Origin of the sequence: Eubacterium sp. An3 (assembly GCF_002159465.1) — a bacterium.
GTDB classification, from domain to species: Bacteria; Bacillota; Clostridia; order Lachnospirales; family Lachnospiraceae; genus Anaerobutyricum; species Anaerobutyricum stercoris.
The window spans coordinates 230685-287370 of the sequence record NZ_NFIR01000001.1; the positions used below are offsets into that span (position 1 = coordinate 230685).

Annotated in this window: 60 protein-coding genes, 3 tRNA genes and 1 pseudogene (2 of these 64 only partly in view); 52 read left to right on the top strand and 12 right to left on the bottom strand. The window is 46.8% G+C overall.

Annotated features, from left to right (window positions below):
* The 8 genes from B5F87_RS01065 to B5F87_RS01100 form a co-directional block, all read left to right on the top strand.
* On the top strand, positions 1-673 hold the 3' portion of the coding sequence (locus tag B5F87_RS01065) for a hypothetical protein (protein WP_158096905.1). Its footprint begins 491 nt before the window's first position; 673 of the gene's 1164 nt are visible here — the last part of the coding sequence; the start codon falls outside the window, past its left edge; it ends in the stop codon at positions 671-673.
* Positions 674-676: 3 nt separating this feature from the next.
* The gene (locus tag B5F87_RS01070; RefSeq protein ID WP_087275480.1) at positions 677-1483 is read left to right on the top strand and encodes a vWA domain-containing protein; all 807 of its coding nucleotides are present in this window, start codon (positions 677-679) and stop codon (positions 1481-1483) included.
* Positions 1449-2315: a PP2C family serine/threonine-protein phosphatase gene (locus B5F87_RS01075; RefSeq protein ID WP_158096906.1), complete on the top strand. Its 867-nt coding sequence runs from the start codon at positions 1449-1451 to the stop codon at positions 2313-2315. The genes B5F87_RS01070 and B5F87_RS01075 overlap by 35 nt, the downstream gene beginning before the upstream one ends.
* Positions 2299-2649, top strand: a complete 351-nt coding sequence (locus tag B5F87_RS01080) for a TerY-C metal binding domain-containing protein (protein ID WP_087275484.1) — start codon at positions 2299-2301, stop codon at positions 2647-2649. Before B5F87_RS01075 ends, B5F87_RS01080 begins: the two co-directional genes overlap by 17 nt.
* Positions 2650-2732: 83 nt before the next feature.
* Positions 2733-3695 carry a serine O-acetyltransferase gene (locus B5F87_RS01085; protein ID WP_207651687.1) on the top strand — a complete coding sequence of 321 codons (963 nt, stop codon included), beginning with the start codon at positions 2733-2735 and terminating at the stop codon, positions 3693-3695.
* A 30-nt stretch (positions 3696-3725) separates the two neighbouring features.
* A complete protein-coding gene (locus tag B5F87_RS01090) occupies positions 3726-3998 on the top strand; it encodes a metalloregulator ArsR/SmtB family transcription factor (protein ID WP_087275486.1) in 273 nt (90 codons plus the stop codon).
* A gap of 69 nt (positions 3999-4067) precedes the next feature.
* Positions 4068-5156, top strand: coding sequence for an acyltransferase (locus tag B5F87_RS01095; RefSeq protein ID WP_087275488.1), 1089 nt, complete (start codon positions 4068-4070; stop codon positions 5154-5156).
* An 82-nt stretch (positions 5157-5238) separates the two neighbouring features.
* Positions 5239-5311: transfer RNA gene (locus tag B5F87_RS01100), tRNA-Phe, on the top strand.
* A gap of 646 nt (positions 5312-5957) precedes the next feature.
* Here B5F87_RS01100 and B5F87_RS01105 read toward each other — a convergent pair.
* The gene (locus B5F87_RS01105; RefSeq protein WP_087275490.1) at positions 5958-6866 is read right to left on the bottom strand and encodes a hypothetical protein; all 909 of its coding nucleotides are present in this window, start codon (positions 6864-6866) and stop codon (positions 5958-5960) included.
* Positions 6867-7018: 152 nt separating this feature from the next.
* Here B5F87_RS01105 and B5F87_RS01110 point away from each other — a divergent pair, with 152 nt between their 5' ends.
* Positions 7019-8248: a phosphotransferase gene (locus B5F87_RS01110; RefSeq protein ID WP_087275492.1), complete on the top strand. Its 1230-nt coding sequence runs from the start codon at positions 7019-7021 to the stop codon at positions 8246-8248.
* Positions 8249-8547: 299 nt separating this feature from the next.
* Here B5F87_RS01110 and B5F87_RS01115 read toward each other — a convergent pair.
* Together B5F87_RS01115 and B5F87_RS01120 are read right to left on the bottom strand one after the other, a co-directional pair.
* A tRNA-Gly gene (locus B5F87_RS01115) sits at positions 8548-8619 on the bottom strand.
* Positions 8620-8773: 154 nt separating this feature from the next.
* Positions 8774-8844: transfer RNA gene (locus tag B5F87_RS01120), tRNA-Gly, on the bottom strand.
* Positions 8845-8975: 131 nt separating this feature from the next.
* Here B5F87_RS01120 and B5F87_RS01125 point away from each other — a divergent pair.
* From B5F87_RS01125 to B5F87_RS01155, 7 genes are all read left to right on the top strand, one after another.
* Positions 8976-10769 carry a B12-binding domain-containing radical SAM protein gene (locus tag B5F87_RS01125; RefSeq protein WP_087275494.1) on the top strand — a complete coding sequence of 598 codons (1794 nt, stop codon included), beginning with the start codon at positions 8976-8978 and terminating at the stop codon, positions 10767-10769.
* A gap of 304 nt (positions 10770-11073) precedes the next feature.
* Entirely contained in the window at positions 11074-12531 is a 1458-nt protein-coding gene (locus B5F87_RS01130) for a VanW family protein (protein ID WP_087275496.1), read from the top strand.
* A gap of 109 nt (positions 12532-12640) precedes the next feature.
* A complete protein-coding gene (locus B5F87_RS01135; RefSeq protein WP_087275499.1) occupies positions 12641-13711 on the top strand; it encodes an AIR synthase-related protein in 1071 nt (356 codons plus the stop codon).
* The gene (locus tag B5F87_RS01140; RefSeq protein WP_242964205.1) at positions 13704-14186 is read left to right on the top strand and encodes an Lrp/AsnC family transcriptional regulator; all 483 of its coding nucleotides are present in this window, start codon (positions 13704-13706) and stop codon (positions 14184-14186) included. The genes B5F87_RS01135 and B5F87_RS01140 overlap by 8 nt, the downstream gene beginning before the upstream one ends.
* Complete coding sequence (locus B5F87_RS01145) at positions 14183-15349, top strand: aminotransferase class I/II-fold pyridoxal phosphate-dependent enzyme (protein ID WP_087275503.1); 1167 nt, start codon at positions 14183-14185, stop codon at positions 15347-15349. The genes B5F87_RS01140 and B5F87_RS01145 overlap by 4 nt, the downstream gene beginning before the upstream one ends.
* Before the next feature lie 3 nt (positions 15350-15352).
* On the top strand, positions 15353-15844 hold the full coding sequence (gene trmL, locus B5F87_RS01150; RefSeq protein ID WP_087275506.1) for a tRNA (uridine(34)/cytosine(34)/5-carboxymethylaminomethyluridine(34)-2'-O)-methyltransferase TrmL: 492 nt from the start codon (positions 15353-15355) through the stop codon (positions 15842-15844).
* Positions 15834-16277 carry a PaaI family thioesterase gene (locus tag B5F87_RS01155; protein WP_158096909.1) on the top strand — a complete coding sequence of 148 codons (444 nt, stop codon included), beginning with the start codon at positions 15834-15836 and terminating at the stop codon, positions 16275-16277. Before trmL ends, B5F87_RS01155 begins: the two co-directional genes overlap by 11 nt.
* 57 nt (positions 16278-16334) lie before the next feature.
* On the opposite strand, the gene B5F87_RS01160 is transcribed toward B5F87_RS01155, so the two are convergent.
* Together B5F87_RS01160 and B5F87_RS01165 are read right to left on the bottom strand one after the other, a co-directional pair.
* Positions 16335-18707 (bottom strand): endonuclease MutS2, encoded by a 2373-nt coding sequence (locus B5F87_RS01160; protein ID WP_087275510.1) that lies wholly within the window; start codon positions 18705-18707, stop codon positions 16335-16337.
* Positions 18708-18833: 126 nt separating this feature from the next.
* Complete coding sequence (locus B5F87_RS01165; RefSeq protein WP_087275512.1) at positions 18834-19112, bottom strand: acylphosphatase; 279 nt, start codon at positions 19110-19112, stop codon at positions 18834-18836.
* A 182-nt stretch (positions 19113-19294) separates the two neighbouring features.
* Here B5F87_RS01165 and B5F87_RS01170 point away from each other — a divergent pair, with 182 nt between their 5' ends.
* The 23 genes from B5F87_RS01170 (at position 19295) to B5F87_RS01275 (ending at position 39112) form a co-directional block, all read left to right on the top strand.
* Entirely contained in the window at positions 19295-20158 is an 864-nt protein-coding gene (locus B5F87_RS01170) for an arginase family protein (protein ID WP_087275514.1), read from the top strand.
* A gap of 10 nt (positions 20159-20168) precedes the next feature.
* The gene (locus B5F87_RS01175) at positions 20169-20867 is read left to right on the top strand and encodes an SGNH/GDSL hydrolase family protein (RefSeq protein WP_087275515.1); all 699 of its coding nucleotides are present in this window, start codon (positions 20169-20171) and stop codon (positions 20865-20867) included.
* A 195-nt stretch (positions 20868-21062) separates the two neighbouring features.
* Positions 21063-22016 (top strand): HD domain-containing protein, encoded by a 954-nt coding sequence (locus B5F87_RS01180; RefSeq protein ID WP_087276130.1) that lies wholly within the window; start codon positions 21063-21065, stop codon positions 22014-22016.
* A gap of 11 nt (positions 22017-22027) precedes the next feature.
* Complete coding sequence (gene rlmD, locus B5F87_RS01185; protein WP_087275517.1) at positions 22028-23425, top strand: 23S rRNA (uracil(1939)-C(5))-methyltransferase RlmD; 1398 nt, start codon at positions 22028-22030, stop codon at positions 23423-23425.
* A gap of 111 nt (positions 23426-23536) precedes the next feature.
* Entirely contained in the window at positions 23537-24907 is a 1371-nt protein-coding gene (locus tag B5F87_RS01190; RefSeq protein ID WP_087275519.1) for an FAD-dependent protein, read from the top strand.
* Between the two features lie 76 nt (positions 24908-24983).
* Positions 24984-26516, top strand: a complete 1533-nt coding sequence (locus B5F87_RS01195) for a MerR family transcriptional regulator (RefSeq protein WP_087275521.1) — start codon at positions 24984-24986, stop codon at positions 26514-26516.
* Between the two features lie 115 nt (positions 26517-26631).
* Positions 26632-27741: an RNA-binding domain-containing protein gene (locus B5F87_RS01200; protein ID WP_242964221.1), complete on the top strand. Its 1110-nt coding sequence runs from the start codon at positions 26632-26634 to the stop codon at positions 27739-27741.
* Positions 27728-27910: a hypothetical protein gene (locus tag B5F87_RS21325; RefSeq protein WP_242964206.1), complete on the top strand. Its 183-nt coding sequence runs from the start codon at positions 27728-27730 to the stop codon at positions 27908-27910. Before B5F87_RS01200 ends, B5F87_RS21325 begins: the two co-directional genes overlap by 14 nt.
* A 491-nt stretch (positions 27911-28401) precedes the next feature.
* Positions 28402-28701, top strand: coding sequence for a CD3324 family protein (locus tag B5F87_RS01205; RefSeq protein WP_087276133.1), 300 nt, complete (start codon positions 28402-28404; stop codon positions 28699-28701).
* Between the two features lie 63 nt (positions 28702-28764).
* Positions 28765-29133: a DUF1062 domain-containing protein gene (locus tag B5F87_RS01210; RefSeq protein ID WP_158096910.1), complete on the top strand. Its 369-nt coding sequence runs from the start codon at positions 28765-28767 to the stop codon at positions 29131-29133.
* Between the two features lie 315 nt (positions 29134-29448).
* Positions 29449-29769 (top strand): CD3324 family protein, encoded by a 321-nt coding sequence (locus tag B5F87_RS01215; protein WP_087275525.1) that lies wholly within the window; start codon positions 29449-29451, stop codon positions 29767-29769.
* A 63-nt stretch (positions 29770-29832) separates the two neighbouring features.
* The gene (locus tag B5F87_RS01220; RefSeq protein ID WP_087276136.1) at positions 29833-30135 is read left to right on the top strand and encodes a nucleotidyltransferase domain-containing protein; all 303 of its coding nucleotides are present in this window, start codon (positions 29833-29835) and stop codon (positions 30133-30135) included.
* Positions 30132-30311, top strand: a complete 180-nt coding sequence (locus B5F87_RS01225; RefSeq protein ID WP_087275527.1) for a HepT-like ribonuclease domain-containing protein — start codon at positions 30132-30134, stop codon at positions 30309-30311. Before B5F87_RS01220 ends, B5F87_RS01225 begins: the two co-directional genes overlap by 4 nt.
* Positions 30312-30431: 120 nt before the next feature.
* A complete protein-coding gene (locus B5F87_RS01230) occupies positions 30432-31067 on the top strand; it encodes a CatB-related O-acetyltransferase (protein WP_087275529.1) in 636 nt (211 codons plus the stop codon).
* A 134-nt stretch (positions 31068-31201) separates the two neighbouring features.
* Positions 31202-31465, top strand: a complete 264-nt coding sequence (locus tag B5F87_RS01235) for a type II toxin-antitoxin system prevent-host-death family antitoxin (protein WP_087275531.1) — start codon at positions 31202-31204, stop codon at positions 31463-31465.
* Positions 31458-31760: a type II toxin-antitoxin system RelE/ParE family toxin gene (locus B5F87_RS01240; RefSeq protein WP_087275533.1), complete on the top strand. Its 303-nt coding sequence runs from the start codon at positions 31458-31460 to the stop codon at positions 31758-31760. Before B5F87_RS01235 ends, B5F87_RS01240 begins: the two co-directional genes overlap by 8 nt.
* 68 nt (positions 31761-31828) lie before the next feature.
* Entirely contained in the window at positions 31829-32491 is a 663-nt protein-coding gene (locus B5F87_RS01245) for a response regulator transcription factor (RefSeq protein ID WP_087275535.1), read from the top strand.
* A 90-nt stretch (positions 32492-32581) separates the two neighbouring features.
* Positions 32582-33535: a HAMP domain-containing sensor histidine kinase gene (locus tag B5F87_RS01250; protein WP_087275537.1), complete on the top strand. Its 954-nt coding sequence runs from the start codon at positions 32582-32584 to the stop codon at positions 33533-33535.
* Between the two features lie 93 nt (positions 33536-33628).
* The gene (locus tag B5F87_RS01255) at positions 33629-34297 is read left to right on the top strand and encodes an ABC transporter ATP-binding protein (protein WP_087275539.1); all 669 of its coding nucleotides are present in this window, start codon (positions 33629-33631) and stop codon (positions 34295-34297) included.
* Between the two features lie 9 nt (positions 34298-34306).
* Complete coding sequence (locus tag B5F87_RS01260; RefSeq protein WP_087275541.1) at positions 34307-36868, top strand: ABC transporter permease; 2562 nt, start codon at positions 34307-34309, stop codon at positions 36866-36868.
* Positions 36869-36997: 129 nt separating this feature from the next.
* Positions 36998-37900 carry a GHKL domain-containing protein gene (locus B5F87_RS01265; protein ID WP_087275543.1) on the top strand — a complete coding sequence of 301 codons (903 nt, stop codon included), beginning with the start codon at positions 36998-37000 and terminating at the stop codon, positions 37898-37900.
* Positions 37901-37918: 18 nt separating this feature from the next.
* On the top strand, positions 37919-38650 hold the full coding sequence (locus tag B5F87_RS01270; RefSeq protein WP_087275545.1) for a LytTR family DNA-binding domain-containing protein: 732 nt from the start codon (positions 37919-37921) through the stop codon (positions 38648-38650).
* Positions 38651-38797: 147 nt separating this feature from the next.
* Positions 38798-39112, top strand: coding sequence for a TipAS antibiotic-recognition domain-containing protein (locus B5F87_RS01275; RefSeq protein ID WP_087275547.1), 315 nt, complete (start codon positions 38798-38800; stop codon positions 39110-39112).
* 65 nt (positions 39113-39177) lie between these two features.
* Here B5F87_RS01275 and B5F87_RS01280 read toward each other — a convergent pair whose 3' ends face one another.
* The 4 genes from B5F87_RS01280 to hcp form a co-directional block, all read right to left on the bottom strand.
* Positions 39178-39447 (bottom strand): Txe/YoeB family addiction module toxin, encoded by a 270-nt coding sequence (locus B5F87_RS01280; protein ID WP_087275549.1) that lies wholly within the window; start codon positions 39445-39447, stop codon positions 39178-39180.
* A complete protein-coding gene (locus B5F87_RS01285; RefSeq protein WP_087275551.1) occupies positions 39440-39709 on the bottom strand; it encodes a type II toxin-antitoxin system RelB/DinJ family antitoxin in 270 nt (89 codons plus the stop codon). The genes B5F87_RS01280 and B5F87_RS01285 overlap by 8 nt, the downstream gene beginning before the upstream one ends.
* A 368-nt stretch (positions 39710-40077) precedes the next feature.
* Complete coding sequence (locus B5F87_RS01290) at positions 40078-40884, bottom strand: MmcQ/YjbR family DNA-binding protein (protein WP_158096911.1); 807 nt, start codon at positions 40882-40884, stop codon at positions 40078-40080.
* Positions 40885-41128: 244 nt separating this feature from the next.
* Positions 41129-42796, bottom strand: coding sequence for a hydroxylamine reductase (gene hcp / locus B5F87_RS01295; RefSeq protein ID WP_204246026.1), 1668 nt, complete (start codon positions 42794-42796; stop codon positions 41129-41131).
* A gap of 221 nt (positions 42797-43017) precedes the next feature.
* Here hcp and B5F87_RS01300 point away from each other — a divergent pair, with 221 nt between their 5' ends.
* The 4 genes and pseudogenes from B5F87_RS01300 (at position 43018) to B5F87_RS01315 (ending at position 47733) form a co-directional block, all read left to right on the top strand.
* Positions 43018-43710, top strand: a complete 693-nt coding sequence (locus tag B5F87_RS01300) for a response regulator transcription factor (protein WP_087275555.1) — start codon at positions 43018-43020, stop codon at positions 43708-43710.
* A 585-nt stretch (positions 43711-44295) separates the two neighbouring features.
* Positions 44296-44685: pseudogene (locus B5F87_RS21330) on the top strand (ATP-binding protein); the annotation flags it as partial.
* Between the two features lie 145 nt (positions 44686-44830).
* The gene (locus B5F87_RS01310) at positions 44831-45595 is read left to right on the top strand and encodes an ABC transporter ATP-binding protein (RefSeq protein ID WP_087275558.1); all 765 of its coding nucleotides are present in this window, start codon (positions 44831-44833) and stop codon (positions 45593-45595) included.
* On the top strand, positions 45592-47733 hold the full coding sequence (locus tag B5F87_RS01315) for an ABC transporter permease (RefSeq protein ID WP_087275560.1): 2142 nt from the start codon (positions 45592-45594) through the stop codon (positions 47731-47733). The genes B5F87_RS01310 and B5F87_RS01315 overlap by 4 nt, the downstream gene beginning before the upstream one ends.
* 47 nt (positions 47734-47780) lie before the next feature.
* Here the strand turns inward: B5F87_RS01315 and B5F87_RS01320 are convergent, their stop codons facing one another.
* Complete coding sequence (locus tag B5F87_RS01320; RefSeq protein WP_087275562.1) at positions 47781-48530, bottom strand: 4Fe-4S binding protein; 750 nt, start codon at positions 48528-48530, stop codon at positions 47781-47783.
* A 960-nt stretch (positions 48531-49490) separates the two neighbouring features.
* Between B5F87_RS01320 and B5F87_RS01325 the strand changes: the two genes are divergently transcribed.
* The 5 genes from B5F87_RS01325 (at position 49491) to B5F87_RS01345 (ending at position 52559) form a co-directional block, all read left to right on the top strand.
* Positions 49491-50153: a Crp/Fnr family transcriptional regulator gene (locus tag B5F87_RS01325; protein WP_343215699.1), complete on the top strand. Its 663-nt coding sequence runs from the start codon at positions 49491-49493 to the stop codon at positions 50151-50153.
* 73 nt (positions 50154-50226) lie between these two features.
* The gene (locus B5F87_RS01330; protein ID WP_087275565.1) at positions 50227-50604 is read left to right on the top strand and encodes a DUF5655 domain-containing protein; all 378 of its coding nucleotides are present in this window, start codon (positions 50227-50229) and stop codon (positions 50602-50604) included.
* 16 nt (positions 50605-50620) lie between these two features.
* Positions 50621-51406, top strand: coding sequence for a class I SAM-dependent methyltransferase (locus tag B5F87_RS01335; RefSeq protein WP_087276147.1), 786 nt, complete (start codon positions 50621-50623; stop codon positions 51404-51406).
* Between the two features lie 251 nt (positions 51407-51657).
* Positions 51658-52173, top strand: a complete 516-nt coding sequence (locus B5F87_RS01340) for a DNA topology modulation protein FlaR (protein ID WP_087275568.1) — start codon at positions 51658-51660, stop codon at positions 52171-52173.
* A gap of 68 nt (positions 52174-52241) precedes the next feature.
* Positions 52242-52559, top strand: a complete 318-nt coding sequence (locus B5F87_RS01345) for a hypothetical protein (protein ID WP_087275571.1) — start codon at positions 52242-52244, stop codon at positions 52557-52559.
* A gap of 455 nt (positions 52560-53014) precedes the next feature.
* On the opposite strand, the gene B5F87_RS01350 is transcribed toward B5F87_RS01345, so the two are convergent.
* Positions 53015-54007 (bottom strand): MFS transporter, encoded by a 993-nt coding sequence (locus B5F87_RS01350; RefSeq protein ID WP_343215700.1) that lies wholly within the window; start codon positions 54005-54007, stop codon positions 53015-53017.
* A gap of 504 nt (positions 54008-54511) precedes the next feature.
* Here B5F87_RS01350 and B5F87_RS01355 point away from each other — a divergent pair.
* The 3 genes from B5F87_RS01355 (at position 54512) to B5F87_RS01365 (ending at position 55609) form a co-directional block, all read left to right on the top strand.
* Positions 54512-54706, top strand: coding sequence for a hypothetical protein (locus B5F87_RS01355; RefSeq protein ID WP_087275574.1), 195 nt, complete (start codon positions 54512-54514; stop codon positions 54704-54706).
* Positions 54707-54861: 155 nt separating this feature from the next.
* The gene (locus B5F87_RS01360; RefSeq protein WP_087275577.1) at positions 54862-55197 is read left to right on the top strand and encodes a nucleotidyltransferase domain-containing protein; all 336 of its coding nucleotides are present in this window, start codon (positions 54862-54864) and stop codon (positions 55195-55197) included.
* Complete coding sequence (locus tag B5F87_RS01365; protein WP_087275580.1) at positions 55190-55609, top strand: HEPN domain-containing protein; 420 nt, start codon at positions 55190-55192, stop codon at positions 55607-55609. Before B5F87_RS01360 ends, B5F87_RS01365 begins: the two co-directional genes overlap by 8 nt.
* 190 nt (positions 55610-55799) lie before the next feature.
* Here B5F87_RS01365 and B5F87_RS01370 read toward each other — a convergent pair whose 3' ends face one another.
* Positions 55800-56219 (bottom strand): PPC domain-containing DNA-binding protein, encoded by a 420-nt coding sequence (locus B5F87_RS01370; protein ID WP_087276149.1) that lies wholly within the window; start codon positions 56217-56219, stop codon positions 55800-55802.
* Between the two features lie 236 nt (positions 56220-56455).
* Here B5F87_RS01370 and B5F87_RS01375 point away from each other — a divergent pair, with 236 nt between their 5' ends.
* Positions 56456-56686 carry the 5' portion of a pyridoxamine 5'-phosphate oxidase family protein gene (locus B5F87_RS01375; protein WP_087275583.1) on the top strand. Its footprint extends 192 nt past the window's final position, so only the first 231 of its 423 coding nucleotides appear in the window; the start codon lies at positions 56456-56458; its stop codon lies off the right edge, out of view.

Genomic DNA, 56686 nt, shown 5'->3' on the forward strand with positions numbered 1-56686 from the left:
GAACCGTTGTTTCCTCTCGCCGTTGGAAAAGGAGCTTTTCCGGGCGGAGCAGGGACAGTTCTGTATGGATATCGGTGAGAATGAGAATACGCCGGTTAAAGGTATTCAGGATAAATTGATTCATTACTGGGAAGAATACCCGGAGATGTTGAGGAAAATGTTTCAGCGGGCTTTTATGGATGGAGGAACGCTCTGCGAGCTGCGGCCCACGGAAGTGGACTGGAAGCAGGTGCTGGTGCAGCTGATGATGGATTGTCAGGTCTGCGGCTGCGGTTTCCGCGGGTTTTCGAACCGCCTGCTGCCGCAGGAAAACGGTACGCTCCGCTGTCCGGTCTGCGGGAAGACATGGTACGTGCTTACCGACGGGATGAATAGGATCCTTTTGGCGGAAGGCGTGAAGCTGTACGCGTGCCAGACCGGAAGAGACGCCTTTGACAAGGATACGGTGACGGCGCTGGTGGCAGAAAACCGGAATAAAAAGGGCCTGTACGGCATCAAAAATGTAAGTAAAGGCGTCTGGCGGGGCCTTTTCCCCGATGGAACCACAAGAGAGATAAAAGAAGGACAGGGCATTCCTATCTGGAACGGTATGCAGGTGCGTTTTGAAACCGGAGAGGAGTGGAGACTCCGGCTGACGCCGGAACGAAAGACAGGAAATATAGAGGAGGTCTGAGAAATGAACAGCAGATACAGAGAAGAGAGCATAGACGCCATCGACCCGCTGGAGACGATGCCTCCGGCAAAGAAGAGTATGGTTATTTTTTTCCTGGTGGATACCTCCAAGAGTATGGAGGGATCAAAGCTGGATTCGTTAAATAAAGTGATGGGAGAGATTCTTCCGGAGCTGATCGGCGTGGGAGAGGCCGGTACGGATGTGAAGATTGCCGTCATGTCCTTTTCCTCCGGCTGCGAGTGGGTGACGCCGGAGCCGGTGCTGATCGAGGAATACCAGAGATGGGAGAATCTGAGAGCCGACGGTGTGACAGATCTGGGAGAGGCATGCGAGGAGCTGAATCTGAAATTATCCAGAAATGGATTCCTCCGCTCGCCGTCTTTATCCTATGCGCCGGTGATTTTCCTGCTGACGGACGGGTATCCGACCGATAATTACAAAAAAGGTTTTGAATTGCTGAAAAAGAACCGCTGGTTCCAGTATGGCCTGAAGATTGCTCTGGCCATCGGTTCCAACGTGGACATGGATGTGCTCCATGAATTTACCGATGACGAGGAACTGGTGCTCCAGGCCTGCGGCGCGGAAATGCTGCGGAAGCTGGTTCGGGAGATCGCGGTGACTTCCTCCAAGATTGGAAGCACCAGCATGACTCTGACCGACGCCGGCGGAGAGCGCTCCATTGCCGATGTGGCGGGCGCTAAGAAGGAACAGATGGTGGAAGCCGTGCAGGAGATCAAGCAGGATGTGCTGGGCGTGGAAGATCTGGAGGATCTTGATGACCTGGACATTGAGTTCGATGAGGGCTGGTAAAATGTTTCAGGGAGTGCATACCACGGTAACCGGCGACAGCCATATACAGAAGGGGATCGTGTGTCAGGATAGCGCGGGCGTGTATGTGACTGATTCCTTCGCCATTGCGGTGGCGGCGGACGGCCACGGCAGCGCAAAACATTTCCGGAGCGACGCAGGTTCCCGGATCGCGGTGAAGATTACTGTGGAACTTTTGAAGAACTACATGAGCCGGGCGGACTTCCGGGAGCAGTTTCGGGCGCACCCGGAGTTCATCCTTAGTCAGATGGAGAAGCAGATTCTCATGAAATGGCGGGAGGCCGTGGAGGAATATCATCTGGAGAATCCTCTCACTGAGGAAGAGGAGCAAAAGCAGGCGGCAGCGGGAGGAAAGCTGCGCACGGCGGTGATCTACGGCAGCACGGTGCTGGCGGCGGTTATAGCCGACGGTTTTTCCTTCGGGCTGGTGCTGGGCGACGGCGGTTTTGTGGTGCTGGATGCGGCGGGACACATTTTTATCCCGGTGGAGGATAAGAATTCCCACGCCAACTATACGTCGTCACTCTGCAATACCGACGCGATACATTTCTTCGAACACTGGTATACGGAGGAGCCGGTGAAGGCGCTGTTCGTTTCCACCGACGGGCTGTTCAAATCCTTCGCCAGCGAGGAAGATTTTCTGAAATATCACGGTCTGCTGTCACAGATGTTCGGTGATAAGGAGCGGATGGAAAAGAGCCTGCGCCGAAACTTCGAGAAAAGAACGAGGGAGGGCAGCGGAGACGACATTTCCATTGCATTTGTGTATACAGAGGAGACATGCGAGGAGGAATATCATGAAAAAAGAAGCTAGCGTGATCCTGGCCAAATGCGCCAGCGATAAACTGTACGGAATCCGGATTGAAAAACGGGACAACGACTGGGTCCGCACCTGGGCCTTTAAGATAAAAGAAGAGATGGCGGAGAAGGAAGGCTTTGACAAGATAAACTTTACCGGAAGCTTTTACACCGATGAGGAGTATCCGGGCTGCCCATACTGCGGCGCGAAGAAATGTTTCGTCTGCGGAAGCTGCGGCAAAGTCAGCTGTTATGACGGTTCCGACAAGGTGGTCTGCAACTGGTGCGGTGCCAGCGGTACTGCGGCCAGTGACGACGGGAAAATGGATGTTTCCGGCGGGGGATTCTGATACAGACTGGAGGAATTTCATTGTTTTTTTTGCGGCGGTTTGTTATAATCTAGCCAGTAGACCAGACAGACGGAGATTAGACTATGAATGAATCAATCAGTACATCAATGAAAGATTTAATATTAAACGCTTCCGCCAGAATGACAGAGAACTGTCACAGTATGGACTTTATTGTTTCCAAGGGGAACCGGCATCTGCCGGACCGGGGAAGTATCATCGGTATTCTGAAAGACCTGCGGAGAGTGATGTTTCCCGGATTTTTTGGCGATGAGAACATTACGGTGATTTCGCCGGATTATTTCATCGGAGACCGGCTTACCCATGTTTATACTTCTCTGAAGAAAGAGGTGGCGGCCTCTCTGTATTACAGAGATTATGATAAATACAGCAGAGAGGAGATTGACAGCAGGGCAGAAGATATTTGCGCGGAGTTCTTCCGCCGGCTGCCTGACATTCAGCAGATGCTCATGAAAGATGTGCAGGCGGGATATGACGGAGACCCGGCGGCAAAGAGCCGGGAGGAAGTGGTGTTCTCTTATCCGGGACTTTTTGCTATCTTTGTATACCGGATTGCCCATGAATTCTATGTGCAGGATGTGCCGTTCCTGCCCCGTATCATGACGGAGTACGCCCATAGCCGGACTGGAATCGATATCAACTCCGGCGCCACCATCGGCGAATACTTCTTCATCGACCACGGTACAGGCGTAGTTATCGGTGAGACCACAGAGATCGGCAACTATGTCAAACTCTATCAGGGCGTTACCCTGGGCGCCTTGTCCACCAGGAGCGGACAGAAGCTGTCCGGCAAGAAGCGTCATCCTACAATTGAAGATCATGTAACCGTATATTCCGGTGCTTCCATCCTTGGCGGTGAAACAGTGATCGGAGAGGGCGTCATCGTTTCCGGCGGCGCGTTCGTGACCAAGTCCGTACCTCCGTTTACCAAAGTAATCGTAAAGAATCCGGAACTGCAGATCAAAGATTCCAACGTAAAGGTAGAGCTGCAGGGCATGGAGAATAAAGAAGGACTTTGGGAGATTTAATAACGTTTGTTTGCAAAGGAGTATGTGAGTATGAATAAAAAATACATTGTCCAGGCCAGAGTATTTAAAGCAATGTCGGACGAGAACCGGCTGAAGATTCTCGAATTGCTGCATGAAAGAGAGTATAATGCCAGCGAGCTGCTGGCTGAAATGGATTTCGGACAATCCACGCTTTCCCATCATATGCGGATTTTGCTGAGCGCCGGTATTGTGCAGGCAAGAAAAAATGGGAAGTGGACATATTATTCCTTGCAGAAAAAAGCATACGAAGAAATGGCGGAATGGCTCCGACAGTATCTGTAAAAATAACGGCATGAGAGAGAAGACCTCTGTCATGTCGTTTTTAATTGGCAGAAGAAATGTGGTGAAAAAATGAAGAAGGAATGTAACTTGATTCATATTGAATGTATCCGCATTCTTGCGGCATACTTTGTTATATTTAATCATACGGGAAACGACGGGTTCTTTTTATTTGCAGGTTATGACAGGGGAAGTCTCCCTTATTGGCTGTATATGTTTATATCAGTACTCTGCAAAATATCAGTCCCGTTATTTTTTATGATAGCGGGAGCGCTGCTTTTGAAAAAAGATAGCTCTTTAAAAAAAATATGGTCGGAAAAAATTGTGAGAATGGCATTGGCGCTGTTTATCTTTTCCGTGATAACCTATGTGGGCCTGGGACTGCATGATCCAGGCCGGACCATGACCGTACCGGATTTTATCAGGAAACTGTATATGGAATGGGCAACCTATGCCTACTGGTACATTTATGCATATATTGCCTTACTGATGACGCTGCCGTTTCTTCGGATGATTGTAAAAAGCATGTCGGAAAACTACTACAAATATCTCATTTTGCTTTATCTGCTTTTTATCTCCGTAATTCCATGTCTGGAGTATCTTCTGTTTCAGGGAGATCTGGTGATGTACAAGAAACTGCGTCCGGAATGGATACTGGCCGATACGGTTTTCTGGCCTCTCCTTGGTTATTATCTCGAAAACGTATACGACTGGAAGAAATGTACTGTCAGGACGATATGGCGATGGATTCTGCTGGGAGTCACAGGAATTCTCCTCACTTGCGGCATGATATATTACATGCATGGCGTTACCGGCGTATGTACAAAAGAAAAGTCTCAGGACTTTCATTCTGCTTTCATCCTGCTGCCGTGTATAGCGATCTATATGGCGATGAAATACTTCTGGTACGGTAAAGCCGGACAGTGTGTCCCGGCGCGGATCAAAAAGATTATTGTATCGCTGGGAAGCTGTACTTTTGGTATTTATTTACTCCATATGCTCATCAAAGAATATTTCTCAGGATTATGGGATGTGTTCCGCGTAAGCTGGCATATGAATCAGATGCTGGCGGCTCTGCTGCTATGTGCAGTTGTCTTTGCAGCCGGCTATGTGCTGACTCTCATTCTGAAGCAGGTGCCGGGACTGAAACGACTGCTGTAGATGGCGCGGATTCCGCGAATATTTCCTTGACAATCTGACAGCCTATATAGTAAAATAACACTGCTGTGAGTTCGCAGCAGATGCCCAGATAGCTCAGTTGGTAGAGCAGAGGACTGAAAATCCTCGTGTCACTGGTTCGATTCCGGTTCTGGGCATTATTTTTATTTGACATTTGAGCATATTGCCCATATAATATGCTTAACAAGACAACTGGGAAAGATGGTCGCACCCCATCTGTCTCGGGAAAATTTCAGATTTTTACTTTAAAGAAGTAGTTGTCCAAACTTTTACCAAGAGCGGGACGGCTACTTCTTATTTTTCATGTTTAGGATAGATACGATTAAACTTGCAACAGCAATGATAATCATAAATTCTTCATATGTACTCATAATTACCACCCCTTTCGTAAGACCTCCGAAACAGGTGGGAGCTGCCCCTTCCCAGTTGCCCGGGTAAGAGTATTATATTTTTATAGAACATCGAAACAATAGTAAAAAGAATAAAAATATACTATCACAAATATATGATTTTGAAAAGACAAAAAAATAAGCCGGCGTTCTGCCGGCCTAAGAGGAGAGAAAAGTATGAAAAAATTTATATCAAAAATAACTATTAAGTTATTTGATGGTTTTATTGTACCGGGAGTCTGTGAACAATTTGTGAGGGAATATTGAAGACTTTTTGAGAAGATTATGAAGGAAATGTGAAGAAAATTCCGGGGCAGAGAACGCTGCCCCGGATTAGAAATGTCGCCAAAGCGACCCGCCGCAGGCGGAGAATCCTGCAAAGCAGGATTTGTTTTTATCCGAGAATCACATACATAATGGAGATCAGGATGGTGCAGATAAAGATTGCCGTTGCCGGCGGATCGATGTGGGAGTCCACGTCGGTGTTCCATGCATTTCCTTCGATATCTCCGATGATGCCGGCCAACAGCCCGAAGACAATGCCCGGAATGAGAGAACCGGCGCCCAGACCGCAGGTCCAGCCGCACATGACAGCTTCGGCGGAGATGATGCTGATGTGATGCCAGCCGAAGTATGGCTGACCGAATTCGGTGAAGATGAGTCCCATGGCTGCCAGACCGAAGATGACGATGTGGTAGGAGCCAAGCTGCAGGGCGTATCCCTGCAGGGCGAGCGCAACATAAACGCCGGATACGGCCAGAGAGTAGGCGAAGGAGAGCAGGAGAGTGACTGATAACCGGGAGCCGCTGCTTAAGAGTCGCCGGGATTCCGGAGCGCTGCACAGGCCTCTGGTGCCGAAGAGGAGCCGGACGATGATCGCAGAGATAAATACGGTGCAGCCCGGATTATCGGTGTAAAACGGCGTCAGTGAAAAGATGGCATTTACCACAGCGGCGATGATGTACCCGAGCATGCCAAAAAGGCCGCCCACCACGAGAACCAGACTGTCGCCGAGCCCGTTTAATGCCGTGGCGATGTCGGCTCCGTTTTCCGTCCTGCCAATCTGTTTGGCGTAGGCAGCAGCGGCAACGCCGCCGGCAAAACAGACGTGAGGACCCAGAAATGGCCCGAAGGCAATGTTGTCGACCAAAAGTTCGCTGATTTCGGGGATACCGGCGCAGGAAAGAATTCCTCCTGCGGCAGCGACAATGCCAGTCATGATGAAGGCGGGAAGCGCACCGATGGAAGCGCCGAAGACGCCGCCTCCGAAGGCGGCGATTAGGCTGATAAAAGCTGTTAGCATGTGAAAATCCTCCTTTATTTTCTGTTTTCCTGATGTAAAAGCTAATAAATCGCTTTCCTGAACAAAGATTTCTCTTCCTGTATTTGTAAAAATTTTTTATAATAAATGCAGATAATTGTGTTTATGTATGTATATGTTTTTGGGGGAAGAATATGCTGACAATAACGAAAGAAAATATAATTCCTTATTTGAAAGAACATATGCCGGATTTTGATGACTCGGGTTCTGTGACCGTTTCCCAGGTCGGAGACGGGACTCCGGAAGAAGATGGGGACGGCTATGTCAATTATATTTTCAGAATTCATACAGATAAAGGTAACTACGTGTTAAAACAGGGCCGGGAGCTGGCGCGCACGGGACAGGATCCTATCGCTCTGTACCGCAATAAGCTCGAATATGACAGCATGCGGATTCGGTACGCCATCGTGCCGGAGTACACTCCGTTTCTGAAGTTCCAGGATAAAGAAAATAATCTGTTTGTCATGGAGGACGTTTCCAACCTCCGGATTGTCCGTTTCCAGCTTAACAAAAACCGGATGTTTCCGGATCTGGGAAGAAAATGCGGAGAATGCATGGCAAAGACAGAGTTCTATACTTCTGAATATTTCCTGAGCAGGGATGAATACCGCCGCATGCAGACGAAGTTCGCCAACACGGAGATGCGCAAGATCATGGAAGACGGGGCGTTTATGGATATCTTCAAAACAGAGGTAGAACGGGGCCTTGGTGAAGAATTCAACAATTTTGCCAGAGGTATCATGTATGACCCGCGTTTTGAGACGGAGCGCTTTAAGCTTCGCCGGAACTTCATGAGCCATGCGGACGCGCTCATTCACGCAGACTTACATACCTCTAATATTTTTGCTTCAGAAGATGCCATGAAGGTCATTGACATGGAGTTTTCCTTCATGGGACCATTCGGCTATGATCTGGGCTATCTGACAGGTAATCTTGTGTCACAGTATTGCGCAGCCTGCTTCAAACCATTTCCGTCAGAAGCGGAGAGAAGGGAGTTTAAGGCATATCTTCTTGCCACGATTAAGAGCCTTTTTGAATCTTATTTTAAGACCTTCACCGAGTGCTGGAATCAGGATGCCAAGGAGAGATATCAGGGAGCCGGAGGTTTATGCCACAGCATCCTCGACGAAGTCATGCAGGATGCACCGGGCTACGCGGTCATCGTGAACTGGTTCCGCTGTACCGGAGAGATTGAATATCCGGATTTTGATGTCATTGAGAACCTGGAAGACAAAAGACATGCCCAGACCCTTTCCCTCATGATCGACTGGCAGCTTATGTTCCAGAGATATCAGTTTATGAGTGTGGATGATCTGATCGATACTGTTCTGTATGTGGAGGAAGAGTATCGCAAAACGCTGTAGAAAACAGCGGCTGCCGGGCCGCGATGAAGAGACAGAATGGCGAGATAGTTCCTTTCTGGCGGAGGAATCTCCGACGGCGATAAGGCAGACGACAAAACGATAAAACAGACGATAAAATAAGAGAGAGAAAATTTAAAATACACGAAAAAAGAGCTTCTGTATACGAAAATGTACAGAGGCTCTTTTTCGTTACATAGAAAACTATGTTTCTATGTAATAAATCACAATGGGAGGGCGGAATACATCCTACCCTCCCGAATTATTCATGATAAACTAAAAATAAAAAATGGCAACAAAAAAGCACGAGACGGGATTCGAACCCGCGACCCTCGCCTTGGCAAGGCGATACTCCACCACTGAGCCACTCGTGCATGTTTGAGATGTGTTATCTCTCATCTAAGAGAGATTATATCACAAATATTCATATTGTCAAGAACAATTTCAATTATTCGAAAAGTTTTTTATATCAGATGATAGACGATATCAGCTGTGTCTCTCCCAAAATATAACCGAAATCATTCTGAAAGCGGGTGATGGGAATCGAACCCACGTATCTAGCTTGGAAGGCTAGTGTTCTACCATTGAACTACACCCGCGTGTTTCAACGACGAAAACTATGATAGCACATGGAAAAGTAAAATGCAAGTGTTTTTTTGTATATTCGTTTTAACATTTGTCAAATAAAGTATTCTATTATATAGTATCATTACACAGGAGGAAATTACGAATGCGTTATTTATTATGCGGCATCAATGCCAAATACATCCATTCCAATCTGGCGATTTTCTGTCTGAAGGCTTATGCGGAGGCCAACGGGCCGGCCGGAGCGGAGTATGTGATAAAAGAATATACGATCAATCATTATGTGGAAAATATTTTGCAGGATATTTATGAGGAGAAAGCGGACGTTGTTGTCTTTTCCTGCTATATCTGGAATATTTCTTACGTGAGGGAACTGGCGGAGGAGTTAAAGAAGGTAAGTCCGCAGGTGCAGATCTGGGTCGGCGGCCCGGAGGTGTCTTATCATGCGGAGCGTTTCCTTCAGGAGAATCCGGCGGTGGATCTGGTGATGCAGGGCGAAGGAGAAGAAACCTTTACGGCGCTGGTGACCCGGGCGGAGCAGGGAGCCGGCGTTGCCTGGCATAGAATCTCCCTGGAGGACATGCCCGCCGGTGTCGCCTGGCGGGACGCGGCTGACGGACAGCAGGCCGCCATTCACAACACCGGTTTCGCGCCGGTAATGGACATGGACGCTATCCCCTTTGTATATGAAGATTTTCACTTGTTTGAGCACAAGATCATCTATTATGAGAGCAGCAGGGGCTGTCCTTTTTCGTGCAGTTACTGTCTGTCTTCGGTGGATAAGAGCGTCCGCTTCCGGTCGCTGTCAAAGGTGCTGCCTGAGCTGCAGCGGTTTCTCGATGCAGGGGTGCCGCAGGTGAAGTTTGTGGACAGGACATTTAATTGCAATAAAAACCATGCCATGGCGGTGTGGCGTTACATTTGCGAGCATGATAACGGAGTGACCAATTTTCATTTTGAGATTTCATCGGATCTGCTGGATGAGGAGGCGCTTGATCTGTTTGCGCAGATGCGTCCGGGGCTGATTCAGCTGGAGATTGGCGTGCAGTCGACGAATCCGCCGACCATCGAGGCTATTCACCGGAAGATGAATCTGGAGAAGCTGTTTGAAAATGTGGACAGAGTACATGCTCTGGGCAATATCCATCAGCATCTGGATTTGATCGCCGGGCTGCCGTGGGAGGGCTATGAGCAGTTCGGGAAATCCTTTAATGATCTGTTTGCCCACCAGCCGGATCAGCTGCAGCTGGGATTTTTGAAGGTGCTGAAGGGAACCTGCATGGAGGCGGAGGCAGAGCGCCACAGCATCTGTTACCGCAGCAAGCCGCCCTATGAGGTGCTGTCCACCCGGTGGCTCAGCTATGATGAGATAATCAGGCTGAAGGGAATCGAGGAACTGGTGGAGCTTTATTACAACAGTGGTCAGTTTTCCTGTACGCTGCGCTATGTGATTCCGCAATTTAAAAGCCCGTTTGATTTTTTTGAACAATTTTCATTGTCATATCGGAGGAAAGGCTGTCATAAAATGAATTATAACCGCATGGGCAGGTACCAGATCCTGAAAGATTTTCTGGAGGAGCAGGGAGTCTCTTTACCGTTTCAGGACGAGGTGCTGCTTTTTGACATGTATCTGCGGGAAAATATGAAGTCCCGTCCGGCGTGGGCCGGCGATTTGTCGGGCTTTCGGCAGCAGTGGAAGGAAATGTACAGAAACCGCGGGGCAGAGCTGTTTCCGGAAGAGTGGAAAAATGGATCTTACGATTCCAAAAAGGCGGCAAACAGGAGTCACATGGAGAGATTCCATTTTGATGCGGTGCGGTTATTGGAAGAAGGAGTTTTGGAGGAGAAGGCCTGCTTCTGCCTGTTTGATTACGACAGGAGGAATCCGCTGAACAAGAATGCGAGAATTGTGACATTTGCTGGTGACGGATGCCAGTGATTAGCGCGCCGCCCGGTACATTTGCTGAAAAGGTGCAGGCGGCGTTTGGCATTTGCGTCAAATAGGCACTTGAATGTCAGGAGGAAATGCTTTAGAATAGTGAAGTACCTGTTGTCAAATATTATCAGGAAAGTGAGGCTGTTATGGATCCGAAAAAAAGACAGAGAATATCTGCAATTATTATCGTTGTTGTGATTATCGCTCTGGTTGTTACATCCATTGTACCGATGATGATATAATTTCTGGAAAGGATCATCACAGGGGAGAAACACATTGCAGATAAACAAAGGAGTAGGGAGTCAATATGAAGAAAAAAATTGGTCTTTTGCTGTTGTTTATCGTTATTGCCGGACTGGCAGGGTTCGGCGCCTATAGCTGGAATTATTATAGCCAGTATATAAATGTAGATACCATCTATCCCGGAGTGAGTATACAGGGGATGGATGTGGGAGGACTGAGCCGGGAGGAAGCGGATCAGAAAGTAGAAGATTATCTGACGCAGCTTTCTGAAAAAACAGTCACTTTGCAAGTGGGAGAAAAAGAAAAAAGTTTCCCTCTTGAACGCCTGGGCCTTACATGTGTGAATGAAGACGCAGTGGAGCAGGCAGAGAAGCTTGGAAGAGAGGGTAATATTATAAAACGTGTCTTGGAAGTGCAGGCTATTGCCGCCCGTGGCAGAAATATTCCTCTGGAATTTTCCGTGGATAAAGACAAAACGGAAAAGATAGTCGAGAAAAAAGGCAAAAGTTTTGAGACAGAGAAAAAAGACGCGCAGCTGTCCAGAAAAGACGGCGAATTCGTCATTGAAAATGAAGTAGACGGCATCGCCGTTGATTTTCAGGCGAATGCGGAGAAACTGATGGAGATGGTAGAGAGCGCTGACTGGAATCAGCAGGACGTCCGGCTGGAGATGACGTATGAGACAGACCCGGCAGAACACACTGCGGAAGAACTTAGCGCAGTACAAGATAAGCTTGGTACATTTACCACTTCTTATGCAGATTCATCCGAGGGCCGTTCCATCAATGTGGAAAACGGTGCGAGCCTGATCAATGGGACACTGCTTTATCCGGGAGAGTCCATGTCGGTCTATGATAAGGTGGCGCCATTTAATTCTGAGAACGGATACCGGCTGGCCGGTTCCTATGAGAATGGAACGACCGTTCAGACTTACGGCGGAGGTATCTGCCAGGTGTCGACCACTCTTTATAATGCAGTTCTGCGGGCAGAACTGGAAGTCACGGAACGGCAGAATCATTCCATGACGGTAAGTTATGTGGAGCTTTCTGAAGATGCCGCCATTGCCGGGACAGAGAAAGATCTGAAGTTTAAAAACAATCTGGATAATCCGATTTACATAGAAGGAAAAACTGATGGAAGTAATATTACCTTTACCATTTATGGGAAAGAATACCGGAATAAAAATCGTTCCATCGAGTTTGTGTCAGAGACCACTTCGACCCGGCCGCCGTCAGAGAAAACAGTGAAAGACAGCAGTCTGGAACAGGGTAAGACTGAGGTGGAGAGTTCGGGAAGAACCGGTTATACCGCGAAATTGTGGAAAGTTATTTATAAAAACGGCGAGGAGAAGGAACGGGTACAAATTAACAGCAGTTCCTATATGTCCGTACCGAAGGTGGTTCGTGTAGGTACCAAGAAACCGGCCGCCAGCAAGGAAAACGAGAAATCCACGAAGAAAAATAAAAAGGATACAAAGAAGAACAGCAGTAACAATAACAAAAAGTCAAAAAAGAAGAAATAGACATGATCAGATGTTCATAAAGAAATGAACATCATGAGATGCTCAGAATGATAAAAAGAGCAGAGATAAAAAAGTAGATAATCATAAAATGTAACGGCAGGAGAGAAAAATGCGTTTGGGAAAAGTAAAAGAGAGTATATTAAAACGTTCTGTTTTAAGACAGTTACATACCCACGGTCAGACCGGTTCTCCGGGATATGGGGAGGATGCCGGATTCTTTCCTGTGGAAGAAGCTGATTTGATACAGCAGAGCATATCCCGGCTTATTGCCGTCAGCGTAAATCCTGTGGAAGGATGGACGCTGGCGGCTCGCCGGATCGTGTACGGCGCGGTGAACAGTCTGGCGGCGGCAGGAGCCGTCCCGGAGGGGATCGCGCCGGTTATTTTAATGCCGGCGGAGACCGAGGAGGGGCAGCTGAAAGAGCTGATGAGAGAGATTGACGCTCTGTGCCGGCAGGAGGGAATGTACTGCTTGGCCGGGCACACGGCAGTGTCCCCGTTCGTCAGCAATCTGGTGGTTTCCGTGACGGCGCTGGGGCAGAAAACTGTGGCGCCGGGCAGTGCTGACAGTCAGCAGAAAACGTCGCCGGATGGACTGATATCGCCGCAGGCAGCGGCTGTCTGTCCGGATATGGATATTATCGTGGCGGGAACTGTCGGAAGAGAAGGCGCGGCCGTGATGGCCTGTGAGAGTGAGAAAGAGCTTCTTTCCCGCTATCCGGCATTTTTTGTGGAAGAAGCGAAAGATCTGTTCAATGACGGCTCTATGGGAGAGGCGGCGGCTCTTGCCAGAAAGTCAGGAGTCATCTATGTCCATGATGTGCGTGAGGGAGGCATCTTTGCCGGGCTGTGGGAGCTTGCCGCTTCCGCGGGGACTGGAATTGACATTGCTCTTAAAAATATACCGATCAGGCAGCATACTATAGAGGTTTGTGAATTTTTCCGTCTGAATCCTTATATGCTGCGTTCCGGAGGGACGTTTCTCATGGTCAGTGCAAATGGCGAGCGGGCGGCAGCGGCGCTCTGTGAGGCGGGGATTCCGGCGGCGGTTATAGGACGGACCACAGGAAATAATGATAAGATCATACGTTATGATGATGAAGTAAGATATCTGGAGCCGCCGAAGGAAGACGAACTGTTACAATATTATAAATGTATCAATGGAGGAGACTATGCGTAATGAGATTTTAAGGATGCTGGAAAATAACAGCAGGATCGATCTTCATGATCTGGCGATCATGCTGGGAACTGATGATTCTGTTGTGCTGCAGGAGATTGAAAAAATGGAAAATGAGGGCGTGATCTGTGGATATCCGACTCTCATTAACTGGGATAAAACCGACACGGAAAAGGTAACGGCGCTCATTGAGGTGAGCGTGGTTCCGCAGCGTGGACAGGGCTTTGAGAAGCTGGCGGAGCGCATCTGTAATTACCCGGAGGTAAAGTCTATTTACCTCATGTCCGGAGCCTTTGACTTTGTGGTCTTTCTGGAAGGAAAGACATTGAAAGAGGTGTCCATGTTCGTTTCCACCAAGCTGTCTACCCTGGAAGCTGTATCAGGAACTGCGACACATTTTGTGCTCAAGAAATATAAAGATCACGGAATGATACTGATGGAGAAGGACGAGAGCAACAGAATGAAGGTGACGCCATGAGAAATCCACTTTCCGATAAAGTTGTAAAGATTAAGCCGTCCGGTATCCGGAAGTTCTTCGACCTGGTACAGGAGATGCCGGATGCCATTTCTCTCGGTGTGGGAGAGCCGGACTTTGATACGCCGTGGCACATCCGGGAGGAGGGCATTTTCTCTCTGGAAAAGGGCAGAACATTCTATACTTCCAACGCCGGACTCATGGAGCTGCGGACAGCCATCGCCGGTTATCTGGAAAGGAAACTGAAGCTTCAATATGATCCGGTTCATGAGATCCTTGTCACCGTTGGCGGCAGTGAAGGTATTGATCTGGCGCTTCGGGCCATGCTGAATGCCGGAGATGAAGTGATCCTGCCGGAACCGTGTTATGTTTCCTATCTGCCGTGTATTGAGCTGGCCGACGGGATTCCGGTGACCATAGAACTGAAAGAAGAAAATGCGTTTAAGCTCACGGCGGAGGAGCTTCGCGCAGCCATCACCGATAAGACAAAGATTCTGATTCTGGCGTTCCCCAACAATCCGACGGGAGCCGTGATGACCAAAGAGGATCTGGAACCAATCGTGGATATCGTGAAAGAACATGACCTCTTTGTGATCTCCGATGAGATATATTCAGAGCTTACTTACGAGGGCGAACACTGCTCTATCGCTTCATTCCCGGGAATGAGAGAGCGCACCATCGTCATCAACGGCTTCAGCAAAGCATTTGCCATGACCGGATGGAGGCTCGGTTATGTGGCGGGGCCGGAGATTATTGTGGAGCAGATGACGAAGATACATCAGTTTGCCATTATGGCGGCGCCGACCACCAGCCAGTATGCGGCGGTGGAGGCCATGAACAACGGGGACGACGACGTGGAGCTGATGCGCAAATCCTACAACCAGCGGCGGCGTTTTGTGCTGCAGAAGTTTAAGGACATGGGACTTTCCTGTTTCGAGCCGGAAGGCGCATTCTATACATTTCCATGTATCAAGGAATTTGGCATGACGGCCGATGAATTTGCCAGCCGTTTCTTAAAAGAAGAAAAAGTGGCTGTGGTTCCGGGAACTGCTTTTGGAGACTGTGGGGAAGGCTTTCTTCGAATCTCTTATGCATATTCCATCGAAGAGCTGAAAGAGGCTCTCGGCAGACTGGAACGGTTTGTGAACCGGCTGCGGGAGGAATAAACTATGGTAAATATTGTACTGCATGAGCCGGAGATGCCGGCTAACACGGGAAATATCGGGAGAACCTGTGTGGCGACAGGCAGTGTCCTGCATCTGATCGAGCCGCTGGGCTTCAAGATTAACGACAAGATGTTAAAGCGGGCGGGACTTGATTACTGGGACAAGCTGGATGTGCGCCGCTATGTGAATTTTGAGGACTTCCTGGAGAAAAATCCCGGCGCGAAGATTTATATGGCCACCACCAAGTCAAAGCAGACTTACACGGAAGTGGAGTACGAGGACGGCTGCTATATCATGTTTGGAAAAGAGAGCGCGGGGATCCCGGAGGAGATTCTCCTCAACTATAAAGAGACAGCGGTGCGGATTCCAATGCTGGATTCCATCCGCTCACTGAATCTTGGAAACTCAGTCTCCATCATCCTGTATGAGGCGCTTCGCCAGCAGGGATTTAAGGAGCTTACACTGGAAGGACAGTTACATCATTATGAGTGGTAATACAAAAGAGAATTATTATACGTCGAAAGAATTTTTTGAGAAGGTTCTCCGCTACCGCCGGCTGGAGGGAACCGCCTCAGAATATATGGGAATTGAGATCACCGATGTGGGCCCGGGCTGGGCGAAAGGAGAGCTGGCGTTTCGCGAGTATCATGTGAATCCCATCGGCTCCGTCCACGGCGGCGTTATCTTTTTCCTCGCCGACTCGGTGGGAGGCACCGCTGCATCCTCAAGGGGAAGCCGGGTGACCACCGCCAACGGAACGATTTCTTATCTGAACGCTGCCATGAACCCGGAGAAGCTCATCGCCGAGGCGGTGGAGCTCAAGGCCGGGAAGAATCTGCTGACCTACGACATCTATATCCGGACGGAAGAAGGAAAGCTGGTGGCAAAAGCGACGCTGGAGTATTTCAGCCTGCATATGGAAATTTAGGATATAAAAAACTGCGGAAGAGAAATCTTGCCGCAGTTTTTTGTAATATGATGTAATTTACCGGAACTCCACGATGGTTACGCCGGCGTCGCCTTCCCCGAATTCTGCCAGATGATAGGATTTTACAAACTTGAGGCGGCGAAGGTACTCGTGGATACCCTTCCGCAGGGCGCCGGTACCTTTGCCGTGTACCACCCGGACAGAGGAAAGTCCGGCGATCATGGCGTCGTCCATATATTTTTCCAGCTTGGAGATGCCTTCGTCCACCGTACATCCCAGCAGATTGATCTCCGGTGAGATGGTGGCTGCCTTGTTGATGCTGTAGCGGTCTTTCGGTTTCTCCTGCGGCGCCTCTTTTTTGGCGTCCAGCAGCTCCAGATCCTTGTAGTTGACAGTGGAACTTAAGAAGCCCATCTGCACTACCAGATCTCCGTCCTTGTTGGCCGGAGCTTTGACGGTACCCTTTAAGGAAAGCGTGGTGACAAAGACCGGATCGCCGGTCTTGAAGTCCTCCGGCCGCAGGATATTTTTGGCTTTTTTGCCTTTGTAAGCAAGCTGCTTTTCCAGCTTGGACATACGGCCGCGGAGATTGCTCCGCTGGGCTTCCATCTTCTTGGTATTGTTCTGGCCCGGATGCTGCGCCCAGGCGTTATATTTACGGATGGACTCATCGGCCACTTCTTTGGCTTCGGAGAGGATATTGTGGGCCTCTTCCCGCGCCTGCCGGAGCAGTTCTGCCCGCTTCTCCTTGATGTCATCCTGTTTCTCTTTCAATTCATTTTTCAGGCGGTCGATCTCCTGTCTTGTGCTGTAAAGCTCCGCCTGCTCTTTCTCAATCTCCGCTTTGTTTTTCTCCAGCTCAGAGAGCATATTTTCATAGTCGATGGCGGAAACGTCCAGCTGGGACTTCGCCTGCTCGATGATGTAATCCGGCAGTCCGAGACGCTGTGAGATGGCGAAAGCGTTGCTCTTGCCCGGCAGTCCGATGAGCAGCCGGTAAGTCGGGGACAGAGTCTCCAGATCAAACTCACAGCAGCCGTTTTCCACACCCGCCGTGTCCATGGCGTACATTTTCAGTTCCGCGTAGTGGGTGGTGGCAATGGTGCGGATCTTCGCCGTGTGCAGATCGTCCAGAATGGAGATGGCGAGAGCTGCGCCCTCGGTCGGGTCCGTTCCGCCGCAGAGCTCGTCCAGGAGCACCAGCGAATCCGGCTGGGCATCCTTCAGGATCTGGATGATATTTGTCATGTGGGAAGAAAATGTACTCAGGTTCATCTCGATGCTCTGCTCGTCTCCGATATCGGCAAAGATATCGGAAAAGACCGCCAGCCGGGAACCCTCAAAGGCCGGGATATGGAGTCCCGCCTGCCCCATGAGCTGGAAGAGTCCCACTGTCTTTAATGAAACAGTCTTACCGCCGGTGTTCGGTCCGGTCAGCAGCAGCATGGTAAAGTCTTCCCCAATGTAAATGTGGACAGGCACCACTTTTTTGGCATCCAGCAGTGGATGGCGGGCCTGTTTGATGTCGATGATACCGTCGGTATTGAATATCGGCTCAGAGCCCTGATAATCTTTGGCATATTTCGCCTTGGCAAAAATGAAATCCAGTGTGGTGAGAATCTTCTGGTTCTCCTCCAGATCTCTGGTGCAGCCGGCGGCCTGGGCGCTCAGTCCCTGGAGAATCTTCTCGATCTCCGCCTGCTCTTGCATATCAAGTTCCTTGATCTTGTTATTCAGCTGTACTACCGCCATAGGCTCGATAAACAGTGTGGAACCGGAGGAAGACTGGTCGTGAATCATTCCCTGGAAGGAATTCTTGTATTCCGCCTTCACCGGCACACAGTAACGGCCGTTTCGCATGGTGATGAGGGCGTCCTGCAGGATAGTCTTATTGCTCTGCGAATTAATGATGGACGCCAGCTTATTATGAATGGCGATATTGGTCTGCTTGATCTCCTTGCGGATATCCCGCAGCGCGGCGGAAGCGTCGTCGCTGATCTCATCCGCCGACAGGATGCAGCTGGTGATGCGCTGGTGCAGAAACTCCAGCGGCTCCAGCATATCAAAGTAAGTATTCAGGCTGTCAAAGGACATGTTCTCGTCCTCGGTCATGCCGTATTCCTTCACCTGAGCGGTGATGGAGAGAAGCTTTGCGATATCCAGAAGCTCCTTGGCTGTCAGCGTGGAGTCAATCTCCAGCAGCCGAAGGTGTGGCCGGATATCGGACAGACCCTGAAAAGATAAAAAACCGGTCTTATAAAGCCGGCTCAGCGCATCTCTCGTCTCTTCCTGCCACTGCAGGATCGCATCGTAATCCGAGGAAGGAAGAAGAGAAGCGCAGCGCTTCTTCCCCATGGAAGAAGACGCATAAGTCTCCAGTCTGGAGATGATCTTGTCATACTCCAGCGTTTTCAGTGCTTTATCGTTCATAGAAATCTCCTGATAGTATTGTTATTATTGACAAATAGATGTGTTCCTGATGGCCGGCGCGGACGTCAGAATGACCAGACGGAACTCTGAACGGGAATTTTAACAGGAATTCCCGATGGCAAAGCTCTAATGCCGGATCCGGAACTGCTGCTCCTTCAGGGCATTAATGGTCGGGATCTCCGTCACATCTATGGAATCGATCCGGGCAAACCGATAGCCCTGTCCCAGCTCATTTAAGAACATTTCCACCCGGTGTTCCGGTCCCTGTACTTCTATCTCAACGCTGCCATCGTACTCATTTCTCACCCATCCGGTCACATGATATTTGGAAGCGATGGAAGAGGTGATGTAGCGGAATCCCACTCCCTGTACCCGGCCGCGGACGATGACATGTTTTCTGATCATATGAATCACCCTCTCCAAAAATGAAAAATCCTACGTGAAATCCGGCAGGACTGCCTGGCCGCAGCCTGTACCGGACTTTGATAATTGTGACATGAAATGGTTGTTTTGTCAAACGGAAGCAGCTACAATAAAAAGGTAAGTTTTCAATTTCAGAAACTATCTTTTACAGGAGGAAATATATTATGAAAAAAACACTTCGTCTCACCTTCCCGGAATGGCAGGGAGGGGTGAATCCTAATTATTATATGGGGAGCCGGCTTCTGACCTGGCTGACGCCGGAAGGAAAGAACTGTGAGAGCGCGGAAGTTCCGGTGGAGACTGATTTTGGCGCGGAGGTTCCGATCATCGGCGGCATCTGCGCCAGGGACGTGCTCATGCGGCAGCAGGAGGCGGCGATGGCGATTCTTGAGGAAAAACAGCCGGATAAAGTGATCGTGCTGGGCGGGGACTGCTCCGTCAATCAGGCGCCGTTTGATTATCTTCACGGAAAATATCCGGAAGACACAGGGATTTTGTGGATTGACGCCCATCCGGACTTTTCCGAGCCTGGCGACGGCACCCACGAACACGCCATGGTTCTCGGCAATCTTCTGGGCGGAGGCGTGCCGGAGATGGCAGCCATGGTGAAGCATCCATTTCAGGCAGCGGACGTCATGTACGCCGGGCTGGTGGCCGATGAACTGGAAAAGCATGAGAAAGAACATATGAAAAAATACAGAATTGCTTACGCTACGCCGGAAGACCTGGCAGATCATAATGAAAAGGTACTGGCATGGATCAAAGAGAAAGGCTTCAAACATATGCTGATTCACTGGGATCTGGATGTGATGTCTCCGAAGGACTTTTATTCGCTGCTCTGCAATGAACCGCACATTCCGCCGGTGGAGTACGCCGTGGGGCGGATGACACTGGAACAGATCACCGGGCTGATTCAGGAGGTCTCCGCAGTCACCGAAGTGGTCGGCCTTGGCATCACCGAATACATGCCGTGGGATGTGATTCGGTTCCGGGAGGCGCTGAGCCGGATTGACATTTTTAAGGAATAGAAGGTGGATAATGAAACGTATTTTATGCTACGGAGATTCCAATACATACGGATATAATCCATACACGCAGGGGCGGTATTCGAAGTCTGTCCGCTGGCCGGGCGTTCTGGCGGAACTTCTGGGAGAAGAGTACGAGGTCATTGAGGAGGGGCTTAATAACCGGACCACTGCTCTGGAACCCGAGGGTGAGCCATGGCGCAGCGGGATGTATTATCTGGAACCGTGTCTGAGAAGCCACATCCCGGTGGATTTGTTTGTGCTGATGCTTGGCTCCAACGACATGAAGACGGTATTTGGTCAGACGGCGGAGACCATTGGGGCGCATGTCCGGCAATTGATTCAGGAGATCAAACGCATCAGCGCCGAGAAAAATCCGGCGGGCCGTTCCTGTGAGATTCTGCTCATCTGCCCGATTTTTGTTTCGGAGCATATCATCGGCGTGGACTATGCCGATGAATTTGGCGGCATGGCGGCGGTGGAACTGTCCCGGCAGCTGCAGCCGGTCTATGAGCAGATCACCCGGGAGGAAGGATGCATTTACTTAAACGGCGCAGACTGCGCCAAACCTTCCACGGCGGATGGACTGCATCTTGATGAGGACGGACACCGGCAGATGGCGGAAGCGGTAGCGGAGGTCATCAGGCATCACGAGAGGAAAGGAAAATATCAAAAAAAATACGAAAAATATATAAAAGTAAAAAATGAGTAAATATGACGCAGAAATGGGCTCTGTCGGGAATTTTGCAGTTGTTATTATCTGGAAAGTAGAGTATAATGTTTGTACTTTCGTCCGGAAAGGTGTATCAGCATCGGAGGATGGAACGATACAGAAAAAGCAGTGAGGGAAAAGAGTATCCGGCGGAGGTCCGATACATGTGTGGAAAATATTAGAAAGGGATTACATATGCGTTATATTAACGAGTTCAGAGAAGGTGACACCGTCTCTGATGTTTATCTTTGCAAGTTAAAAAATATTTCGAAAACAAAAGCAGGGAAGACTTATTATTCCCTGATTCTTCAGGATAAAACCGGTGTCATTGACACAAAAATATGGGAACTGAACAACGGCATTGACAACTTTGAGCAGATGGATTATGTCCGTGTCGAAGGCACGGTCACCAGTTTTCAGGGCAGCCTGCAGCTCAATGTCCGCCGTCTTCGAAAAGTTAAGGAGGGCGAGTACATGCCGCAGGATTATATTCCGTGTTCCGCCAGAGACGTGGGGGAAATGTACAAAGAACTGGTGGGATATGTGAATCATATCCAGAACATATATCTTCGTCAGCTTCTGGTCGCTTTTTTCGGTGACAAAGAGTTTGCCAAAAAGTTCAAGGAACATTCCGCGGCAAAGCGGGTACATCACGGATTTCTGGGCGGTCTGCTGGAGCACACCTTAAATGTGACAAAGCTCTGCGATTACTATTGCAGCCAGTATCCGATCCTGAACCGCGACCTGCTGATTACCGCGGCTCTCTGCCACGATATCGGAAAGGTCAACGAGCTGTCTGATTTCCCGGAAAATGATTACACCGACGAGGGTCAGCTCATCGGACATATCGTCATGGGAACCCTGATGGTCGATGAGAAGATCCGCGGTATTCAGGGATTCCCGGTGAAGCTCGCCAACGAGCTTAAGCACTGTATCCTCGCCCACCACGGCGAGCTGGAATACGGTTCACCGAAGAAACCGGCGCTCATCGAGGCTTTGGCTTTGAACTTTGCCGACAACACCGACGCCAAGATGGAGTCCTTCATCGAGGCTCTGGCCGAGGAGAACCGCCAGAGCGGCGAATGGCGAGGCTATAACAAATTATTTGAAAGCAATATCCGCAGTACCAGCGGACCTGTGGTGAAATAAAGGAGCATTATATGGAGTTAAAGAAGAATCAGGAGATTCTGCTTACAATCGAAGACTTCACGAAAGAAGGGGAAGGCCTTGGTAAATATCAGGGCTTTCCTTTGTTCGTTAAAGACACGGTCATCGGGGATAAAGCGAAGGTCTCCATCACGAAACTGAAAAAGAATTACGGTTACGCCCGACTGGTGGAGATCCTGGAACCGTCACCTGACCGGGTGACTCCGCCCTGCCCTGTGGCAAGACAGTGCGGCGGCTGCAAGATCCAGCAGCTTTCCTACGAAAAGCAGAAGGAATTCAAGTGGAATCAGGTGGCAAACTGCCTGAAACGCATCGGCGGATTTGACGGCATCGAGGCCAAAATGGAGCCCATCTACGGCATGGAGCATCCGTGGCATTACCGCAACAAGGCCCAGTATCCTGTCGGACTGGACAAGGCCGGCAACATTATCGCCGGATTTTACGCCGGGCGCACCCACACCATCGTGCCGAACACCGACTGCCTCATTCAGGCAGAGGTCAATAAAGACATTCTGGAAATCATCCTGCGCTACCTGCGCAAAAATAATATTCGTCCTTACGACGAAAAGAGCCACACGGGGCTTGTCCGCCATGTACTCACCCGGGTGGGATTTGTCACCGGCGAGATCATGGTCTGCCTCGTCTTAAACGGCAAAAAGGAGCAGCTGAAAAACAGCGCCGTTCTGGTGGAGCAGCTCGCTGCCATTCCGGGTATGACCAGTATCATGGTCAATACCAACAAAGAGAAGACCAACCGCATCCTCGGCGCGTCCTGCGAGACCCTATGGGGGAAAGATTATATCGAGGATTATATCGGAGACGTTCGCTATCAGATCGGGCCGCTTTCCTTCTTCCAGGTCAACCCGGCGCAGACGAAGGTTCTTTATTCCAAAGCCCTTGAGTACGCCGGACTGAAAGGCGAAGAAATCGTCTGGGATCTTTACTGCGGCATCGGAACCATCTCTCTCTTCCTGGCTCAGAAGGCAAAACAGGTCTACGGCGTGGAAATCGTCAAAGAAGCCATCGATGACGCCCGCCGCAACGCCGCCCTCAACCAGATGGACAACGTCACCTTCTACGTGGGCAAAGCCGAAGAAATCGTACCCGCTGAGTACCAGCGCACCGGCATCCGCCCGGACGTCATCGTCGTGGACCCGCCGCGAAAAGGCTGCGACGAGACTCTTCTCCATACGATGACTCAGATGCGCCCGAAACGAATTGTCTATGTAAGCTGCGACCCGGGAACCCTGGCAAGAGACTGTAAAATTCTCTGTGGAGAGGGATATGAGATAGAGCGGGTGGCAGTGGTGGACCAGTTCGGACACAGTTGTCATACGGAAAGTGTGGTTGCCTTAGATCTTGGTACGGGAAACACAAAAAATCTTGAATGATAAAAGTGAATAATATAGATAGAATTATCCATTGTAAACAAAAGAGGCAGATGACAACTCTTTCGCAGAGTGTGTTACATTTGCTAAAGTATAAGGAAGGAAAGAGTCACTATGAACAGATATGACGTAATTATAATCGGAGCAGGACCTGGCGGGATATTTGCGGCGTATGAGCTGATGCAGAAAGCGCCGGAACTGAAAGTAGCAGTATTTGAGTCAGGAAATCCTCTCGAGAAAAGAAGATGCCCCATTGACGGGAAGAAAATAAAGAGCTGTGTCAATTGTAATACATGTGCGATCATGAGCGGTTTCGGCGGAGCCGGTGCATTTTCGGATGGAAAATATAATATTACCAATGATTTTGGCGGTACGCTCTATGAATATATCGGAAAAAGCACAGCCATTGATCTGATGCACTATGTGGATGAAATCAATCTGCGCTACGGCGGAGAGGGTACAAAGATGTACTCCACTGCGGGTACGAAGTTCAAGAAACTGTGTATGCAAAACAAACTGAAACTGCTGGATGCATCGGTACGTCATCTGGGTACTGACATCAATTATGTCGTACTGGAAAATATGTACGCTGAACTGAAAGAGAAGATTGAGTTTTATTTTAACAGCTATGTGGATGATCTGGAGGCCAGCGGCGACGGTTACCGGGTGATATGCGGGGATACGGTTTATGAGTGTGACAAGTGTATCGTCTCAGTAGGCAGGAGCGGAAGCAAATGGATGGAGAAAATCTGTGAAAGGCTGAACATCTCGACGAAGTCAAACCGGGTGGATCTAGGCGTGAGAGTTGAACTTCCTGCTGTGATCTTCTCACATCTGACCGATGAGCTCTATGAGAGCAAGATCGTGTACCGCACGGAAAAGTTTGAGGACAAGGTAAGGACGTTCTGTATGAATCCTTACGGTATTGTTGTAAATGAGAATACCAACGGGATTGTGACTGTAAACGGGCACAGCTATGAAGATCCTGCAAAGCAGACGGAGAATACAAACTTCGCCCTTCTGGTGGAAAAGCATTTCTCTGAGCCTTTTAAGGACAGTAACGGATACGGTGAAAGCATTGCACGGCTCTCCAATATGCTGGGCGGCGGAGTGCTTGTTCAGAGATTTGGCGATCTGATCCGCGGCAGGAGAAGTACAGCAAAGAGGATTGAAGAAGGATTTGTGCGGCCTACACTTTCAGCGGAGCCCGGAGATCTGAGTCTCGTACTGCCGAAACGTATCCTTGACGGTATCATTGAGATGGTGTATGCGCTCGACAAGATCGCGCCGGGAACGGCAAATGATGATACACTGCTCTATGGTGTGGAAGTGAAGTTCTACAATATGGAAGTACAACTTGATGAGAATCTGGAGACGATACACAAAGGGTTCTATGTGATCGGAGACGGAAGCGGCGTGACCCACTCCCTGTCCCATGCATCAGCCAGCGGCGTCTATGTGGCAAGGAAGATCGCGGAGAAGTAGAGGCTGCGATAGGTACTTGACTGTAAAGTCCCTTTATCCTTTATAATCGGATATCATATACAGGAGGAAATGTCATATGAAGATCAAAGAGGTGGAAGAATTGTCAGGAATGACAAGGGCCAATATCCGATTTTATGAGAAAGAGGGACTTCTTTCTCCGCAGAGAAAATCCAACGGATACAGGGATTATACAGAAGAAGACGTGGAAACGTTAAAACGTATCCGGCTTCTCCGGTCTATTCATATCAGCCTGGAGGATATCAAAGCGTTAAATGAAAATGTCTTTGAGCTGACCGAGCTGCTGCCAGCACATTTGATGAAATTAAAAGAGAAAAATCAGGATCTGGAACAGTCCAGATTTATCTGTGAGCAGCTGTGCGGCGCGCAGGCGTCTTACCGCAGTTTTGACGCACAGCACTATCTTGATATGCTGAACTACTCTTTATCGGAAGTCCCGCCGGAACTGAAAGAGGACTCGGTGCCAAAGGTGACCGCACCGTGGCGCCGGTACTTTGCCCGCAGGATTGACGAGAGCATCTATGCGCTTTTGTGGGATGCGGTTCTCGCATGCTTCTTTCATGTCAATATTATGGAAATGAGCTGGCTGGGCTGGGTTGTGGAATTAATCATGACTGCCTGCATCCTGCTGTTGATTGAGCCCACGCTGCTCTCGTGCTTCGGCACAACTCCGGGGAAAATATTGTTCGGCCTCAGGGTGTCAGCGGAAAGCGGCGCGCGCCTCACCTGGAGAGAAGCCTTTCAAAGAACGTGGCTGGTGCTGGGCAAAGGTTCCGGTTTCCATATTCCGGTGTACCGGCTCATCCGGGAATATAAATCGTACCGGGATTGCAGGGCAGGAGAAAACATGGAATGGGAAGAAGAAAATGTACTCTGGCTGAACCGGCGATATGCGCCGGCAAAAGCAGTCGGTGCAGTCTTTCTCATGATGCTGCTGACCGGAGCGACATTTTACATATGGCAGGCAGGTGCAATCCCGCAAAACAGAGGAAATATAAGCGCGGCCCAGTATGCTGAGAACTTCAACGAGATGCAGACATTTTATCAGACAGACCGTCAGCTGAACCTGCCGGAATTCTATCTGACACCGGATGGAGATTCCAGCCTGTGGCTGACCGACAGCGGGACATGGGAGAAAAGGAACGGAGGAACCTATATTGTCGATACAGTCAACACTTATGCCGCTCTCCCGCAGCTCCATTTTGAGGAAATGGACGGCGTGCTGACAGGAGTTTCCTTTTCCGCAGAATATAAGAATGAAAACATAGAAATTGCATCTTACGGAGATTTGATGGCGCTGACAGCGCTGTCTTTTATCTGCGCGCAGGATAGCTATAATCTGACCGCTGCCCCGCCATCCCTGCTTTACAGGCGAATCAAAGAAAGCGCCGACACATTTCAGGACTTTACATTTTCAGAAGCGGGAATCACCGTGGAGGCTGCCTTCCAATGCTGTGGCTACGAGTTCCGCCAGGCTCAGTACAGCAGCAGCGAGGTGCTGGTGCCGGTATACGGGGAAGAGCCGTATTTTCAGGTGGAGTACAGGGTGTATAAAAGCGGAGATAAAATTGCTATAAATAATGAATTTTGATTAAAATAAAGGTTTTCTGTGATAAAATAATAAATCATAGAAAGCCTTTTATTATAATAAATAGATAAGAAAAGTTCGCGGACTGGAGATTGTAATACGGAGAAAGGGTGATTTGATGGCAGCAAGATCAATAGAATACTTAAAAAGTCTTGTACGGGAGCTTGCTAAGTGGCCGAATGAGACAGAGTGGGTTGAGTTTAAATGTAATAACAAACAGCCGCAGATGATTGGTGAATATATTTCTGCTCTTAGTAATTCGGCTGCATTATGTGAACGTCCCAAGGCATATTTGGTTTGGGGAATAGATGATGAAACGCATAAAATTGTTGGAACTGAATTTCAATATCGAAAAATGAAAAAGGGAAGTGAAGAATTAGAAGCTTGGCTTTCCAGAATGCTTTCACCGAGGATTAATTTCCATTTTTTTGAGATCCCAATGGATGAAGGAACAGTTGTACTGCTGGAGATTCCGTGTGCTGAAAAACAACCGGTTCAATTTTCGGGAGTTGAATATATACGAATTGGAACAAATAAAAAGAATTTGAAAGAATATCCTGATAAAGAACGGGAACTGTGGAGGACATTTGATTGTACGCCTTATGAATTGCGGATTGCAATGGGAGGTTTAGAAGAAGATGAGATGATATCACTGCTGGATTATTCTAAATATTATGATAAGCTTGAAATGCCAATTCCAAGAAACAGAGATAAAGTCTTGGAAGACTTACAGCATGAAAAATTCATCCAAAGAAATGATGCAGGTACATGGGATATTACAAATATAGGGGCTTTGATGATTGCAAAAGATTTGAAGAAATTTGAATCCTTGCATAGACGCTCCGTGCGAGTCATATGGTATAAGGAGAATTCAAGACTGGATGCAATCAGGGAGAAGGAATTTTCTGCTGGTTATGCATTTTCACATGAGGAAATAGTTCAGTATATTATGACCATTATTCCTCAAGAAGAGGTTATTGTAGAGGCTACCAGAAAATCTATTGTCAGTTTTCCTGAAATTGCGATTCGTGAAATGTTGGCGAATGCGATGATACATCAGGACTTTCAACAGAGAGGAACAAATCCAATGGTTGAAGTGTTTAAGAATAGAATTGAGTTTTCTAATGCTGGAGCACCGTTAGTGGCAATTGATCGTATTGTAGATTCTGTACCTATATCACGGAACGAAAATATTGCTGGATTTATGCATAAATGTGGCATATGTTAATTTTGAAGGAATTTCAAATGCCGATATACGTAAGATTTTTGGCTTAAAGGAAAAAGAAAAGTCCAAAGCATCAAGGATTATTGCTAATACTGTTGAAAATGGCCTTATTAAAGTAATGGATCCTGATACAGCACCTAGATACAAAAAATATATCCCCTATTGGGCATGATTTAAGTTTCGCTAAGTTTTGTTTGAGTATTTGGATACAAGATTATTTTAGAGAAAAAGATTTAAGAACGCTGAAAAAGCGTTAATTTTTCAGATTTTCAACACCATTTTTATACTAAATAATTGAAAATAAAATAAATTTTAAGTTTTGCTAAGTTTCGCTGACTTCTGCAAAACATAGAGTATATAAGGAAAAAATAAAATTTCCAGTAACAGCAAAAAAGGACGTGGATTTCGACATACAAAAATAGAATTATTGCCGATAAAATAGCGTGTGTCAATTTTTATAGGAAGTCTCAATTTCATCTCGTAAATAAAGTTGAGGTTCCCTCCTGTTCTATGCTATTTTACAATATAATAGGAAATCGCATGGGAAACCACGAAAAGGAGGAATGTTTTTATGCTTAATCCTATCGTTATGATTGCGTGAGCAAGGCTAAGCGCAATGAAAATAAAATATGTGTTGCGATATGCCTTGCTGTTCCCGTAAAAATGACGAAGGAGAGCAAGATGAGCTACAAAAAAGCAGCACATGTTCTGCCGGAAGAGCTGCTGCGGAAAGTGCAGGAATATGTGGACGGGGAATTTATATATATTCCCAGGGCTTCGGACAACAAAAAGGGTTGGGGAGAGACCACCGCAACCCGTCAGGAGCTGCATGACCGAAACGAGCAGATATATGTGGAATATCTTGCTGGACAGAGAATGGAGGCGCTGGCCGATAAATATTTTCTGTCTTTGAAAAGTATTCAGCGGATCATCAGGCAGTTGAAAAAAGAACATAGTAAATAATCATGAGCCGGTATGGTTGAAAAATCATCCCGGCTCATATTTCTTTCGTAAAAGAGTATTCGGTTGGGTTCCCCACAGGCCATAAAACCGGAACTGCTGGAAGCTTTTTACGGAAATGACGAAGCCCTCGCCAGGCAAATATCTGTGGATTCGGACTTTCTCAGGCGAAACAAAGTGGAAACAGGTTTGCCTGTGTATCATGTAATCGGCGATACATTTTCTCCCGATGAAGAAGTGATGCTGGAAATTAAAAGTAAACATTCAATAAATATCAGAATTGCTTCCATCATAAGAAAAAAGCTTCATCTGTCGCAAAAAGACTATTTAAAATTAATCGACGACGGAAGAGTGAGAAGTATCCCGGAAACTGATTTACGAAAGTGCAGGTTGAGAAAAGGGATAGTGCTTATTTTTTCGGGCAGCAATTCTTAACTGATGGTGCGGAAATATCATCGGAAACGTTTTTGGGGATGTCCTTTTTGATTTCAGTATGATGATACAGACCAGTTGCTACGTTGAATTCGAGGGTGTTTTTTGGTATACTCGGGGCAAGATAAAAAATATCTGCCAGAAAGAATTAACAGACAAAGGTGATAAAAATGTGCCGAAATAAAAAACGAAAAAACGATGCATGGCTCCACGCAAAGCCAGTGAAAAGAGCGACATTTGCGTGGAGAGAGCCCGAATAGTCGCTTGCATATGACTGGCTTTGCTTCCTGGATGATCAATCGGGGAAGGAGCCTGCATATGAAATACATCAATGCAAATGTAATTCTTCCCGATGAGCTGGTCGAGGAGCTGCAGAAATATGTTCAGGCGGGATACATTTATGTACCTGCCAGGGAAGAGCAGCACAAAGCCTGGGGCGAGTTGTCCGGATATCGGGAGGAACTTGAGAAACGCAACGGAAAGATTATATCAGAATACCGTCAGGGAAGTTCTGTGGAAGAGCTGGCTGACCGGTACAGCCTTTCGACTTCTGCCATCAGAAAGATTATTTATCAAAAGAAACAGAAGAAAAACGAAGAAAGCGGTAGAGAAAACGAAAATTGCGGTAAACAATCATGAAAGATAGGTTGGCGTTTAACTGTTATGACTGAAGTGTTGAATTACAAGAAAGGATTTCAGAAAATGAATGACAAAATTTTTACGATAACTGATATCAAAGCGTTAGTAAAGCCTATCGCAGAAAAATATAATGTAGATGAAATTTATTTGTTTGGTTCTTATGCGAGAAATGAGGCGAATCAAAACAGTGATTTGGATTTTCTTGTATTTGGCGGACGAAATTTCAAGCTTACAATGATTTTTTCACTTGCAGAAGAATTGCGTGCAATTCTAAATAAAAATGTGGATGTGTTTGAAATAAACGAAATCAATCAAGACAGTGAGTTTTATAAGACAATCATGAAAGAGAGGCTTCGCGTAGCATGAAATATTCAGATGAGCAGCGCATTAAAAAGACGTATGATAAAATTCCCTGGTTGATGATTTCAGGGCTTAGGCATCGCCTGGTTCACGATTACGATGGCACGAATTGGAACATTATTGCAGATGTTGTTTTTGAAGAGTTGCCTGTCCTGATAGCAGAATTAGAGAAAATCAAATAATCTGTTATTACATCTACTAAACAATACAGCAGCGTTCTGTGGATTGAAAGTACATTTCCTGAAAAGTAAAATAGCTATGTATTCTATAATTCAGCACCAGGAAAGAAAGGATGAAGAAACATGGCTATGCCAGACAAAATTTACCCAAGAACCGGAGACACTCAGACCATTTATCTGAAAAATGTCATCACGAATCCAAATATCCAGGTGGGCGATTATACAGTATACAATGATTTCGTCCACGACCCGCAGGGATTTCAGCAAAATAATGTGTTATATCACTACCCGATTAATGGAGATAAACTCATCATCGGAAAGTTCAGCTCCATTGCCTGCGGAGCGAAGTTTCTGTTTAACAGCGCCAATCATACGCTGGATTCTTTATCTACCTACACATTTCCTCTGTTTTTTGAGGAATGGGGACTGCCGTGGGACAAGATGAAAGACGCATGGGATCATAAAGGAGATATTGTCATCGGAAACGATGTGTGGATTGGCTATGAGGCGGTGATCCTTGCGGGAGTGACCATCGGAGACGGCGCAGTGATTGGCAGCCGGGCGGTTGTCACAAAGGACGTGCTGCCCTATACCATTGTGGGAGGCGTTCCCGCCAAGACCATTCGCAGGAGATTCGACGAAGATACTGTGGAGGAACTGCTGGGGCTCCGGTGGTGGGACTGGCCGGAAGAAGTCATAAGAGAAAATATTCCGGCCATACAGTCAGGCTGTGTGGAGCAGTTAAGCAGGATAAGGTAAAGATAGGAACGATATAGGAAAAAATCATTTTTTAAATCCAGGAGTATTGGTAATGAGAAAAGAGCACATAATTCAGTGTACTTGTAGACATAATTATGCTATAATCATGTCAAAAGATGAAAGGAGCTGATATTATGCCGGTTATTATGCCAATCAAAGAACTTCGTAATACAAGTGAGATATCTGATATGGCCCATAAAATTCAGGAACCGATTTTTATTACTAAAAACGGATACAGTGATTTAGTTGTAATGAGCAGTGAATTATACGATAAATTTGCAAAAACCAATCGTATTGATCAGGCAATCTATGAATCTGAGAAAGAGATGGAAGAAGGTGGAGTTTCCATTGATCTTGATGAAGCATTTAATAAATTGAATAGAGAATATTATGGATAAGTATAAAGTCAGATTAAATCAACAGGCATTTCGGGAAATTAATGATATTTTTGCCTATATTGCTTTGGAAAAATTATTACCGGAAAATGCGAAAGGACAGACGGACCGGATTTGGGAGGCATTAAAAAAGTTAGAAATTTTTCCCCAGTCGCATCAAGAACGGACCGAAGGGAATTATGCCGGCAAAGGATACCGGCAATTACTCATAGATAATTATATTGCCATCTTCAGAATTGATGAATCGAATAAAACAGTTTACGTTGTGACTGTACAGTATCAGGGACGAAATATATAAGAAGAAGCCAGAGTAACAGAGAAAAACTCTGGCTCTTCTTCCGCATAGCAGGGAGGTCGCCGAAAGAAATGAAAACAATCCTCATTGTTGAAGACGATAAGAAACTGAATGACGGGATTAAGCTGGCTCTGCGGAATGAGTTTCGCTGTCTGCAAGCTTTTTCGCTCCGGTCGGCTTCGGACATATATAAAGAGCAGTCCGCAGATCTTATCATACTGGATGTGAATCTGCCGGATGGAAATGGCATGGACTTTTTGACGGAGATTCGGAAGACGGACGATGTGCCGATCATACTGCTGACCGCCAATAAGATGGAGATGGATATTGTATCCGGATTGGAGCTGGGCGCCAATGACTATATCACGAAACCGTTCAGTCTGATGGTTCTGCGGGCCAGAGTCGGCGTACAGCTGAGAGATCGAAAGAATTCATCGGGCGTGTACAAAATCGATGAGTTTAGTTTTGATTTTGGCAAAATGGAGTTCATGAGAGGGAGCGACATCCTGGAACTGAGTAAAACGGAGCAGAGGCTGCTGAGATGCCTGCTGGAAAACAGGGGGAAGAATATGAGCCGGAGTCAGCTGATTGATTACATCTGGCAGGGCGATACGGAATATGTGGAGGAACATGCTCTCACCGTTGTGGTGAACCGGCTTCGGAATAAGCTTGGCAGTCAGCCCGAATGTATAAAGACGGTGTACGGAGTGGGATATAAATGGGTGAGAAACTGATTATCAGAATCATCCAGAATAACCAGAAGAATTTAGAATAACTAGAATAATCCAGAATAATCCAGAATAACCAGAAGAATCGGAGAAGGTATGAATGAGAATGTTGTAATCACTGTGCTGGCAGCCGTAATTTTGTTTTTGATCTGCGGTCTGGCGGGCGTAATCATTTACTTTACAAGGCGGGAAAAGAAATTTGCCGGAAGCATGGAAGACATGCTGGAAGATGCGGTTTCAGGAAGATTTCAGGAGAAGCATCTGGATGAATCCCGTATGTCTGTGATTGAAAATAATATGTGGCGGTATCTTTGCGACCATGAACGGAAGATCAGCAGGATGACGAAAGAACGGGAGCAGATGCAGGAACAGATCTCGGATATTTCCCATCAGGCAGTCATCCCTATCTCGAACATTATGCTGTATTCACAGCTGCTGGAAGAGTGGACGGAGACGCAGAGTCCGGAGGACAGACAAAATATCAGGGATGCACTGACGGCCATCGGCGAACAGGCGGAAACACTGGATTTTTTGATTGAATCTCTGGTGAAACTATCCCGGCTGGAGACGGGAATCATCCGGGTCAATGTCAGAAGACAGCCGCTGCAGGCTGTTCTGGATGCGGTCAGAAATCAGTTCCAGGCCATAGCGGCTAGGAAAGAGATACGATTGGAAGTGACCGACACCGATGAGATGGCCGCCTTCGATCTGAAGTGGACTATTGAGGCGGTGGCCAATATTGTAGATAACGCCATCAAATACACGCCCCGGGGTGGAAATGTGACGGTGCGCGTGCAGTCGTATCCTTCGCTGGTCAGAATGGACATCGCGGATAACGGGCCGGGGATACCGGAGGCGGAACAGGCGAAGGTATTCTTAAGATTTTATCGTTCTGAGACGGTGAGCGACAGCCCCGGCGTCGGCATTGGTCTTTATCTCGCAAGGAAGGTTATGCGAGCGCAAAATGGATATATCAAACTCTCTTCAAAGATCAATGAGGGCAGTATATTTTCCCTGTTCTTCATGAAAGAGGAAATGTCTCAAAAGTGAGAGATTGTGGAGACTGGTTTGTGATAATCATATGGTATAGTCTGTATAGAAAACATACAGGCTATATTTTTTTATTAGGGGGGAAAAAACGCGATGAATATTTTAGAGATAAAAGACCTGAGGAAGATATACGGCGCCGGCGAGACGCAGGTGAGGGCGCTGGACGGCATTAATCTCACGGTGGAACGGGGAGAATTTGTGGCGATCGTCGGCTCGTCGGGAAGCGGAAAAACGACGTTTTTGAATATGGTCGGAGGGCTGGATGTGCCCACCGGCGGCGAGATTATCGTGGATCAGAAAAAAATTCAGGAATTGTCCGATGATGAGCTGACGGTGTTCCGCCGCAGAAAGATTGGATTTATTTTCCAGCAGTATAATTTAATTCAGATGCTCAGCGTCTGGGAAAATATTATTCTGCCGCTGAAGCTGGATGGCAGAAAAGTGGACGAAAAGTATGTACTGGAAGTCACGCAGCTGCTGGGCATTGATAAGAAATTAAAATGTCTTCCCAATCAGCTTTCAGGTGGACAGCAGCAGAGGGTAGCCATCGCGAGGGCGCTGGCAACGAAACCGGCGCTGGTTTTGGCCGACGAGCCCACGGGGAATCTCGACTCCAGGACCAGCCAGGACGTGTTGGGGCTGTTGAAAATCACCGGCAGTAGATTCAATCAGACGATCATCACGATCACGCACAATGAAGAAATCGCGCAGCTGGCGGACCGGATTCTGAGAATAGAAGACGGGCAGCTGGTCACAAGGTAGGTGAGGCGGATGTTTGGGGATGGAAAAGATATCAGACTGCATAAACATTTCATAAGGAATTACAAGAAAAATACGCTGGCCGTTTTTTTCAGTTTTGCTTTGACATTTATGCTGTTGACGGTGCTGCTGACTTTGCTGCACACCAATCACAAAATAGAAAATGTACAATTGAAAGCGGAGTTTACCCCGTCGGACTGCTATGTGGACGGGCTGTCTCAGGCGCAGGTTGATCTGCTGCGAAAAGACCCGGACATTCAGTGGACGGCGCTGCAGCAGGGTACGTATGACCTTTACAAATGTAATGAACAAAATGTATTTCTCACAAGAAATGATGATGCAGCAATTACAATGATGGCGAAGCTGACGGAGGGCAGGCTGCCGCAGCAATCCGGAGAAATCGCGGCGGAAAGATGGGTGCTCCTGAATCTCGGCATCGAGCCCGTCATCAATCAGAAAATTTTTATCACGGATGAGGAGACAGGGGAGGAGAAGAGATTTGTCCTGACAGGAATTTTGTCGGATATCTACGGAAATAAAAAATACGGAACATTAAATCTCTATACTGCCATGGACGCAGGCAGCACAGATTCGTATCTTATTTACATGGGATTTCAGGATTCCGTGAATTACGAAAGCAAAGTTGAAGAATTGAGAGAAGTGCTGGGAGTCGGCAGAAACCAGATAAAAGAATGTCCGGCAAGAGAAAATCTGCGAGAGTTATATCTGATGGATGCAGGGCTTGTGAGCGTACTCTTATTGATCTGCATGGTTGTGTTTTATGGCGTCTACCGCATCACCGTGCTGTCGAGAACGCAGCAGTATGGAATACTGAGAGCCATCGGCATGAAAAGAGGACAGCTTTGTAAAATGCTGCTGCTGGAATTATTTGATATTTACCGGATCAGTGTTCCGGTGGGGATACTGTGTGGCATTTTCGCCGCCTGGCTGGTCATGCTCGCATCGGGCGACAGAGATTTGGAAGTGTATCTTTTGGGCGAGGCGGTGCGTTTCCGGCTGGTGATACCGGTATGGCCGATTCTTCTGTGCGTTGTCATTACATTTGCTCTGATCAGCGTAATCGGATATCGATTCGGAAGAAAGGTTACGGCCAATTCGGTCATCGATACCATATCGGGAAAAGAAACAGAGAGCGGAAAGCGGCTTTTCCCAATCCGCCAGAAAGACAGCAAAACGGGAACCTTATTCCGGCTGAGCTGCAAGTACATTTTCAGAGACTTAAAAACAAGCGGTTTCGCCGTGCTGACCATCTGCCTCGGAGTCACGTTGTTCACAGGACTGGCTTACCGGGCAAAAACTCTGGAATTATATCGGGAAGATACGAAGGAAATGTACTATTTGAATGGGGAGTACGCGCTGACCATGCTGCATTTTAATAATGTGGAAGAGGGAATCTCGAGAGAAAATGCACAGAAAATCAGGAATCTGGAAGGAATACGGTCCGTGAAAACCAGCTCGGGCTTCCCGATTCGTGTCGTTGACGAAGGTGATGTGCAAAGAAACGATGCGTACTACGATGAGTACAATGAAAGATTGAAAGAGATATATGGATACGGCAAAAGCGGATACGATGGAACCAATCAGGTTTATCAGTCCATGCTGCTGGGATACAATGCGGAGGCACTCAACGCCCTGCAAAAATATGTGATCGAGGGCGAGTTCGCCCCGGATGATCTGGAGGACGATGAGGTGATTCTGTCAGTGCTCCGCATGGGCGACACTCAAAATAATGATCTGCCCGGATATTACAAAGAAGGCACGCCTCTGATGGACTACCACCCGGGCGATGAGATTACTGTAAAATACCGAAAGGATCTGCAGACAAGCTCCGGCAACTATGAGGCGCTCAAAGACCACGATGCGGAGTACATTTATAAGACTTACAAGGTGAAAGCAATCGTATCCTTTCCGTATATGTTTGAGTGCAACAGAACCATGTATCCGCTGCTGATCACCAGCGACCGGTACATACAGCAAATGTCGCCGGAAAGTGGGATTCAGTGCATGTATTGTGACGGAGACACAGGCCTGACGACGCGGCAGCAGAATATTCTCGAACAGCAGCTCATCCGAATCGGCAGTCAGGATTCCAACATATCAACCCGCAGCCTCATCGCGGAGATAGAGCAGAATGAAATGTTTTATCACAAGCAGATGGTATATATTTATGGTATATCAGCCATTACATTTATACTGGTCATGATAAATGTAATGAACAACTTCAGATACCGGATGCAAAAACGAACAAGGGAGATCTGTATGCTGCGCGCCGTCGGCATGAGCGTGGCAATGACCAGAAAAATCATGCTGTTTGAAAATGTGATACTGGGAGCGGCGGCTGTTCTGGCAGCCTTCCTGCTTTCCCACCCGGTGCTGAGATACCTGTACCGTATATCAGATATGCGGGCGTTCGGTCAAGGATTCCATTTCGCCTACGCGGAATTTGCCCTGGTGGCAGCGTGCGTGCTGGCAATCTGCGTGGTTCTTTCCTTTGGAATACTGAAATCCTGGAAGACAAGGAAGATCACGGAAGGGATAGGGAGGTTTGAATAAAAAAGTACTTTGACATAGCAAAACCTGTTTTTATTCAATGGGAAAAATCATCTTTTACAATATTCCAACATCTGTTATACTGGAAAATGCAGTTCAGACTGTAAGTTTTATTCTAAGGGGAAGAAAATTATGAGTTTGGCATTTCGTCTGTTTTCGGTGGGCTATACATTTTCTTTTACTGCTTTTGCGTTGTTTGTGCTGGCCGTGGGTATTCTGGGAAGAAAAATCCGGTGGGGCTATCTGGCGGTGTTCTGGGGCTGTTCCTTTGCGGCGCCGGATGCGGGCTACGCCATGTTTTTCTTCGCGCTGATCGTAGCAGGGTTGTTTTTGATGCAGTTTACCGCCATGTATGTGGCGGGTCAGGACAGGATCAAGGCGCAGGAGGAGACCATTCTGCAGCAGCAGGCTCACATGGCTCTGCTGGAAGAACTGCAGCAGGAAATCCGGGCGTTTCGTCATGATGTCACCAATCTGTTTTCCGGACTGACCCTCCAGGCGCAGGAAGGAGATCTGGCAGGGATTCAGGAGTTTATGAAGAAGACCAGCAGTTATTTTGATGAGAAGCTGGGCAGTGAGATTGCACAGATGGACGGTCTTAATAACGTCGGCATGTATCCGCTGCGAAGTCTTCTGACCACGAAGCTGGCAAAGATGCGGCAGGAAAATGTACGGGCGGTGCTGGAGGTGCTCCATCCCGTGCGTGAAGAGCAGAGTATGGACGTGAATGATCTGCTGCGGTGCGTGGGGATTCTGCTGGATAACGCTGTGGAAGCGGCCGCCGGTCAGGATGGTCTGGTGAGGATTGTGCTGCTTCAGGAAGAGAAGGAACTGTATCTGGCTATCGCCAATAATTATGACGCAGCGCCGAATCTGTCGGCGCTGACCCGAAAAGGCTACACGACGAAGGGCAAGGGTCACGGCACCGGCCTTTCCAGCTACCGTAAGATTGTAAGCCGGTATAAAGGGTGCGCCACGCGCACGTATCTGAAAGATGATATGTTTGTGCAGGAGCTGCATATTCCTGCGGTGTAGAAATATAAGGAGAAAACAATGATACCTGTATACATTTGTGATGATGAAGAGCCGGTTCGGGAGAAGCTTACGCATATTGTGTCACAGCAGATTATGATTCTTGACAATGATATGGGGCCGGTTCATGCGGTGGATGATCCGGAGATTCTTCTGGCGAGGCAGAAGGAAAATGCTGTGCCGGCCATTTATTTTCTGGATATTGACTTTCCGGGCAGAATCAGCGGGCTGGAGCTGGCACAGAAACTGCGGCAGTATGACCCGCGGGGATTTATCGTATTTATCACCGCTCACGGAGACCTGGCATTTGAGACCTTCCGCCTGCGGCTGGAGGCTCTGGACTATATTGTAAAAGGAGACACGGACTCAATGACCCTTCGGGTGCAGAAATGTCTTGAAAGCATCCGGGAGAGGATGGAAGCCCAGCGGCCCGGGCAGGGAAATTACTGTACCATAAAGATTCTCGACACTGTGCGGCATATTCCCGTGGACAGCATCCTTTACTTTGAAGCTGTGGGACGCCGGCATACTCTTCAGCTGCATCTGGACGAAGAACTGCTGGAATTCAACAGCAGTCTGGATCATTTTGCAGAGGAGTTGGGAGAGAATTTCTGGCGCTGCCACCGGAGCTTTCTGGTCAACCGCTCCCGCATCCGGGCAGTGCATCTGAAAGAGCAGCTGGTGGAACTTGACAACGGTGAGACCTGCCTGCTGTCCCGCAAAGCAAAAAGTGAATATCAGAAAAAGAATTGAGCGAGCTGCCTGCGAAAAGATTTTCGCGGCGGCTTTTTTCGTGGTTGTGGTAACCGTTGGCGAAGTGAAAAAGACCGTTGGCGAAAGAATCGGTCGCATACTCCTTTGATTTGATATACTCAGGGCAACAAAACGGAGGAAAGGAAAATGATGACCATGAAGAAGGAGCGTCTGGAAAAACTGATCGCCTTTGCCCGTGGAATAAAATTTACAGGAGTGAGTACAATGGATTTTTCAGTATTTGATACAAAGCAGATTGACGAATACGCCAGGCAGGCCAGGGAAATGTGGGGAGGAACTCCCGAATACAGAGAATTTGAAGCAAACGCAGAGAAACGGACCAAAGACTCTGAACAGGAGATTATGCAGAATTTTATGCAGCTCTTTGCAGAGTTTGGCGAGATGAAAGGACACAGCCCGGAGGAACAGGAGGTTCAGGAGCAGGTAAAGAAATTGCAGTAAATAATAAAGCGGCCATAAGCCTTTGTTATAATGGGCTTTATGGCCGCAGTTCTGTGTTGAGTTAATTATTTATCTCCGTAATGTCCCCTGCAATGAGCAATGTAGATGCGTCCGTTTTCTATATGATAGACCAGACGATCTTTGTCATTAATTCTGCGACTGTATTCACCCTGCAAATCACCAGTGAGGGGTTCGGGTTTTCCAATTCCGTTCATACAGCCGTTTCGTTCAATGTCTTTTATAAGCTGATTAATACGTTTGAGTGTTTTTTTATCCTGAGTTTGCCAATAGAGGTAATCCTTCCAGGCGTCCTCTGACCAGATTTTTTCACTCATTATCCACCTCAATCAGTTCATGTGGGGAACCTTTCCCTTCTCGCAATTCCTGAACAGACTTTTTAACATAAGCCATATTTTTTTCAGAAAAAAATGGGTCGGGTGCCTGTGCGATTTCAAAAGGAATACGTTTCTCACGTAAAACTGCTTTTACAAAGAGGTTGATGGCGGTCGAAGTATTCAATCCGACATTGGAGCAAAAAGCATCGAAATCAGCTTTATCTTTTTGATCTACCCTTGCGGTTAAAGTTGTCAATGCCATAGAAACATCTCCTTTCTGTGTTCTGATTGAATACATTATAACACTATTGTGTTCTGATAGCAAGTAATTGTAATATAGAATATCCAAAAACAATGCAATTAAAAAACAGAAGAAAAAACATTGACATTACAGGGTAAAAACGTTTATAATGATTCTCACAAAAGTTTTAAATTGGCAGATCCATAAGTTTTCATCGGAGGGCTGACCGCCGCAGCGGTACGGCGGAATGAGATTCCGCTCAGTCAGAGAAGATGTCGGGTGCGCTCGGTTATTTGGAAAATAACCGGGCGTTTTTTTATTCAATTAGAGTATCCGGCGTCAGCTACGGAATCTGAAAAAAGAAAGTAGCGCAGTCTGAAAAACGCATATCATAATAACATCTCTATTTCTTTAATAAGAGTCTGCGGTATACTTCGCGGTCCCCGGACCGCATAGATGCCGTGCTCTTTCAACTTGTCCCGGCCTATGGCGCCGCGCGGGTAGGTTTCCAGCAGCTGGAGTCTCATGGCCCGTTTCATCCGTATGTTTTTGTTTCCGGACTGCCGGGGAATGTCCACCTCCAGCGCGCGGCATTTAAACAGCAGAGAAGACACCGGAGCGGTGAGATAGATGTAAACAATATCGCCCACAAAAATGTTATTGCTCTGCTTCCAGAAAAACGGCTCGTCCGGATGTTCGGCGAGGGCTGTCTCAATGTCATAATATTTTGGATTGGCGGGAATAAGCCAGTCGGTATTATGAACGGCGGAAGTTTTTGCTTTGGCCTTTCTGGCAGTCAGCTCAAAGCTCATATCAAGGAATGTAAATATCTGTTCCACGTCCACAGTGCCGTCCAGCAAAATGGAGATCCAGTTCTCTTTATTCATATGGTAGGCCGGCAGAATGCCTGGCTGCATCCGCAGGGAGCCGGAGAGTACCGGATCACATTTTACATTTAAAATGTCCACATCCGGAGATGTCGGCAGATTTGCGCCGTCAGTGTCAATCCCCAGCCGCTTCCGGGGAACCTCCATGATAACCCCGTACCATTTGCGGTTGTCTGTATGACGCAGGACGGCATAACCGGGGCTTTTCGCCCAGGGATATTCCGGTATTGTGTTATATTCTCTGGCAGCGAAGGCAAAAACTTCCTCCCGGAGGGAAGAAGCTGCCGGCTGAAATGTATCGATGTACATGGGTATTTCTCCTAGATTTTTGTTATTTGAGTACATTTATTGTACTCTTTTTTTGATGAAAGAGAAACCCCGTTTCGGCAGCCGGCGGCGGAAATATAAGTAAAGTTCTGCTTAGAATAGCGGATAAACGTACACGCAAAGTTCTGTTTAGGACAGCGAATAAGCCTATACGCAAAGTTTCGTTTATAACAGCAAATAAGTCTATACGCAAAGCTTTACTCAGAACAGCGGACAGGCGTTTGTATTACGCTTCCGTTCCTAGAATCTGCGCCAGGTCCGCCTCCGGTGTAGTCGTTGGATGGATATTGTAGTTCCCCACAAGGAAATTCAGTACATTCGGGGACAGAAAAGCCGGTAAGGTAGGGCCCAGGTAAATGTTTTTCAGTCCCAGGTGCAGGAGGGTCAGCAGGATACAGACGGCCTTCTGTTCATACCAGGAGAGTACCAGCGTCAGCGGGAGATCGTTAATGCCGCATCCGAAAGCGTCAGCCAGGGCGGCGGCCACTTTGATGGCACTGTAAGCGTCGTTGCACTGTCCCATATCCATGATCCGTGGCAGTCCGCCGATAGTACCCAGGTCAAGGTCGTTGAAGCGATATTTGCCACAGGCCAGGGTGAGAACGGCTGTGTCCGCAGGAGTCTGTCTGACAAAATCTGTGTAGTAGCTGCGCCCTTTTCTCATGCCGTCGCAACCGCCCACCAGGAAAATGTGCCGGAGGGCGCCGTCTTTTACGGCGTCAATCACCTTATCGGCCACAGATAACACGGCATTATGACCGAAACCGGTGGTAACGGCGCTGCCGCCGTTGATGCCGGTAAATGTTGTGTCTTCCGCGTAACCGCCCAGCTCCAGCGCCTTCTCGATGACAGGTGTGAAGTCTTTGTCTTCTCCGATGTGAGTGACGCCCGGATAGGAGACCACTTCGGTGGTGAAGACACGGTCAGCGTAGCTGGCTTTCGGCGACATCAGACAGTTGGTGGTAAACAGGACCGGAGCCGGGATATCGGCAAATTCCTTCTGCTGATTGTGCCAGGCGGTGCCGAAGTTGCCTTTCAAATGTGGATAGGCCTTCAGCTTTGGATAAGCGTGAGCAGGAAGCATTTCGCCGTTGGTGTAAATGTTGATGCCTTTGCCTTCTGTCTGTTTTAAGAGAAGTTCCAGATCTTTTAAATCATGACCGGTGATGACGATGAATGGGCCTTTTTCCACAGTGAGCGGCACGGTGGTCGGCGCCGGGTTGCCGTAGGTCTCCGTGTTGGCCCGGTCTAGGAGAGCCATACATTTCAGATTGATTTCCCCGACTTTCTGGACCAGGGGAAGAAGCTGCTCCATATTGTAGTCCTCGCCCACAGCGGCCAGTCCCTCATAGAAAAATGCGTTGACTTCATCGTCGGTATATCCGAGAACCATGGCATGATACGCGTATGCCGCCATGCCGCGCAGTCCAAATAAGATGAGGGATTTCAGAGAGCGGATATCTTCATCGGCGTTCCAGAGATTCTGCATATCGTAATCAGAGATTTTTACGCTGCTATCAGAAATGGCTGCATCGAAGGAGGAAGATGTATTGCCGGAAATCGCATTGCCGGTTTCTCCAGCAGTGCTGTTGTCATTCCTTTGTGCCAGCAGAAGCTGTTTCGCCCGGTGGACATTTTTTATCTGCTGTCGCAGCGTTTCCTCATTAAAGTTTACATTGGTGATGGTGGTAAAGAGACCTTCTATCATAACCCGGTGAGTATCGGAAGAAGGTATGGCGCGGCCTGCCGCGCGGGCCAGTCCGATCAGTGCGCCGGTAAGCTCATCCTGCAAATTGGCTGCGGCAGCATTTTTGCCGCACACTCCGGCGCCTCCGGTACAGCCGGTACACCCGGCGGTCTGTTCACATTGAAAACAAAACATTTGATTTGCCATAATATATCTCTCCTGTCTATTGTTAGTATGAAAGGGTTTTCTCATGTTTCGATTCAGATTATAGTATGAGAGATAAAAAGATTCGGTTGTTATAACAACAGAAATATAAGTTTTCGATACATTTCTTGCCATACTTTTTCAAATGAATTATTATAAAAACGTAGTGGCATTAAGCGAAAAATGAAAGAATGATTTAAAGTGACATACAGACGGAGGGAAAAATGTACCGCATTTTTATGATAGAAGATGACAAGGGAATTTTGGATGCAGTGAAAGACCGCTGTGCAAAATGGGAACTGGAGATGTTCGGTGTGGACAATTACCGCAATATCCTCACGGAATTTGTGGAACGCCAGCCGCATCTGGTTATCATGGATATCGGTCTGCCGGCCTTTGACGGCTACCACTGGTGTCGGGAGATTCGCCGTATATCCAACGTGCCAATCCTGTTTCTTTCTTCCGCGGCCGACAATATGAACCAGGTCATGGCCATGAACATGGGCGGCGATGACTTTATCGCAAAACCCTTTGACTACGATGTGCTCATCGCCAAAATCCAGGCGCTGCTGCGCCGGGCTTACGACTTTGCCGGGCATATGCCGGTGCTGGAATGCCGGGGCGCTTTCCTCAATCTGGAAAACAATACGCTCCAATATGGTGACGCAGTCATTGAACTGACCAAAAATGAACACCGGATTCTGTCTCTTCTCATGGAAAATAAAGGAGCCATCGTCAGTCGGGAGCGCCTCATGGACGCCCTGTGGGAGTCAGACTGCTATGTGGATGACAATACGCTGTCCGTCAACGTGAACCGCCTTCGGAAGAAGCTGGAAGCCAGTGGACTGGAGAATTTTATCGGAACAAAGTTTGGCGTGGGATATTTTATCCAGGAAGAAAAGGCCGATGGGAAATAGAGGGGAAAAGGAGGACCTAAAATGCAATTCACAGCACAATACCTCTGGGATCATAAATATATCATTCTGCTGGAAATCCTGTCTGCCGGCATCTTTGCCGGCGTTTTTTATCTGTATCATCTGCCGCTGATGGCGGTGTTGTATCCGGCGGCGCTCAGCGCATTGCTGTGGCTGTTGTTTGCCGGCGCAGCCGTCTGGAAAGCGTACCGGCAGCACAGGCGTCTGGAAGAAATGCAGTATGTAAGCGAGGAAAGTCTGCGGGAACTCTGTGAGGAAAACCGGGGATTAAAAGATAAAGATTACCAGCGTATCATTGTGAATCTCTGCCGGGAAAGGCAGCGGATGCAGGATGAGGCGGCGCAGGCCAGAGATGACGCTTTTCAGTATTATACTTTGTGGGTGCATCAGATCAAGACGCCCATTGCGTCCATGGGTCTGCAGCTTGGCACGGAAGATTCCGCCCTGGCGAGACGACTCCGGTCGGAGCTTCTTCATATTGAACAATATGTGGAGATGGTGCTCACTTATCTGAAAATGGGTTCGGAGAGTACAGATTATGTTTTTCGTGAGGTAAGCCTGGACAAAATGATTCGTGAGGCCATTCGCAAGTTCCGGGGCGATTTTATCATAAAGAAATTACGGCTTGTGTATGAGCCGGTGGAGAAGACTGTGGTTTCTGATGAGAAATGGCTTTCTTTTGTGGTGGAACAGATTCTGTCCAACGCCCTCAAATATACCAGGGAAGGTTCTGTCCGGATTTATATGGAAAGTCCCGAAACGCTCTGCATTGCCGACACGGGAATCGGCATCGCGCCGGAGGATATCCCGCGCATCTTTGAGAAGGGATTCACCGGCGGCAATGGCCGCGAGGATAAGCGGGCCAGCGGTATCGGGCTCTATCTCTGCCGGGAAATCTGCCGGCGGCTGGGGCACCGGATTGCCATAAGCTCTGTGGTGGACGAGGGGACAACGGTGCGGATTGATCTGGCGCCGCAAAGTCCGGTGGACGGGCAATTTCAAATCTTACAAAATGTTAGAAGTGCCGGGGAAAATGTAAGCCGAATCCATGGAATGCATTTTCCCTTTTTTGGTATGATGCTGTCAGAAGGAGGTATTATTTATGAGTATTCTGGAAGTAAAAGCATTGAAAAAAGTGTATACCACACGGTTCGGAGCCAATCAGGTGACGGCCCTCAAAAATGTGAATTTCTCTGTGAATCAGGGAGAGTTCGTGGCGATCATGGGCGAATCCGGCTCCGGAAAGACGACGCTTCTTAACATTCTGGCGGCTCTTGACAAACCCACCAGCGGTTCCGTGCTGTTAAACGGCAAGGATATCACGCAGATTTCCGAGAGCAGGCTGGCGCAGTTTCGCCGGGACAATCTGGGATTTGTGTTCCAGGATTTTAATCTGCTGGACACCTTTAGTCTGGAGGATAATATTTATCTTCCCCTGGTGCTGGCAAATGTACCGTACAAACAGATGGTAAAGCGGCTGCATCCCATCGCAAAAATGCTTGGTATCAAAGATTTACTGAAAAAGTATCCTTATGAAGTGTCCGGCGGGCAGAAACAGAGGGCAGCGGTGGCACGGGCGCTGATCACGGAGCCGAAGCTGATATTGGCCGACGAGCCCACGGGCGCCCTGGATTCCCGTTCATCGGAAGAACTTTTGCAGTTGTTTTCTGCGGTGAATCAGTCAGGACAGACAATCCTGATGGTGACCCATTCCACGGCGGCTGCCAGCAAGGCAAACCGGGTGCTGTTCATCAAGGACGGAGAAGTATTCCATCAGATTTACCGGGGTGAAGACAGCGATGAGCAGCTCTATCAGAAGATTTCGGACACCCTTACAATTCTCATGACCGGAGGTGAGGGACGATGAAAATGTGGCGGAGACAAGAAAGTAAAGACCAGCGTCCGGGCAGAAGCATTTATTTCCGGCTGGCCTGGACGGGAATCCGGAAAAACAGGCAGTTATATTATCCATATTTTGTGGCCGGCATGGCCATGGTCATGGTATTTTACATTTTCCGCTTCCTCGGCGCTTCTGAGGTGGTGGGAAGCCTGCCGGGCAAGGAGGTTCTGCCGGTACTGTTCGATGTGGGCGGCTGGGGAATCGGAGCGTTTTCTGTTCCGTTTTTGTTTTATACCAGCGCGGGACTCATTAAAAGCCGGAAAAAGGAACTGGGACTTTATAATATTCTCGGCATGAACAAAGGAAATCTCTTTCACATTTTGTTCTGGGAAACAGTGATTTCGTACATTATTGTCCTGGTCGGCGGCCTTTTTCTGGGCGTGGCTTTCTCCAAAGTGGCGGAGCTTGGTCTGGTTAATATCATGGATAAACAAGTCAATTACCGTATTTATATAGATGGGAAATCTGCCCTGACGGCGGCAGCGCTCTTTGCGGTCATTTATTTTCTTATTCTGATGAATTCCCTCTATCAGATTAACAAAAATAACCCCATCGAGCTTTTGCACGGCGGCTCCATGGGCGAACGGCCGCCGAAAAGCCGGAAGGTTCCGACAATGATCGGACTTCTGTTTCTGGCGGCAGCCTATGTCATTGTCATAAGGATGAAAAATCCTATAAAGACGGGAGAAGTGGCCGCAGCGGGCGCGCTTCTCATCGTCGGCACATTTTTACTGTTTATCTGCGCCTCGATTTTCCTGTGCCGGATCTTGCAGAATAATAAAAAATACTATTATAAGACGGCACATTTTGTCACCGTATCGACCATGTCCTTCCGTATGAAACGAAACGGCGCCAGTCTGGCGGCCATCTGTATTCTGGTAACGCTGATTCTCGCCATTTTGTCGTTTGCCGTCGCCTTTTACAGCGGTTCTATCGGCACGGTCAACAATCATTATCCGTACGATGCCGGCGTTTCTGTGGAGATTCCTGCAGCAAATGTTTCGGAAGAAATGACGTCGGGTTCTTATACGAAGGGGCTTCGCGCGGATCTGGAAAATGCAACGGAAAGCTACCAAAATAAGAAAGGAACAGAAATTTCAGAGGATTATTCTGCCAATCTCATGGCGGTGATGGAAAACGGCTGTCTGGATCTGCGCCTGGATATGCGGGATACCTGGTACACGCCCGGATATTTTACCGGCTGGGAGCAGGGCAGTCAGAAAATTGTCTATGTTCATGTGCTGTCGTTGGATGATTATAACCGTCTGTGCGGCACTTCCTATACGCTGGCACAGAATGAAGTTCTTCTGGCGTCAGAAGATATCAAATATGGGTCTGATCACATGATTTTTTATGGCGGGAAAGAGGTGAAAATAAAAGAACAGACCCGGAAAATCCCGGTGATGACAGGAGTGCGGCTGGATGGCATTGCACTGGATGTCTATAACTGCGATGAGATATACCTGGCTGTCCAGGATTTGTATTCCTTTATGGGAGGAAAGGAAGGTGCTGCGCGGTACAAAGAGGCAAATTATATGGCGTACCATTGGGAGTACGGCATCAACATCGACGACACAGACCAGGAAAAACAGACCATTTACGAGAAAATGAACGCTGCGGTTGAGAAACTGCCGGGACAATCGTATGATTCCTCGGATACTGTCTGCTACCTGAAAGCAGAACGGGGAGAGCGTTTCTACGGCCTGGCGGGCGGTCTCCTTTTCCTTGCCATCATCATGAACATTTTGTTTGTGTTTGTGACGGCATTGATCATGTATTATAAACAGATATCGGAAGGATACGAAGATCAGGCGCGGTTCACCATCATGCAGAAAATCGGCATGACGAAAACAGAAATCAAAAAGAGCATCCGTTCCCAGATGCTCACAGTATTCCTTCTGCCCCTGCTGGTGGCCGGTGTGCATTTTATTTTCACATCGAATATCATCTATATTCTTCTGAATTATTCTGTCATTGACAACCGGCCTCTCCTAAACAGGGTGATGCTGATATGTTACCTTATATTTGCGGTCATTTATTCCGCTGTGTACGGTCTGACCTCCCGGACTTACTACAAGATTGTAAATCGTACATCGGCGTCTTAAACCGCGGGATTCTTTTGCAAGTAGCAGGGTGGCGCTAAATCGCAGAACTATTCGCTGATAATCCTGCCGTCGGTGGAGATGACGACCACCTGCCACGGAATAAACTTATCGCTGTCTTTCAGCGCCTGCACGGCGGCGCGTTCCAAACCGCCGCAGCACGGCACTTCCATGCGGACGATAGTAACGCTTTTAATGTTATTTTCCCGGATGATGGCGGTGAGCTTTTCCGTATAATCCCCTTCATCCAACTTCGGACAGCCCACCAGCGTGATCCGGTTTCGGATGAAGCGGTTGTGGAAATCACCATAGGCGTAAGCGGTACAGTCCGCAGCAATGAGCAGATTGGCGCCGTCAAAATACGGAGCTTTTACCGGCACAAGTTTAATCTGCACCGGCCACTGGGATAGCTGACTGCCCGGATATCCGCCGGCCGGCCATTTGCTTTCTTTCACATTGGAGCCTGGACATCCGCCGGATGGTCGTTTGATCTCTTTTACATTAGAACCCGGGCATCCGCAGGGAAGCGGTGCTTCGGTCTGCTCGGCAGTTTTTCGGGCGGCGGCTTCCTGCGCTGCCTTCACTGCTTCCGCATCATATGCCGCCGCCTCCCGCTCTACAAAATGAATGGCATCCATAGGACAGGCCGGCAGGCAGTCGCCCAGACCATCACAGTAATCATCCCGGAGAAGCTTCGCTTTTCCGTCCACCATGCCGATGGCTCCCTCGTGACAGGCAGCGGCACAGGCACCACAGCCATTACATTTCTCTTCATCAATCTGAATAATTCTTCGTATCATTTCACTGGCCTCCTCGTAAAGACATATATTTAGTAATTATAGTGATTTCGTGTCATAAATGAAAGGAAAGAATATAATTTCCTGTTTGGAGTTGTTGTTGACAATCGCAGTATACTATATGGAAGGGGAATAGTCTGTTGTTTTTGCAACGGATAGATAGGTATTTATCGCTTTGAATCTATAAGTTTTGAAATTATCCGGGTGAAGATGAACAGACGGGATTTGTGGCTTTCTATGATACATACAAAGCCGCAAATCCCTGTCTTCTGCATTACCCGGATTATGGCAAAGTCAACGGATTCAAACCGACGAAATCTGTACCAGATTGGCTGGCTCGCCGGGATTGTCGGTGTCTATCCCGACTTTTTAATGATATGTGCAAAAATTGCAGCCATTCATCAGAGAGCAGAGTATAGTCGACATTATAAGGAACATAAATTACGATCAGAATCGTCATAGTCTATGAAATAACCGTTATATTCTGGCAGAAATCACGGTTTAAAATGCAAGAGTTTATGATGCAACCGTTTTTTATGGTGCAATCACGGTTAAAATTGCAACAGTCTGTAAAATAACCGTTTACTATGGTCAAAAATCACGGTTGAAATTACAATAGTTTGTGAAATAACCGTTTTACCAAAGTGAAAAGTACCGTTGAATTTTAATTTCCGACGATAGAACCGTTCAACAGTCAAAAATTGCCACAGCCCTCTACTTTGCCACGAAGGTACAGGATTCTTGTAAATCTCTATGCACGTAGACTGCCGCGTATTGCACAGAGATTTACAAATCCCCATTTGATAATGGAAATCCCCAAAGAAATTTGATATACTGAACAACAATAATCTGTTATGCCTGCCAGAGTAAAAACGTTTAGGAAAATAAACTTTGGATGCTGCGCTCATTCTGTCAGGCGCATGGCTGAATCGTTTTCTTAATATTTTATATTTGAGAGGAAAAATGATGGAACAATACATTTCAATGTTAGCGAAGACAAAGCTGTTTGCTGGTATCACGGAGAAGGAAATTGCAGCTATGATGGACTGCCTCTCCTCATTTATAAGGAGTTATGAGAAAGGAGACTGCATTTTTCAGAGAGGCAGTCGGATTACCAGTGTGGCGATGCTGCTGGAGGGGGCTGTCCATATTCAAAAAGAAGATTACTGGGGGAATCTGAGTATTTTGAGCGAAATCGTGGAAGGCGAGATTTTTGGAGAAGTATATGCCTGCCTGGACGGGGAGAAAATGCAGAACAATGCGGTGGCAGTCAAGCCAAGCACCGTGCTTTTTCTGGATATCAACCGGGTGCTGACCACCTGTCCTTCCGCCTGCGATTTTCATAGCCGGCTGATACAGAATCTGATTTCCATAATGGCGCAAAAGAATCTGATGTTGACCAGAAAGATTACACATATGTCTCAGCGGACCACCAGGGAGAAATTGTTGTCCTATTTGTCGGAGCAGTCCATGAAAGCGGGTAGTCCGGTTTTTGATATCCCTTTCAATCGGCAGCAAATGGCCGATTATCTCTCGGTGGACAGAAGTGCCATGTCCGGGGAACTGTGCCGGATGCGGGACGAAGGAATCCTAAAATTTAACAGGAATCATTTTGAGCTTCTTTAGGAAAGATTAATAAATTTTCTTGTTCTCACAGGAACGGTATAGTAAAATATAAATATATTGGGGAGGGAAGACAATGAACGAAGAAGTATTATATTTTTTTGACAAACATCCGGAAGCCCTGCCGCTCTACGAGACATTTGAGGGCAAAGTCAAAGCTATAGTCAGCGACGTTCGCATCAAAGTACAGAAAACGCAGATTTCTTTTTATAATAAGCATATGTTTGCCTGCGTTTCCTTTGCCAGGGTGCGGAAAAAGAAAGACTGCCCGGAGAACTTTATAGTCGTGACCATCAGTCTCAGCCATAAGCTGGAATCGCCGAGGGTAGATATCGCCACAGAGCCATACCCGAACCGATGGACTCACCATCTGCTCATATCTGACGTGGCAGAAATCAATGAAGAATTGATGGACTGGGTGGAAGAAGCGGCGGAATTTGCGGAGAGAAAGTAAAGAGTCGGGGAAAGATATGAATATCATCAATAAAAATATAGATGCAGGAAAAGCCTTTGACTGGGGAAGAACTTCGTCAGATTATGCCAGGTTCCGGGATATTTATCCGCAGGAATTTTACGATAGGATTCTTCAGAGGAATTTATGTATCAGTGGTCAGAAAGTACTTGATCTTGGTACAGGGACCGGAGTTCTTCCAAGAAATATGTATCCATATGGAGCAAAATGGACAGGGACAGATATTTCTGACAATCAGATCGCCCAGGCACGGCGGCTGTCAGAAGGAATGGATATTCAATATGTAGTCTGTGCTGCGGAAGAAATTGATTTTCCGAATCAATCCTTTGATGTGATAACAGCCTGTCAATGTTTCTGGTATTTTGACCATGAACGAATTCTGCCGAAACTTTCCCGTATGCTAAAAGATGGCGGAAGCCTGCTGTTGTTGTATATGGCATGGCTGCCATACGAGGACGCCATAGCAGAATCCAGTGAGAAACTGGTTTTAAAATACAATCCGGATTGGAGCGGTGCGGGAGAGACCATTCATGCCATTGACATACCAGACTGCTGCAATAAAAAATTTCAACTGATTTATCATGACGAATATCCGATAAAGGTACATTTTACCCGTGAGAGCTGGCATGGGCGCATGAAAGCCTGCCGGGGCATTGGTGCATCTCTCCCAGATAAAGAAATAGCCATGTGGGAGAAGGAACATAAGAGGCTGCTGGCAGAAATAGCTCCGGAAGAATTTGATGTGCTGCACTATGGGGCGATGGCAGAGTTGAAAAAGATATGAGAAAGATTTTGTGGAGATACCATAAAATCACGGAATGAATATATGACGATACATTCCAATAAAGCTCTTGAAGTGAATAAACAGGTATGGTATATTGATAAAAGAAGAAAACATTAGTATACAAAACTGAATCAAATCAGAATATGTAACCATTGTCATCACCCTCCTTTCTTTTGTCTGGAGGGTGTTTTACTGCCCTCCGAAAGCTGGAGGGTAAGCTGCCAGCAAATGTAGCAAAAGGAATATCGCTTATGAGATTAGATATCATCGGGTCTGTTGCCAGTGGTAAGACTACCCTTGCCAGGAAACTGTCGGCACAATATCAGATACCATTTTATGAAAAAGATAATATTGTCTGGGAGCGGACACCGGATGGAGATAAAAGGAGAAATCCGGAAGAAAGGGATAAAATGTTCCGTCAGATATTGGTACAGGAGCATTGGATTGTGGAAGGCTCACCCCGGGATATTTTGCAGGAAAGCTTTGCCTGTTGTGATTACATTATTTTGTTGGATATCAATACATTTACCAGATTGTTCCGTGTATTTCGCAGATGGTTAAGACAGAGAATGGGTAAAGAAAATTATAATTCCAGGCCAACTCTTCGATTTCTGTATGCGAATATTCTATGGGTGGCAGAATTTAATCGAAAACGCACACAAATCATATCATCCCTCTCTGCTTATGGTGAGAAATTGAAAAGATTTACAGATGAAGAGGCTGTGTTGGATTTTGTTGCGGAAAAATACGAAAAAAGTGAAAAATGATTCTTTAAGATATTTACATGGCATCTGAAAAAATTAAAGGGAAAGATGTCAGAATGGAGAGATGAAATATGGAGATTTCTAAACGTGACTGGAAACTTTATCGTGAGAAGATAGCCCAATGGCAGGAAAATTATATGGATCGTTTGAACAAAGAGTATATTGAATTACTCAGTTCAAAAGAGGGGAATCCGTCTGACAGATTTTGGGAGCTGGAGAAAAGAATTAAACAGGACAGAAGACATCCCGGGGTAATTCTTGAACGGAAAAAATCAAGAGCTTTTTTTGATATTGTTAATCTTATAAGGTTAAATGTAATAACTATCGATGATCTGGAAGATTATAGTGAGGAACTGCAGGAAGCCGTTAAGGAGATAATTGCGAGATAAGGAAGAGCTATTTCGGTGAATAATATGGCAAAGGGCATATCACAGGTATGGCTCTCGTTGATTATGAAACGAGAGCCAAAACTATCTGCTTATTGCAATAAAATATATTTGCAATGTAAATAGTATAGCAGAAATAATATAGTAGAAATAAGATAGCAGATATGCTTAGTCATATACTTAAATATCAACATTCATTTAATTCCTGAATTTTTTTGCTGCGCAGAGACAAAATACTCATGGCGAAGCCACAGATTCCTGTGCATAAAAACATAACAGCCATGCCGCTGCCTGCACCATTTCCCACAAGCATTTCTAAAAAAGACACAATATCTGCGTCAGAGCGCATAAATGGCTCAAATATATAATCGGCTAAGTATCCTCCCAAAAGAATACCAAAAGGAATCGTGCTGTATTGGATAGCATTTCTTACAGCAAATACTCTTCCTTGCATTTTTTCAGGGATTTTTTTGTAGAGTATGACATTTTGTTCTGCTGTAATAAACGGAATTGGTAAGCTTGCGGCAAAAGCGGCAAATGACCAGAAAAATACATTTCTGCCAATTGCCAAGCAAAAAGGATACTGCAGCAGAAATATAGATCATATTTGCTTTTTTCCTGCTTTCTTTTTTTACAGAAACAAGCAGGCCGCCAATTATTCCACCGATGCCCATGCAGGCATTTACGATTCCCAACACAACGTTATTTCCGGAACTTCTTGATAAAATCATAGGGGATAATATATTTTCATAAGTCAGCCGGGAAAAAAAGTTTATCACTGCCATGGTAAGCATGATATGCAAAATCCCGGTTTCATTTTTCAAAAAATGAAATCCAACCTTTATTCCTGCAAATGGAGATGTGAACTTCTCCCTTATGATCTGTTCCGGTATATGGATTAAGAATAGCAGAACACAAAAGGCTATGGCAAAACTCAGTAAATCAAACAGCAAGATCAGCGGCAGACCACCTGCTGAGAAGAGAACAGCCGCCAGCACTGGACTGAATACAACGATCAAATTGCTGGAAAAAGAGTTCATTCCGCTTACATTAGCCAGTTTATTTTTTGGTACAATTCTGGCTATTGCCACAGCAGATGCCGGCTGTTGAAATGCCGTAGTCATTCCGACAACAGCATTAAAAATATAAATGTGCCTTGCTGCGAGAGTTCCTGTCATTGAAAACGCCAGAATAAGCAGTGAAGCCAGTGCTGCGATACTGTCTGCAACAAGCATAACAGTTTTTTTACGGTGGCTGTCAACAAACGCACCGACAAATATACTTATCAAAATGTATGGTACATAGTTGCAAAATGACATGATCGAAACCGAAAGGGCCGAACCTGTTTGCTCGTATGTCCATAAAATGAGAGCAAATGCAGTCATGGAACTTCCAAGCTGCGAAATACTTTGACTTACCCATAAAACTATGTATCTTTTAAAATTTTCCATTGAATTTTCTCCAATCTGATTCTTGATTTTTCAGAATTGAATTGTACAAAATCCAATGTTCGGCGAAAATTAACTCTGTACAAATGTCGCCTTATCATCAGATTTTGTACAGAGTTGATTGCTTAAATCGATTATTCTATGACATAAACATAGCATTTTAACACCTCCCCATGCTGTGTTTTCTATTATACGACTATTTCCCAGCCTGCTCAATCCTCTTTTTCGCCAACTGCCTGAACAGGTTGGCAGTTTCTTCGTCCATCGGCGCCGGCTGTCCGATTTGTCAGGATGTTCCGAAGAACTGTCATTATTTCGTGCGAAATTTCCTTCTTTCCTTTGCAGCATTTTTCTCTCAAAAGAATTATAATAAGAATATCTGCCGGAAAATGTAATGTACAGTATTAAAATATAGTATACAATATTAAAATACAGCAAGAAAATTTCCGGAGAGCAGATAAAAACAGATTGTAAAAACAAACAGGGAATACACAGGGAAGAATTATTATGAATTTAGGAGAAAATTTATTTCAGGCCAGGAAAAAGAAGGGATTGTCTCAGGAAGCGGTGGCTGGTTATGAGGAACAGCTGGAGAAGCTGCTCGCCAATGTGGAAAGGGAATACGGATATAACTCGCTGGATGCATTTTTGGTGCTGAAGGATATTCTGGGACAGTTGTGGAATAAGCAGGCCAACAAGTGAAATATTGTATTTAGATTCATTTTTGGAATGTTAGATTTAGAAATTGTGGAGTAGCGCATTATACGAATCAGTGTACAAATTTTGTGGTTTACGGTATAATAAAAGAAAAATACTGCGATAATATTTTGTTTATAGAAGGAAAGAGGTGAGATTGTATGCCAGTTTATATTTTAAATATAATACAGGATTTTGCAAAAAATGTAAGAGAACTATTGGGTGATTCTCTTGATAGTGTTATTGTGTATGGATCATATGCAAGAGGCGATTATTCTGAATTTTCAGATGTTGATGTCATGATCCTGGTTTCTTTGACGGAAAATCAGATAAAGGAGATATTTGATCAAATCAGTGATCTTGCCTTTGACTATCTTATGAAGCATGAGATTGATATTTCACCTGTGATAATTAATACGGATCATTTTAACTATTGGGCAGACAATCTGCCTTATTATCGTAATGTCAGAGACGAGGGGGTAAGGCTGAGTGCATGATATAGGTAAAGATGCAGAATTGTCAAAATACAGATTTTCTCTTGCGGAAGAAACTTACAGAAGCGCAAAAATGTGTTTTGATAATGGTTTTTACAGAGACTGTATAAACCGGTCATATTATGCAGTATTTTATTGTGTGCGTGCTGTTCTGGCATTGGAAAGTGTAGATTTTAAACGGCATAAAGATGTTGTAGCATATTTTAATAAAGAGTTTGTAGCCGCCGGAGAGTTTCCACGGGAAGTGGGAAAACGACTGGCAAGATTGAAAACGAAAAGAGAAGAAAGCGATTATAATGATTTTTTTATCGCATCTGCAGATGAAGCAGAGGCACAGTTACAATCGGTCGAATACATTTTACCTTTAATAAAAAAGTATTTGGAAGAACATAATATAGAATTTGATAATAATTAGGAACAATCAGATGATTGAAGAAATGGATATTCTGGGATAGTTGTGGAATAAGCAGGCGCAATAAACGAATGACTGAAGTCGGGTGCGGGACAGGTAGGTGTAAAACTGAAAACAAAGGGGACGTAAGTGAAAAAAGTATGCCGCTTGCGTCCCCTTTTTTAGCTAATATGAAAATTCCGTTAATACATAGTTAAAACCGAAACAGATTCAATCCAATCTCCTCATCAAAATACCGGTCCACTTTGCCGTCGATGATCTGAATGACCATCTCGCAGGTGGCGCTGACTGTCGCTTCGTTCAGATGACCGCCGAAGACATGGCCTTTGTCGTCGCCGGCACTCATGTGCAGATGACAGTAAAATTCATCGTTCATGGTGTTGATGGTTCCCGTGAGGGATACAATCTCAAAGCTGCCGTCAAATGTGTTGGAGTAATATTTTTTCTCGTCAGTCTTGAAGACGCCGGCGATGAAATGATTGACGGCGCCGAGAGCCTGCACACTGGCAAGCTTGATATTCTCCTGAAGGGCGATGGCCTTTACCTGTTCCAGAATCTCTTCGCCTTTGTCGATGCGCGCGATGATCGTATTGTCAAATCTTCTGTATTCCATGGTTCCTCCTTTGGCAGCGGCGCAGATGGAGCGGGCTGCTCTGAAATGGTCATATTTTATGTTTTTTACAATGTAATCATCATAGGACTGGAAGGTGTATTTGTCAAATTGTTTTTGCAGATATGAATCTTTGCAGCTGATAATCTCTGACTCTGTGGCAGATATTGTGAAAAATAACCGTTGCATTTACAGAGGGTATATATTATTGTAAGAAAAAGCATTTCGGAGGTGTGTTTATGGAAAAATTAAATGAGAAAACAGAACGAATATTGACAGAACGGTTTGGCAAAGATACTCTGATTGCGCTGGCAACTTCGGAAAATAATGTGCCTTATGTGCGTAATGTCAACGCATTTTATAGTGATGGGGCGTTTTATGTGATTACGCATGCGCAGTCCAATAAGATGCGTCATATTGAGAAAAATCCTTTGGTGGCGGTTTCCGGAGAGTGGTTTACAGCTCATGGG

Bases quoted from the DNA above. Each gene is read 5' to 3' on its own strand.
- B5F87_RS01070 (WP_087275480.1), top strand. From the start codon at position 677: ATGAACAGCAGATACAGAGAAGAGAGCATAGACGCCATCGACCCGCTG.
- B5F87_RS01075 (WP_158096906.1), top strand. From the start codon at position 1,449: ATGACCTGGACATTGAGTTCGATGAGGGCTGGTAAAATGTTTCAGGGA.
- B5F87_RS01080 (WP_087275484.1), top strand. From the start codon at position 2,299: ATGAAAAAAGAAGCTAGCGTGATCCTGGCCAAATGCGCCAGCGATAAA.
- B5F87_RS01085 (WP_207651687.1), top strand. From the start codon at position 2,733: ATGAATGAATCAATCAGTACATCAATGAAAGATTTAATATTAAACGCT.
- B5F87_RS01090 (WP_087275486.1), top strand. From the start codon at position 3,726: ATGAATAAAAAATACATTGTCCAGGCCAGAGTATTTAAAGCAATGTCG.
- B5F87_RS01095 (WP_087275488.1), top strand. From the start codon at position 4,068: ATGAAGAAGGAATGTAACTTGATTCATATTGAATGTATCCGCATTCTT.
- B5F87_RS01105 (WP_087275490.1), bottom strand. From the start codon at position 6,866: ATGCTAACAGCTTTTATCAGCCTAATCGCCGCCTTCGGAGGCGGCGTC.
- B5F87_RS01110 (WP_087275492.1), top strand. From the start codon at position 7,019: ATGCTGACAATAACGAAAGAAAATATAATTCCTTATTTGAAAGAACAT.
- B5F87_RS01125 (WP_087275494.1), top strand. From the start codon at position 8,976: ATGCGTTATTTATTATGCGGCATCAATGCCAAATACATCCATTCCAAT.
- B5F87_RS01130 (WP_087275496.1), top strand. From the start codon at position 11,074: ATGAAGAAAAAAATTGGTCTTTTGCTGTTGTTTATCGTTATTGCCGGA.
- B5F87_RS01135 (WP_087275499.1), top strand. From the start codon at position 12,641: ATGCGTTTGGGAAAAGTAAAAGAGAGTATATTAAAACGTTCTGTTTTA.
- B5F87_RS01140 (WP_242964205.1), top strand. From the start codon at position 13,704: ATGCGTAATGAGATTTTAAGGATGCTGGAAAATAACAGCAGGATCGAT.
- B5F87_RS01145 (WP_087275503.1), top strand. From the start codon at position 14,183: ATGAGAAATCCACTTTCCGATAAAGTTGTAAAGATTAAGCCGTCCGGT.
- trmL (WP_087275506.1), top strand. From the start codon at position 15,353: ATGGTAAATATTGTACTGCATGAGCCGGAGATGCCGGCTAACACGGGA.
- B5F87_RS01155 (WP_158096909.1), top strand. From the start codon at position 15,834: ATGAGTGGTAATACAAAAGAGAATTATTATACGTCGAAAGAATTTTTT.
- B5F87_RS01160 (WP_087275510.1), bottom strand. From the start codon at position 18,707: ATGAACGATAAAGCACTGAAAACGCTGGAGTATGACAAGATCATCTCC.
- B5F87_RS01165 (WP_087275512.1), bottom strand. From the start codon at position 19,112: ATGATCAGAAAACATGTCATCGTCCGCGGCCGGGTACAGGGAGTGGGA.
- B5F87_RS01170 (WP_087275514.1), top strand. From the start codon at position 19,295: ATGAAAAAAACACTTCGTCTCACCTTCCCGGAATGGCAGGGAGGGGTG.
- B5F87_RS01175 (WP_087275515.1), top strand. From the start codon at position 20,169: ATGAAACGTATTTTATGCTACGGAGATTCCAATACATACGGATATAAT.
- B5F87_RS01180 (WP_087276130.1), top strand. From the start codon at position 21,063: ATGCGTTATATTAACGAGTTCAGAGAAGGTGACACCGTCTCTGATGTT.
- rlmD (WP_087275517.1), top strand. From the start codon at position 22,028: ATGGAGTTAAAGAAGAATCAGGAGATTCTGCTTACAATCGAAGACTTC.
- B5F87_RS01190 (WP_087275519.1), top strand. From the start codon at position 23,537: ATGAACAGATATGACGTAATTATAATCGGAGCAGGACCTGGCGGGATA.
- B5F87_RS01195 (WP_087275521.1), top strand. From the start codon at position 24,984: ATGAAGATCAAAGAGGTGGAAGAATTGTCAGGAATGACAAGGGCCAAT.
- B5F87_RS01200 (WP_242964221.1), top strand. From the start codon at position 26,632: ATGGCAGCAAGATCAATAGAATACTTAAAAAGTCTTGTACGGGAGCTT.
- B5F87_RS01205 (WP_087276133.1), top strand. From the start codon at position 28,402: ATGACGAAGGAGAGCAAGATGAGCTACAAAAAAGCAGCACATGTTCTG.
- B5F87_RS01215 (WP_087275525.1), top strand. From the start codon at position 29,449: ATGAAATACATCAATGCAAATGTAATTCTTCCCGATGAGCTGGTCGAG.
- B5F87_RS01220 (WP_087276136.1), top strand. From the start codon at position 29,833: ATGAATGACAAAATTTTTACGATAACTGATATCAAAGCGTTAGTAAAG.
- B5F87_RS01225 (WP_087275527.1), top strand. From the start codon at position 30,132: ATGAAATATTCAGATGAGCAGCGCATTAAAAAGACGTATGATAAAATT.
- B5F87_RS01230 (WP_087275529.1), top strand. From the start codon at position 30,432: ATGGCTATGCCAGACAAAATTTACCCAAGAACCGGAGACACTCAGACC.
- B5F87_RS01235 (WP_087275531.1), top strand. From the start codon at position 31,202: ATGCCGGTTATTATGCCAATCAAAGAACTTCGTAATACAAGTGAGATA.
- B5F87_RS01240 (WP_087275533.1), top strand. From the start codon at position 31,458: ATGGATAAGTATAAAGTCAGATTAAATCAACAGGCATTTCGGGAAATT.
- B5F87_RS01245 (WP_087275535.1), top strand. From the start codon at position 31,829: ATGAAAACAATCCTCATTGTTGAAGACGATAAGAAACTGAATGACGGG.
- B5F87_RS01250 (WP_087275537.1), top strand. From the start codon at position 32,582: ATGAATGAGAATGTTGTAATCACTGTGCTGGCAGCCGTAATTTTGTTT.
- B5F87_RS01255 (WP_087275539.1), top strand. From the start codon at position 33,629: ATGAATATTTTAGAGATAAAAGACCTGAGGAAGATATACGGCGCCGGC.
- B5F87_RS01260 (WP_087275541.1), top strand. From the start codon at position 34,307: ATGTTTGGGGATGGAAAAGATATCAGACTGCATAAACATTTCATAAGG.
- B5F87_RS01265 (WP_087275543.1), top strand. From the start codon at position 36,998: ATGAGTTTGGCATTTCGTCTGTTTTCGGTGGGCTATACATTTTCTTTT.
- B5F87_RS01270 (WP_087275545.1), top strand. From the start codon at position 37,919: ATGATACCTGTATACATTTGTGATGATGAAGAGCCGGTTCGGGAGAAG.
- B5F87_RS01275 (WP_087275547.1), top strand. From the start codon at position 38,798: ATGATGACCATGAAGAAGGAGCGTCTGGAAAAACTGATCGCCTTTGCC.
- B5F87_RS01280 (WP_087275549.1), bottom strand. From the start codon at position 39,447: ATGAGTGAAAAAATCTGGTCAGAGGACGCCTGGAAGGATTACCTCTAT.
- B5F87_RS01285 (WP_087275551.1), bottom strand. From the start codon at position 39,709: ATGGCATTGACAACTTTAACCGCAAGGGTAGATCAAAAAGATAAAGCT.
- B5F87_RS01290 (WP_158096911.1), bottom strand. From the start codon at position 40,884: ATGTACATCGATACATTTCAGCCGGCAGCTTCTTCCCTCCGGGAGGAA.
- hcp (WP_204246026.1), bottom strand. From the start codon at position 42,796: ATGGCAAATCAAATGTTTTGTTTTCAATGTGAACAGACCGCCGGGTGT.
- B5F87_RS01300 (WP_087275555.1), top strand. From the start codon at position 43,018: ATGTACCGCATTTTTATGATAGAAGATGACAAGGGAATTTTGGATGCA.
- B5F87_RS01310 (WP_087275558.1), top strand. From the start codon at position 44,831: ATGAGTATTCTGGAAGTAAAAGCATTGAAAAAAGTGTATACCACACGG.
- B5F87_RS01315 (WP_087275560.1), top strand. From the start codon at position 45,592: ATGAAAATGTGGCGGAGACAAGAAAGTAAAGACCAGCGTCCGGGCAGA.
- B5F87_RS01320 (WP_087275562.1), bottom strand. From the start codon at position 48,530: ATGATACGAAGAATTATTCAGATTGATGAAGAGAAATGTAATGGCTGT.
- B5F87_RS01325 (WP_343215699.1), top strand. From the start codon at position 49,491: ATGATGGAACAATACATTTCAATGTTAGCGAAGACAAAGCTGTTTGCT.
- B5F87_RS01330 (WP_087275565.1), top strand. From the start codon at position 50,227: ATGAACGAAGAAGTATTATATTTTTTTGACAAACATCCGGAAGCCCTG.
- B5F87_RS01335 (WP_087276147.1), top strand. From the start codon at position 50,621: ATGAATATCATCAATAAAAATATAGATGCAGGAAAAGCCTTTGACTGG.
- B5F87_RS01340 (WP_087275568.1), top strand. From the start codon at position 51,658: ATGAGATTAGATATCATCGGGTCTGTTGCCAGTGGTAAGACTACCCTT.
- B5F87_RS01345 (WP_087275571.1), top strand. From the start codon at position 52,242: ATGGAGATTTCTAAACGTGACTGGAAACTTTATCGTGAGAAGATAGCC.
- B5F87_RS01350 (WP_343215700.1), bottom strand. From the start codon at position 54,007: ATGGAAAATTTTAAAAGATACATAGTTTTATGGGTAAGTCAAAGTATT.
- B5F87_RS01355 (WP_087275574.1), top strand. From the start codon at position 54,512: ATGAATTTAGGAGAAAATTTATTTCAGGCCAGGAAAAAGAAGGGATTG.
- B5F87_RS01360 (WP_087275577.1), top strand. From the start codon at position 54,862: ATGCCAGTTTATATTTTAAATATAATACAGGATTTTGCAAAAAATGTA.
- B5F87_RS01370 (WP_087276149.1), bottom strand. From the start codon at position 56,219: ATGGAATACAGAAGATTTGACAATACGATCATCGCGCGCATCGACAAA.